Source organism: Treponema primitia (assembly GCF_046533075.1).
GTDB lineage: Bacteria > Spirochaetota > Spirochaetia > Treponematales > Breznakiellaceae > Termitinema > Termitinema primitia_B.
Window position 1 is genome coordinate 1 of record NZ_JAJQRB010000057.1, and the last position, 57,333, is coordinate 57,333.

Annotated in this window: 55 protein-coding genes and 1 pseudogene (1 of these 56 only partly in view); 35 read left to right on the forward strand and 21 right to left on the reverse strand. The window is 52.9% G+C overall.

Going from position 1 to position 57,333, the window contains the following annotated elements:
* From LQZ19_RS11670 to LQZ19_RS11680, 3 genes and pseudogenes are all read right to left on the reverse strand, one after another.
* A pseudogene (locus LQZ19_RS11670) lies at positions 1-297 on the reverse strand (flagellar biosynthesis protein FlgN); the annotation flags it as partial.
* A gap of 10 nt (positions 298-307) precedes the next feature.
* Positions 308-754, reverse strand: a complete 447-nt coding sequence (fliS, locus tag LQZ19_RS11675) for a flagellar export chaperone FliS (RefSeq protein ID WP_411047842.1) — start codon at positions 752-754, stop codon at positions 308-310.
* A gap of 83 nt (positions 755-837) precedes the next feature.
* Positions 838-1,530, reverse strand: a complete 693-nt coding sequence (locus tag LQZ19_RS11680) for a DUF554 domain-containing protein (RefSeq protein WP_411047843.1) — start codon at positions 1,528-1,530, stop codon at positions 838-840.
* Between the two features lie 46 nt (positions 1,531-1,576).
* On the opposite strand from LQZ19_RS11680, the gene LQZ19_RS11685 reads away from it, so the two are divergent.
* Both LQZ19_RS11685 and LQZ19_RS11690 read left to right on the forward strand, forming a co-directional pair.
* The gene (locus tag LQZ19_RS11685) at positions 1,577-2,449 is read left to right on the forward strand and encodes a hypothetical protein (protein ID WP_411047844.1); all 873 of its coding nucleotides are present in this window, start codon (positions 1,577-1,579) and stop codon (positions 2,447-2,449) included.
* Positions 2,450-2,471: 22 nt separating this feature from the next.
* Positions 2,472-3,536 (forward strand): leucine-rich repeat domain-containing protein, encoded by a 1,065-nt coding sequence (locus tag LQZ19_RS11690; RefSeq protein ID WP_411047845.1) that lies wholly within the window; start codon positions 2,472-2,474, stop codon positions 3,534-3,536.
* On the opposite strand, the gene LQZ19_RS11695 is transcribed toward LQZ19_RS11690, so the two are convergent.
* Positions 3,463-4,254, reverse strand: a complete 792-nt coding sequence (locus LQZ19_RS11695) for an RluA family pseudouridine synthase (protein WP_411047846.1) — start codon at positions 4,252-4,254, stop codon at positions 3,463-3,465. The two genes, LQZ19_RS11690 and LQZ19_RS11695, sit on opposite strands and share 74 nt — an antisense overlap.
* A 1-nt stretch (position 4,255) precedes the next feature.
* Positions 4,256-5,401 (reverse strand): glycoside hydrolase family 3 N-terminal domain-containing protein, encoded by a 1,146-nt coding sequence (locus tag LQZ19_RS11700; protein WP_411047847.1) that lies wholly within the window; start codon positions 5,399-5,401, stop codon positions 4,256-4,258.
* Positions 5,402-5,471: 70 nt separating this feature from the next.
* Here LQZ19_RS11700 and LQZ19_RS11705 point away from each other — a divergent pair, with 70 nt between their 5' ends.
* Together LQZ19_RS11705 and amrB are read left to right on the forward strand one after the other, a co-directional pair.
* Positions 5,472-6,899 (forward strand): NFACT RNA binding domain-containing protein, encoded by a 1,428-nt coding sequence (locus tag LQZ19_RS11705; RefSeq protein ID WP_411047848.1) that lies wholly within the window; start codon positions 5,472-5,474, stop codon positions 6,897-6,899.
* Positions 6,900-6,947: 48 nt separating this feature from the next.
* Positions 6,948-7,787 (forward strand): AmmeMemoRadiSam system protein B, encoded by an 840-nt coding sequence (gene amrB / locus LQZ19_RS11710; protein ID WP_411047849.1) that lies wholly within the window; start codon positions 6,948-6,950, stop codon positions 7,785-7,787.
* Between the two features lie 3 nt (positions 7,788-7,790).
* On the opposite strand, the gene LQZ19_RS11715 is transcribed toward amrB, so the two are convergent.
* From LQZ19_RS11715 to LQZ19_RS11750, 8 genes are all read right to left on the reverse strand, one after another.
* A complete protein-coding gene (locus LQZ19_RS11715; RefSeq protein WP_411047850.1) occupies positions 7,791-8,543 on the reverse strand; it encodes an SDR family NAD(P)-dependent oxidoreductase in 753 nt (250 codons plus the stop codon).
* A 9-nt stretch (positions 8,544-8,552) separates the two neighbouring features.
* Positions 8,553-9,434, reverse strand: a complete 882-nt coding sequence (garR, locus tag LQZ19_RS11720) for a 2-hydroxy-3-oxopropionate reductase (RefSeq protein WP_411047851.1) — start codon at positions 9,432-9,434, stop codon at positions 8,553-8,555.
* Between the two features lie 13 nt (positions 9,435-9,447).
* Positions 9,448-10,383 carry a transketolase family protein gene (locus tag LQZ19_RS11725; protein ID WP_411047852.1) on the reverse strand — a complete coding sequence of 312 codons (936 nt, stop codon included), beginning with the start codon at positions 10,381-10,383 and terminating at the stop codon, positions 9,448-9,450.
* 2 nt (positions 10,384-10,385) lie between these two features.
* Entirely contained in the window at positions 10,386-11,222 is an 837-nt protein-coding gene (locus LQZ19_RS11730; RefSeq protein ID WP_411047853.1) for a transketolase, read from the reverse strand.
* Between the two features lie 45 nt (positions 11,223-11,267).
* Positions 11,268-12,299, reverse strand: coding sequence for a zinc-dependent alcohol dehydrogenase (locus LQZ19_RS11735; RefSeq protein ID WP_411047854.1), 1,032 nt, complete (start codon positions 12,297-12,299; stop codon positions 11,268-11,270).
* A gap of 11 nt (positions 12,300-12,310) precedes the next feature.
* Positions 12,311-13,594, reverse strand: a complete 1,284-nt coding sequence (locus LQZ19_RS11740; RefSeq protein ID WP_411047855.1) for a TRAP transporter large permease — start codon at positions 13,592-13,594, stop codon at positions 12,311-12,313.
* A gap of 12 nt (positions 13,595-13,606) precedes the next feature.
* Entirely contained in the window at positions 13,607-14,107 is a 501-nt protein-coding gene (locus tag LQZ19_RS11745; protein ID WP_411047856.1) for a TRAP transporter small permease, read from the reverse strand.
* A gap of 85 nt (positions 14,108-14,192) precedes the next feature.
* Positions 14,193-15,302, reverse strand: a complete 1,110-nt coding sequence (locus tag LQZ19_RS11750) for a TRAP transporter substrate-binding protein (RefSeq protein WP_411047857.1) — start codon at positions 15,300-15,302, stop codon at positions 14,193-14,195.
* A gap of 194 nt (positions 15,303-15,496) precedes the next feature.
* Here LQZ19_RS11750 and LQZ19_RS11755 point away from each other — a divergent pair, with 194 nt between their 5' ends.
* The 7 genes from LQZ19_RS11755 (at position 15,497) to LQZ19_RS11785 (ending at position 21,207) form a co-directional block, all read left to right on the forward strand.
* Complete coding sequence (locus tag LQZ19_RS11755) at positions 15,497-16,228, forward strand: FadR/GntR family transcriptional regulator (RefSeq protein WP_411047858.1); 732 nt, start codon at positions 15,497-15,499, stop codon at positions 16,226-16,228.
* Between the two features lie 201 nt (positions 16,229-16,429).
* The gene (locus tag LQZ19_RS11760) at positions 16,430-17,254 is read left to right on the forward strand and encodes an alpha/beta fold hydrolase (protein WP_411047859.1); all 825 of its coding nucleotides are present in this window, start codon (positions 16,430-16,432) and stop codon (positions 17,252-17,254) included.
* Positions 17,255-17,256: 2 nt separating this feature from the next.
* Positions 17,257-18,039, forward strand: coding sequence for a 2-keto-4-pentenoate hydratase (locus tag LQZ19_RS11765; RefSeq protein WP_411047860.1), 783 nt, complete (start codon positions 17,257-17,259; stop codon positions 18,037-18,039).
* A gap of 16 nt (positions 18,040-18,055) precedes the next feature.
* Positions 18,056-18,925 carry an acetaldehyde dehydrogenase (acetylating) gene (locus LQZ19_RS11770; RefSeq protein WP_411047861.1) on the forward strand — a complete coding sequence of 290 codons (870 nt, stop codon included), beginning with the start codon at positions 18,056-18,058 and terminating at the stop codon, positions 18,923-18,925.
* A 1-nt stretch (position 18,926) separates the two neighbouring features.
* Positions 18,927-19,949 (forward strand): 4-hydroxy-2-oxovalerate aldolase, encoded by a 1,023-nt coding sequence (gene dmpG, locus LQZ19_RS11775; protein WP_411047862.1) that lies wholly within the window; start codon positions 18,927-18,929, stop codon positions 19,947-19,949.
* 18 nt (positions 19,950-19,967) lie between these two features.
* Positions 19,968-20,264 carry a 2Fe-2S iron-sulfur cluster-binding protein gene (locus tag LQZ19_RS11780; protein ID WP_411047863.1) on the forward strand — a complete coding sequence of 99 codons (297 nt, stop codon included), beginning with the start codon at positions 19,968-19,970 and terminating at the stop codon, positions 20,262-20,264.
* Between the two features lie 16 nt (positions 20,265-20,280).
* Positions 20,281-21,207: a catechol 2,3-dioxygenase gene (locus tag LQZ19_RS11785; RefSeq protein WP_411047864.1), complete on the forward strand. Its 927-nt coding sequence runs from the start codon at positions 20,281-20,283 to the stop codon at positions 21,205-21,207.
* Between the two features lie 70 nt (positions 21,208-21,277).
* Here LQZ19_RS11785 and LQZ19_RS11790 read toward each other — a convergent pair whose 3' ends face one another.
* The gene (locus tag LQZ19_RS11790; protein ID WP_411047865.1) at positions 21,278-22,636 is read right to left on the reverse strand and encodes a hexokinase family protein; all 1,359 of its coding nucleotides are present in this window, start codon (positions 22,634-22,636) and stop codon (positions 21,278-21,280) included.
* A 36-nt stretch (positions 22,637-22,672) separates the two neighbouring features.
* Positions 22,673-23,506 carry an MBL fold metallo-hydrolase gene (locus LQZ19_RS11795; protein ID WP_411047866.1) on the reverse strand — a complete coding sequence of 278 codons (834 nt, stop codon included), beginning with the start codon at positions 23,504-23,506 and terminating at the stop codon, positions 22,673-22,675.
* Positions 23,507-23,909: 403 nt separating this feature from the next.
* On the opposite strand from LQZ19_RS11795, the gene LQZ19_RS11800 reads away from it, so the two are divergent.
* From LQZ19_RS11800 to LQZ19_RS11820, 5 genes are all read left to right on the forward strand, one after another.
* Positions 23,910-24,998, forward strand: a complete 1,089-nt coding sequence (locus LQZ19_RS11800) for a sugar ABC transporter substrate-binding protein (RefSeq protein ID WP_411047867.1) — start codon at positions 23,910-23,912, stop codon at positions 24,996-24,998.
* A 209-nt stretch (positions 24,999-25,207) separates the two neighbouring features.
* The gene (locus tag LQZ19_RS11805) at positions 25,208-26,086 is read left to right on the forward strand and encodes an ABC transporter permease (protein ID WP_411047868.1); all 879 of its coding nucleotides are present in this window, start codon (positions 25,208-25,210) and stop codon (positions 26,084-26,086) included.
* Positions 26,083-27,627 (forward strand): sugar ABC transporter ATP-binding protein, encoded by a 1,545-nt coding sequence (locus tag LQZ19_RS11810; protein ID WP_411047869.1) that lies wholly within the window; start codon positions 26,083-26,085, stop codon positions 27,625-27,627. Before LQZ19_RS11805 ends, LQZ19_RS11810 begins: the two co-directional genes overlap by 4 nt.
* Before the next feature lie 16 nt (positions 27,628-27,643).
* Positions 27,644-28,636 (forward strand): ABC transporter permease, encoded by a 993-nt coding sequence (locus LQZ19_RS11815; RefSeq protein WP_411047870.1) that lies wholly within the window; start codon positions 27,644-27,646, stop codon positions 28,634-28,636.
* Entirely contained in the window at positions 28,633-29,025 is a 393-nt protein-coding gene (locus LQZ19_RS11820) for a VOC family protein (protein WP_411047871.1), read from the forward strand. The genes LQZ19_RS11815 and LQZ19_RS11820 overlap by 4 nt, the downstream gene beginning before the upstream one ends.
* A gap of 20 nt (positions 29,026-29,045) precedes the next feature.
* Here the strand turns inward: LQZ19_RS11820 and LQZ19_RS11825 are convergent, their stop codons facing one another.
* Positions 29,046-30,815: an NAD+ synthase gene (locus LQZ19_RS11825; protein ID WP_411047872.1), complete on the reverse strand. Its 1,770-nt coding sequence runs from the start codon at positions 30,813-30,815 to the stop codon at positions 29,046-29,048.
* Positions 30,816-31,045: 230 nt separating this feature from the next.
* Between LQZ19_RS11825 and LQZ19_RS11830 the strand changes: the two genes are divergently transcribed.
* A complete protein-coding gene (locus tag LQZ19_RS11830) occupies positions 31,046-31,636 on the forward strand; it encodes a HigA family addiction module antitoxin (protein ID WP_411047873.1) in 591 nt (196 codons plus the stop codon).
* Between the two features lie 257 nt (positions 31,637-31,893).
* Here the strand turns inward: LQZ19_RS11830 and LQZ19_RS11835 are convergent, their stop codons facing one another.
* Entirely contained in the window at positions 31,894-32,709 is an 816-nt protein-coding gene (locus tag LQZ19_RS11835) for a YesL family protein (RefSeq protein ID WP_411047874.1), read from the reverse strand.
* Between the two features lie 111 nt (positions 32,710-32,820).
* Here LQZ19_RS11835 and LQZ19_RS11840 point away from each other — a divergent pair, with 111 nt between their 5' ends.
* Positions 32,821-34,257: a GGDEF domain-containing protein gene (locus LQZ19_RS11840; protein ID WP_411047875.1), complete on the forward strand. Its 1,437-nt coding sequence runs from the start codon at positions 32,821-32,823 to the stop codon at positions 34,255-34,257.
* A gap of 5 nt (positions 34,258-34,262) precedes the next feature.
* Entirely contained in the window at positions 34,263-36,017 is a 1,755-nt protein-coding gene (locus LQZ19_RS11845; RefSeq protein WP_411047876.1) for an AMP-dependent synthetase/ligase, read from the forward strand.
* A gap of 80 nt (positions 36,018-36,097) precedes the next feature.
* Here the strand turns inward: LQZ19_RS11845 and LQZ19_RS11850 are convergent, their stop codons facing one another.
* Positions 36,098-37,003: an RpnC/YadD family protein gene (locus LQZ19_RS11850; protein ID WP_411047877.1), complete on the reverse strand. Its 906-nt coding sequence runs from the start codon at positions 37,001-37,003 to the stop codon at positions 36,098-36,100.
* Between the two features lie 269 nt (positions 37,004-37,272).
* Between LQZ19_RS11850 and LQZ19_RS11855 the strand changes: the two genes are divergently transcribed.
* Positions 37,273-38,172: an alpha-hydroxy acid oxidase gene (locus tag LQZ19_RS11855; protein WP_411047878.1), complete on the forward strand. Its 900-nt coding sequence runs from the start codon at positions 37,273-37,275 to the stop codon at positions 38,170-38,172.
* Between the two features lie 134 nt (positions 38,173-38,306).
* On the opposite strand, the gene LQZ19_RS11860 is transcribed toward LQZ19_RS11855, so the two are convergent.
* The gene (locus tag LQZ19_RS11860; RefSeq protein WP_411047879.1) at positions 38,307-38,507 is read right to left on the reverse strand and encodes a hypothetical protein; all 201 of its coding nucleotides are present in this window, start codon (positions 38,505-38,507) and stop codon (positions 38,307-38,309) included.
* Positions 38,508-38,568: 61 nt separating this feature from the next.
* On the opposite strand from LQZ19_RS11860, the gene aspS reads away from it, so the two are divergent.
* From aspS to LQZ19_RS11890, 6 genes are all read left to right on the forward strand, one after another.
* Positions 38,569-40,413 carry an aspartate--tRNA ligase gene (aspS, locus tag LQZ19_RS11865; RefSeq protein WP_411047962.1) on the forward strand — a complete coding sequence of 615 codons (1,845 nt, stop codon included), beginning with the start codon at positions 38,569-38,571 and terminating at the stop codon, positions 40,411-40,413.
* Between the two features lie 8 nt (positions 40,414-40,421).
* Positions 40,422-40,967: a chromate transporter gene (locus tag LQZ19_RS11870; RefSeq protein WP_411047880.1), complete on the forward strand. Its 546-nt coding sequence runs from the start codon at positions 40,422-40,424 to the stop codon at positions 40,965-40,967.
* Positions 40,964-41,515: a chromate transporter gene (locus tag LQZ19_RS11875; RefSeq protein ID WP_411047881.1), complete on the forward strand. Its 552-nt coding sequence runs from the start codon at positions 40,964-40,966 to the stop codon at positions 41,513-41,515. The genes LQZ19_RS11870 and LQZ19_RS11875 overlap by 4 nt, the downstream gene beginning before the upstream one ends.
* A 30-nt stretch (positions 41,516-41,545) precedes the next feature.
* A complete protein-coding gene (gene floA, locus LQZ19_RS11880) occupies positions 41,546-42,532 on the forward strand; it encodes a flotillin-like protein FloA (protein WP_411047882.1) in 987 nt (328 codons plus the stop codon).
* Positions 42,533-42,535: 3 nt separating this feature from the next.
* Positions 42,536-43,231 (forward strand): hypothetical protein, encoded by a 696-nt coding sequence (locus tag LQZ19_RS11885; protein WP_411047883.1) that lies wholly within the window; start codon positions 42,536-42,538, stop codon positions 43,229-43,231.
* A gap of 82 nt (positions 43,232-43,313) precedes the next feature.
* On the forward strand, positions 43,314-43,670 hold the full coding sequence (locus LQZ19_RS11890; RefSeq protein ID WP_411047884.1) for a hypothetical protein: 357 nt from the start codon (positions 43,314-43,316) through the stop codon (positions 43,668-43,670).
* 220 nt (positions 43,671-43,890) lie between these two features.
* Here the strand turns inward: LQZ19_RS11890 and LQZ19_RS11895 are convergent, their stop codons facing one another.
* The gene (locus tag LQZ19_RS11895; protein ID WP_411047885.1) at positions 43,891-46,125 is read right to left on the reverse strand and encodes a leucine-rich repeat domain-containing protein; all 2,235 of its coding nucleotides are present in this window, start codon (positions 46,123-46,125) and stop codon (positions 43,891-43,893) included.
* A 147-nt stretch (positions 46,126-46,272) separates the two neighbouring features.
* Between LQZ19_RS11895 and arfB the strand changes: the two genes are divergently transcribed.
* Both arfB and aroF read left to right on the forward strand, forming a co-directional pair.
* A complete protein-coding gene (arfB, locus tag LQZ19_RS11900; protein WP_411047886.1) occupies positions 46,273-46,689 on the forward strand; it encodes an alternative ribosome rescue aminoacyl-tRNA hydrolase ArfB in 417 nt (138 codons plus the stop codon).
* 68 nt (positions 46,690-46,757) lie between these two features.
* Positions 46,758-48,701 (forward strand): 3-deoxy-7-phosphoheptulonate synthase, encoded by a 1,944-nt coding sequence (aroF, locus tag LQZ19_RS11905; RefSeq protein ID WP_411047887.1) that lies wholly within the window; start codon positions 46,758-46,760, stop codon positions 48,699-48,701.
* Position 48,702: 1 nt separating this feature from the next.
* Here the strand turns inward: aroF and LQZ19_RS11910 are convergent, their stop codons facing one another.
* On the reverse strand, positions 48,703-49,305 hold the full coding sequence (locus LQZ19_RS11910) for a Uma2 family endonuclease (protein ID WP_411047888.1): 603 nt from the start codon (positions 49,303-49,305) through the stop codon (positions 48,703-48,705).
* Between the two features lie 158 nt (positions 49,306-49,463).
* Between LQZ19_RS11910 and ilvN the strand changes: the two genes are divergently transcribed.
* From ilvN to ilvB, 7 genes are all read left to right on the forward strand, one after another.
* Entirely contained in the window at positions 49,464-49,994 is a 531-nt protein-coding gene (gene ilvN, locus LQZ19_RS11915) for an acetolactate synthase small subunit (protein WP_010257980.1), read from the forward strand.
* A 118-nt stretch (positions 49,995-50,112) separates the two neighbouring features.
* Positions 50,113-51,114, forward strand: coding sequence for a ketol-acid reductoisomerase (ilvC, locus tag LQZ19_RS11920; RefSeq protein ID WP_411047963.1), 1,002 nt, complete (start codon positions 50,113-50,115; stop codon positions 51,112-51,114).
* 10 nt (positions 51,115-51,124) lie between these two features.
* Entirely contained in the window at positions 51,125-52,702 is a 1,578-nt protein-coding gene (locus tag LQZ19_RS11925; RefSeq protein WP_411047889.1) for a 2-isopropylmalate synthase, read from the forward strand.
* A 13-nt stretch (positions 52,703-52,715) separates the two neighbouring features.
* On the forward strand, positions 52,716-53,855 hold the full coding sequence (gene leuB, locus LQZ19_RS11930) for a 3-isopropylmalate dehydrogenase (RefSeq protein ID WP_411047890.1): 1,140 nt from the start codon (positions 52,716-52,718) through the stop codon (positions 53,853-53,855).
* 10 nt (positions 53,856-53,865) lie between these two features.
* A complete protein-coding gene (locus LQZ19_RS11935; protein WP_411047891.1) occupies positions 53,866-55,407 on the forward strand; it encodes a right-handed parallel beta-helix repeat-containing protein in 1,542 nt (513 codons plus the stop codon).
* 10 nt (positions 55,408-55,417) lie between these two features.
* Positions 55,418-57,073 (forward strand): dihydroxy-acid dehydratase, encoded by a 1,656-nt coding sequence (ilvD, locus tag LQZ19_RS11940; RefSeq protein ID WP_411047892.1) that lies wholly within the window; start codon positions 55,418-55,420, stop codon positions 57,071-57,073.
* A 10-nt stretch (positions 57,074-57,083) separates the two neighbouring features.
* Positions 57,084-57,333 carry the 5' end (the start) of a biosynthetic-type acetolactate synthase large subunit gene (ilvB, locus tag LQZ19_RS11945; protein WP_411047893.1) on the forward strand. The gene runs 1,535 nt beyond the window's last position, so only the first 250 of its 1,785 coding nucleotides appear in the window; it begins with the start codon at positions 57,084-57,086; its stop codon lies beyond the right edge, outside the window.

Here is a 57,333-nt window from a genome sequence, read left to right on the forward strand (position 1 = left end):
GGAGACTTCGGTGTCTCCCTCCGCGGGGAGCCCCGGCTGGGCTGTAACGGCGCGGTACATATCTTCCAGGGGGTTTATGACCTTCTGTATATTGAAAATGTCGCTTACGATGTGTTCTTCCAGTTCTACATGGGAAAGGAGCGCTTCGGTATCGCCTTTTTCGATGACATCCTGCTGTTTGTCCAGGACATTGAGGTATTCCTGAAAGCGATCCCGCTGAGCCCGGAGCATTTCCCGGAAGCGTTTAAGGATCGCGACCCGCCGGCTGATTTCTTCTGTAGATAAAACCTCGGCCATGGGGGGCGCCTTAGCCGGTGATATTGAGACCCATGGCGGGATGACCCATCCCTTCCATGGAATTTTTGGTGATAATTTCGCTCCAGGCGCTCCGGAGATCGTTCAGCATATTACGGACCGAGGAGATACGCTGGGGGTCCTGGTTGATATTGGCCGCCAGGAGTTCCTGGTTAAACCAGGTATAAAGGGAAAAAAGGTTCTTGGCGATGTCCCCACCCAGCTCGAAATCCAAAGAAGCCATCAGTTCGGTGACAATTTCCTGGGTTTTCAGGATGGATTTGCTGATTTGTTCAATTCTGTCGGGGCTCTTCTTCCCCGAGGCGTTCCGTTCCAGCAGGTCCAGACCATGATCCAGCTGTTTTACCGCTTCATTGTAAAGCATGATGATAAGCTGTCCCTGGCTCGCGGTCTTGATGCGGGTCTCTGTGTAGGCGAATATTTGATTCGATTTTGCCAAAATGGTCCCCTCTATCTAACTTGGATTCGGGTGTTAAATCCGTTTCCGGGTATTCCTTTTTTATCGGATTATTTTAAGTAATACTAAGGTTTTTTTAAAATTATTTCCAGACCAAAATACACCCAGGGGATAAAAATTGCCGGAATTAGGTTGGCTACCCTGATTTCCTTAACCCCGAGAAAATTGAAGCCAATGGCCGCCACCAGGAGGTTTCCCACGGCGGACATTTCCCGGATAATGTCGGGACTCAGGAAATCCTTGACCGCCATGGATGCCAGGGCTATCCCCGCCTGGTAGACCAGCACCGGAATAGCGGAAAAAACCACCCCTATGCCCATGGATGCACCGAAAACCAGGGAAATTGAACCGTCCAGTATAGACTTGGCAAAGAGGGTTTCGTGGTTGCCCTGGAGGCCGCTCTGCATGGAACCCACGATAGCCATGGAACCGGTACAGAAAAGGATGCTGGCGGTAACAAACCCCTTGGAAAAGGTACCCCCGCGCATATTCAGTTTCCGTTCTGTCCAGTCCCCGAAGCGGTTCATCAGCCTGTCGATATTGATAAACTCCCCGATAACAGCCCCGATTACCATGCTCATGATCAAAAGGAGGACCCGCTGGTTATCCATGGCGCCCCGGATCCCCACATACATAACAGAAAGACCGATGGCCTTTTTGATAATCTCCTCAAACCGCTCCGGAATACCCCGGATAAGAAAGCACCCGGCCAGGGCGCATACCACAACTGTTACCGCATTAACCACCGGTCCTAGCATAAACCCCTCTCGAAACAATAATGATTTCCGTGTAGTATATTCCGATATGAAGGAACCGTCCACCGCCGCATCGATGCTGAAAATTTTGATGAGTCCGATCCTGCGGGGGCCGGGTATAAAATGTATCCGGTCGATTTTTTTGAATTTTTTCTTTCTCCAGTATAAGGCCGTCCTTTTCCCGGGGCGCATCCCCGTTACTTCGGTGGACCATCCCCTGGACGAAAGGATCCCCTTTACCCCCCGGTGGGTCAATATTTACCTGGACTTTGTCGCCTTCTGGATACGTATCCTGGGTTTTCTTCTAAAACACTACGGCCGCCGCGCCCTTAATCCGGTAAAGGATTTTCTTAATTCCATGAACCGGCTCTACCAATTCTCCGCAGAGGTCTATTCAAAAAACATGTCCACCACCCGCCGGCCCTATTATATAGCCCGCCCCCGGTTTTTCCTGATCCACCTTACGGATCCCCACCTTATGTGCATCCCCAGCCTCCACGTGATGGTGATGATCCTGAGCTATACCCGTTTCCGGGAAATCCTCCGTTCCTTTGGTGATGAGGAAGCCCTGGCCGGCCGTATTGACGAGATAAATTCCGGGGCCGCCCTGATCACCGAGGCCATCCTCTATGTGAAGCAGCACAGCGTAAACTGTGTAGCCGCCGCTATGTACGCCATGAGCCGCTTCGATCCCGCTATGTTCCCGCCGGAGGAAGCGGAGATATTTGTTTCCCGGCTTTTTACGCCGCTTGCAACGAAGTTGCCCGGATTAGCCCCTGAGGATGGGGTGATCATCAGGGACCATATCATCACCCTGTACCGCCGTTTCATGGCCGACAGCCGCGATTCCGGGGAACCCTGGGAGGCGCCCCTGATCCGGTTTCTGGAAAAAAACGCTTGCCGGACAGACAAAAAAGCATAATGCTTAGATTAAGGAAGTGAACATGCGCCGAATAGCATTGGTTTGTCTTTTTTCCCTGGTTTGTTTCTTCGTTACGGCTCAAAATTTGGATGAATTTGAGTATGATTTTGAGCTGTACGATGACCAGGCGGAGCCTGAAACAGAAGGTATTGAAGAAAAACGCCAGGTACCCTCCGGTGGGAATTCCGGAGATTTTGGTTTTGTTATTTATGAGGATAGGGTAACTATTACCGCTTATTCCGGAGAGCTTACGGAAATTATCATCCCCGCTGAGATCCAGGGGATGCCGGTTACTGCCATCGGATACAGGGCCTTCGCCGGAAGCGAAATAACGGAGCTGACCCTTCCCGATGGACTCAGTTACATCGGCAGCGGCGCATTTTATGGCAACCGGCTTACCCGCCTGCTTATTCCCGACAGTGTTACTGATATTGGCACAGAAGCCTTTGCGAATAACCAACTGACGGAGCTAACCCTTGGTAAGGGTATTTCCATCCTCAGGGATTCTGTCTTTGAAAATAACCGGCTAAGCAGCGTGGAAATTCCTCAGGGGCTTGTAAAAATAGGGAGCAGGGCCTTTGCGGGCAATGAGCTTATGGACGTATGTATCCCCCCGGGGGTTACGGAAATCAACAGCTGGGCCTTTGCCGGCAACCAGCTTATGGGCGTAGAAATTCCCGGCAGCGTTACGGCGATTTTGTATAAGGCCTTTGAAAACAACCGGCTCGGCTGGGTAATCCTCGGCGAAGGGCTTGCCGTCATCAGGGATTCCGCCTTTGCCAATAACTACCTCGGCGGTGTACTAATTCCCGACAGCGTTACGGTTATTGGAGATCACGCCTTTGAAAACAACTGGATCACCAATGTGATTTTTGGTAACAGTATAGATGAAATCGGCAGCCTGGCCTTTGCGGGTAACCGGCTCCTGAGCGTGATTATTCCCGACAGTATTAATACCCTTGGGGATGATGTTTTTGGGGATACACCCCTGAGATACGCCTACAACGGAATGGTTATGAACAGTCAGATGGCGCTTGAGGCGGAACTGGGGAAACGGCCCTTGGTGGGGAAGTTTCTGGGGCCATAATAGCGGCTTCAAAGTCCTCCCAGAGCCGGTCCCGCAGGGGCGGGGTTGCGGTAACCTCGATAAACTCATCGGGAAGCTTGGCGGAAGAGCCCGGCGCGGGGAAACGCAGGGATCGTGCGTGGAGCCGTATCCCCCCGGCCTTTTCGCTGCGCTTGGAGCCGTACTTGAGATCCCCCTTGATATGGAGACCCAGTGCGGCCAGTTGAGCCCGGATCTGGTGGTGGCGGCCGGTGACCAGTTCTATTTCCATAAAAAGATAATTGGTTCCCTTCCCGATAACCCGGTACCGCAGTATGGCCTGTTTTCTTGGAGAACCCCGTTGCGATCCCTCGGGCGCTTTTTCGGCAAAGGCGGTGCTTTTGTTTTGGCGCGGATCCATCTCAAGCCAGTGGACCAGTTCCCCGGCCGGCGCCAGGGTCAGGCTTGGGGGCGGCATCTCCACAATGGCCCAGTAGTATTTCTGTACCCTGTCGGCGGAGAAGGCGGCGTTGAGAAAAGACAGGGCCTTAGGGGTACGGGCGAAGAGGGCGCAGCCTGAGACCGGCACATCAAGCCGCTGTACCGCAGTAAAGGCGCCGCCGAATTGTTTTGCCAGTTCCCGCGGCAGGTCGGCCATTCCCTTAGCGGCGCCTTCAGCAGCTTCTCCGGGCAGTTTGTTTATCACCATACACTGATCGCTTGTGTAGATAATTCTGTTTTCGTCTATTTTGTTGTTCATATCACTCCATAAGTCCGTAACGGATCTTTTCATATATAATGCGGGCTGCCGCTTCCTCAAGCCGTTTCCGCGTAAGCCGGCCATCCCCCAGGGCGCGCAGGATGGTCCGGTGGACCCGTCCCAGGTTCCGCGGCCAGGTCATCACCATATCTACCCCGGCGTTCAGAGCTTCGATTACCGCCTCCTCTTCCCGCAGGCCGGCGGCGCTTATGGCCCCCATGGAAAAGTCATCCCCCAGGACTATGCCTTGAAAACCCAGGTTTCCCCGGAGCCACACCGATACTACCGCCCTGGAGCGGCTGGCGTTTACCCCGGCGTCCCAGGCGTCTACCAGCACATGGGAAACCATGATCCCCGCGGGGAGCTTCTTTGCAATAAGCCCTGTAAAGGGCAGGACCATCTTGTCCAGGGCTTCCCGGTCGTCCCTAAGCATCGAGGCGGCCCGGTGGGGGTCGGCGCCGGAATTGCCGGGGAAGTGTTTTACCACGCAGGCTACGGCAGCGGAGGACATGCCCCGAACAAAGGCTCCGGCGGCATCTTCCACAAAGGCGGCGTCCGGCCCATAGGACCGGTTTTCCAGGAAGGTCTCGTTTTCGCTGTTGAGGATCTCCGCCACCGGGGCGAGGTTTAAGTTGATTCCCAGGGAGCGGATCTCCCTTCCGGATCGGGCGGCGGCGTCCTCAATGGCCTTAAGCGCGGCCTCTCTTCCGTTTTTCTGCGCCATATCCCAATAGGAAAGGGGCGGGGGAAGCCGTTCCACCCCGGCGCCGAAACGGTGGACTATACCGCCTTCATGATCCACCGCCATAAAGGGTGGTATCCCGGATACCGCCGCCAGGTCCGAAACGGTTTTAAGAAATCCCGGAATGCGCTCCTTCTCCATATTGAGGTTCATCCTGAAAAGCATGACCCCCCCGGGAGAAATATCCCGAAGCAGGGATCTCATGGCCTCCCCCAGGGTTCCGTTTCCATCAAGTCCCGTAAGCAGAACCTGGCCCGCCAAAATACGGTCATCCATGGCCGCCGCAATTCGCCCGGCCCGTACACGGAGCGGGTCCGCACCCTTCGGGAGGGCCTCCTCGGCAGTGCATAGGGGGGCAAGGTTGATCAACAGGAAGAAAACCATGGGGTACAACAGGGAGCGCATAGGGGTACTATAACGGGATTCGGGAATTTTTCCTATGGCGTATTTTACCCCTGGGACGTATAGTTACCCCATGTCTTTGAATTGGAAAGAAATCAACCTAATCCTCGCCGAACTGGATCTGGGGGGGTACCAGATCCAGAAGGCGGTGCAGAGTACCTATGATGTCTTAAGCCTGCAGCTTTACGGAAAGGGGAGGGCCAAGAATATCCTCATCGCCCTTAGCCCCGGGGCCTGTCGTATCCACGAAACCTTCCGGGGTACCCCGAAAAGCGATAGGCCCCTGCGGTTTGCGGAATTTCTCAAATCCCGGATTGTGAACGGTTGGATTGAGGAGGCGGAACAACTGGGAGATAACCGTATTGTCCGGCTTCTCATAAGGCAGGGGAAGAACTATTTCCGGCTCTATGCCCGGCTCTGGTCCAATGCCGCCAATGTGGTGGTCACCGATGAGGACGGGTTGATACTGGACGCCATGCGGCGGCTCCCCAAGCGGGGGGAAGTTACCGGCGGACACTATGCGCCGGAGGCTGAAACACCCGGCGGAAAGCCCGGGCGGGAACATGTGGTTCGGGAATACGAAATCCGGGAATTTGAGCCCGGCGCTTCGTTTAACGAAAGGATAGACGCTTTTTATGCTGAACACGGGGGCGCCTTGTCCCTGGAAGCGCTGCGGGAACAGGCCCGGCGGAACTTTGAGGGGCGTATGGGCAGGCTTAAGGCTTCCCTGGAACATCTTAGGGAGAAGGCGGGGGATTTTGGGGCGGCGGACAGGCTGAAAGAGTACGGGGATATCATTATGGCGAACCTGGGCGCCATTAAGGCCGGGGACTCCTGGCTGGAGGCAGATAATTTCTATACCGGGGAAAAGATACGGATCAAGCTGGAGCCGCGCAAAGGTCCCGCCGCCCAGGGGGAGCTCTACTACGAACAGTACCGTAAGGCGAAAAACGGCCTTGCGGATGTACAGGAAGAGATTGCTGCGGGAGAAAAGGAACTTAAGACCCTGGAGGAGACCCTGGACAGGCTGCTGGAAGAGACAAATCCCCTGGCGCTGCACCGGCTGCTCAAGAATCGGGGGGAGAAAGCTCCCGCTAAGGCGGACAGTAAACGTCCGGGGCTTTCCTTCCGGCGCAAGGACTGGCTTATCATCGTAGGCAGGGATGCTTCGGAGAATGATGAGCTCCTTCGAAGGCACGTTAAGGGGAACGATCTCTGGCTCCATGCCCGGGATTATCCCGGTTCCTATGTGTTTATAAAACAACGGTCCGGGAAGACGGTCCCCTTAGATATACTTCTGGACGCGGGGAACCTTGCCATTTTTTATTCCAAGGGCCGTAACAACGGCGAGGGGGATCTTTTTTATACGCCGGTAAAATTTCTCAGGCGGGCAAAAAACGGGCCCAAGGGACTGGTGATACCAACCCAGGAAAAAAATCTCCATGTGAAGGTGGAAGAGTTTCGTTTGAAAGAACTGGAACAATGCCGAATAGAAAAATAATGCAGCCTTTCACTTGCAGATCAAGGGCGAGAGTCCTAGAATTACTATATGGGAGCTCTAACCGCATTCCATAAAGTTAAAGGCCGTTCTCCGGTGGTATCGGGATTATTTTATCCCGATGATAGGGTGGAGATGGGGGCCCGAATCGGCGCCCTTGGGTTGAAATACGGCGTTGGGGGCAGGGCTTCGGCAATTATTGCTCCCCACGGGGCCTGGGATTTTTCCGGGTCCGTTGCGGCAACCGCGTTTGCCGCTGCCGCCGGCAGAGCCAATGAAGTATCCCGGGTAGTTATCCTGGGAAATGTCTATCACCGGGTGGAGCCGGGGATCTTTTTTTCGGATTCCCATTATTTTGACACCCCCCTTGGGAGGTTGCCGGTGGATTTGGAGCTCTCCGAGTCCTTGGCATCCTGCAGTACCCTTTTTGAAGTCAACGATATTCCTCATTTGCAGGAAATCGCGGTGGAGGTTCTGCTCCCGCTGACGCAGTTTTGTTTTCCCCGCGCGGCAATTGTTCCTATCCTTATGGGAGGCGCCCAGCCCTGGCTGATATCGGCCCTGGCCCGGGCGTTGCGGATAATTCTGGAACCCCTTATGGCCAGCACCCTTTTGGTGATTTCCGCCAATGTTTCCATACATGATGATGAGAAGACAGCCCGTTTAGGCGCCGAAACTTGTATTCAATTACTGGAAGAAAACAGGATAGGTGATTTTATTTCCGGAATATATGATGGCCGGATAAGTTCCTGCGGAGCCTCCCTGATAGCATCCCTCTTAGAAAGCGGCCTAGTGGCCGACAAACCGGCGCATTTAGTGACAGGTCCCCTCTTAAGTGCCCGGGGAGAACGGGGGGACACCACCTACTACGCCGGTATTGCCTTTGAATGATTGTTAGTCCGCCGTAGTTCCCCCATCCACCGGGAAGGCCACGCCGTTGATAAACGCCGCCTCGTTGGAAGCGAGGAAGAGCGCTGCATTGGCTACGTCTGCAGCGGTAGCGAGCCGGCCCAGGGGAACCTCCCCAAACCGTTCCGCTTTACGGTCCGGGTTTTTGAGGAGCTCCTGCACCAGCGGGGTATCCACCGTGCTGGGATGGATGGAGTTACAGCGTATGTTGTCCTTGGCGTAGCGCACCGCGATAGTCTTGGTGAGCAGCGTTACTGCGCCCTTGGTTACCGTGTAGGCTTCGGTGGTGTACCGGTGCCCGATAAGCCCGCATACGGATGACATATTGATGATAGAGCCGCCCCCGGTTTTACGAAATACGGGAATAAAATGTTTGGTTCCCAGGAACGGGCCCTTCACATTCACCGCAAGCATCTTGTCGAGATTTTCCACCGCCATGGTTTCCACCGTTTCCCGAATATTGATCCCCGCGTTGTTCACCAGGATATCGAGCCTCCCGGCGATCCTCTGCACCTCCGCAGAGGCGGCGATCCAGCTCTGTTCGCTGGCGACATCCAGGGTGATGAAGTGGGCCTTGCCCCCCTTGCCGTTTATTTCGGCCACCGACTTGGCCCCCACATCGGCTTGCAAATCGGTGATAAACACCTCCGCTCCCTCTTCGGCGAAGCGGCAGGCAATGGCAAAACCCAAACCCTGGGCAGCGCCGGTGATGAGGGCAACCTTATTCTGTAAACGCATAGTTATCCCCTATTTTCTCACTTCAATTTTTGCCATTTGTTCATAGTACCGCATTATTGCACTGTGATCACTGGCCGCATGACCATCGTTCTTGAGGAACTGGAGGGTCTCCATAACCCCTGCGGTAAGGGGAATCGGCACATTCAGGTTGTGGGCCGTATCCAGTGCGTTCTGCAGATCCTTGATATGCAGTTCAATGCGGAAACCGGGCTTGAAGTTACCATCGAGAATCATGGGAATCTTGGCGTTCATAACCGTGGAACCCGCAAGCCCGCCTTTTATCGCCTCAAAAACCTTTTGGGGATCAACACCGGCCTTGGTGGAGAGCACGAAAGCTTCGGATACCGCCGCGATGTTGAGGGCGACAATAATCTGATTCGCCAGCTTGGTAACATTACCGCTGCCTATATCTCCGGTCAGGGTAACCGAGGAGCCTAATTTATCGAGGATGGGTTTTGCCTTGTCAAAGGACGCCTGGTCACCCCCCACCATGATCGCCAGGGTGCCGTCAATCGCCTTGGGTTCGCCGCCTGATACCGGGGCGTCCAGAAAGGGAATGCCCTTGGCTTTAAGTGCGGCCCCCACTTCCTGGGATGCAGCGGGGGCGATGGAACTCATGTCCACCACCAGGGCGCCGCTTTTTATTCCCTCAAGAACCCCGTCTTTCCCGAGGATAGCTTCTTTTACATGGGGTGAATTGGGAAGCATGGTTATGACAATATCACTTTTGGAGGCCACATCCTTGTTTGATGTCCCCCCCTCGGCGCCCAGGCTTACCAGGTCGTCAAATTTTGCAAACTTATCAAATACCACCAGTTTATAATTCGCCTTGATCAGGTTCTTCGCCATGGGCCGTCCCATAATTCCCAGTCCGATAAATCCAATAGTCATATTTTCCTCCGTATTATTTATTTAATGCTTTTTTTACCGCATTGTATATATGATTTGTTGAAATTTCGTATTTTTCCAACAATTCCTCGTATCCGTGGGCGGATGTGCCGAATTCATCATTTATACCCACCTGCTCAAAGGGAAGGTTTACTTCTCCAATGATGAGGGACGCAATGCTTGCCCCCAGACCGCCGATTTTTACCGCCTCTTCGGCGGTGACGATAGCTTTTTTACCGGCGGTGTATTTCAACACTTCTTCTTTAAGCAGCGGTTTCAGGGAGCTCACATTTACTACCTGAACGCCGATCCCGTCCTTTTTAAGCAGCTCCGCAGCTTCTGCAGATTTTGACACCATGACGCCGGTAGCAAAGATAACCACATCCTTTCCTTCGGTAATAGGGTTTATTTTACCTAGTTGGAATTCCCCCTCAGGAGAAGTGTAGACCGGAAGATCGTTCCGGTTGATCCTGATGTACGCCGGCCCTTTATAGGAGGCCAGGAACTTCATCATCTTTTTTACTTCCACCGCATCACAGGGGTTAAGGACTATCATGTGGGGCAGGGTTTTGATGATATTTCCATCTTCTATGGACTGGTGGGTTTTTCCGTCCCCGAAATCGGAAAGGCCGCAGCTCGATCCGCAGATCCGTACATTTGCATTGGGAATGGCGATGGAGCAGCGGATCTGATCATAGGCCCGCCCGGCGGCAAAGACCGCAAAAGTGCTGTAAAAGGGGATTTTACCGGTTAGGGCAAGTCCTGCAGAGGTTGAAGCCATATTTTGCTCCGCAATTCCCATTTCAAAGTACCGGTCAGGAAAGGTTTCTTTAAAAAGACAGGACATGGTTGATTTTCCAAGATCCGCTTCCAATGCCACGATGTCCGAATTCTGTTTGCCCAATTCTACCAGGGCGTCGCCATAGGCTTTTCTTAGACTTTGTTTTTCCATAATTATAATCCTGCCTTTACTGCGTCCAGTTCTTTGAGCGCCTGTTTGTAGGTTTCTTCCGTGAACGTTCCATTATGATACGCAGGGTTTCCCTCGGCAAAAGAAAAGCCCTTGCCTTTAATGGTTTCCAGGATGATTACCGAAGGTTTCCCCTTTACGGTTTCGGCTTTTTCCACGGCCTCCAGAATTTTTTCAACATCATGTCCGTTGGTCTTAATAACATTCCAGCCGAAGTCGCTCCATTTTTTATCAAGCTCGGGAATATTGAATATATCCTTGGTGGGGCCCGTGGCCTGGACTTGGTTATAGTCAATAAAGGCAGTCAGGTTATCAACCTTGAAGTTTGCCGCCGCCATGGACGCTTCCCAGAGTTGGCCCTCGGATTGTTCCCCGTCACCCATAATGGTGTATACCCGGGCAGGACTCTTATTGAGCCGTAATGCCAGGGCAATTCCCAGGGAGATGGACAAGCCCTGACCCAGGGAGCCGGTTACAGCCTCAAGACCGGGAATTGACAGGTCCGGATGGCCCTGGAGCAATCCTCCCAGGGTCTTTACCCGTTTCAGCTCTTCCCGTGGGAAACAATGGGCTTCGCAGAGCGCAGCGTATTGAATAAGCGCCGCATGGCCCTTGGAAAGCACCAGCCGATCCCGGTTTGGATCCTTCAGGCGTTGGGCGCTGAAATTCATCTTGTGAAAATACAACACCGACATTGTTTCTGCCAGGGAACTTGAACCGCCAAGATGACCTGCATTGCCCACACCAATCATTTCAACCAAATCATAGCGCAGCTGAACGGCTATTCTTTGGAGCTCTTTTTTTTGTTCCGGTTTTAGCATAAAAACTCCTTAATCTTTATTTTATTTTTTCAAAAAATTTGATCACTAGCTTTCCAGGAAGACCTTAATCATTTTACCATCCCTGTTGTTTTCCAGGTCCTTGAAGGCCTGCACACCCTCATCCAGACTGTAGGTGTTGGTCATCAGGGCGTTGATGTTTATAGATTTTTTTTCAAGTAGTTTAAGACTATCGATAAAGCCTTCAAAATCGTAAACATAATTGCCCTTAATAGTTAATTCGGTGGTAACAATCTGCTGCATATTAACTTCCACGATTTTCTGGGCGTTGCCTACCCAGACCACAGTCCCGCCTATCTTCAGACATGCGAGGGAATTTGCCGCTGTCGGAGCTATGCCGACCGCCTCAAATGCGTAATCACAAAGCTTGCCGCCGGTAATTTCTTTTACATGATCAAGAAAATCCCCTTCCCTGGCGTTTATGGTAAATTCCGCGCCCAGTTTTTTAGCGATATCCAGGCGGAAGGCGGAGGCATCGGAGACTATCAGGTTCTTTGCGCCCCGCAGCTTAAGCAGGGCTATGATAAGTAAGCCTATGGTTCCTGCCCCTACCACCATACAGTATTTTGCTTTGTTGATATCTTCCTGGGAAATCTTGTGTACCGACCGGTAAGCTACCGCCAAAGGTTCTGTCATGGAGGCTTCGTTAAAGGAAAGGGTTTCGGCAAAGGGCAGGAGGTATTTTTCCTCCTGGGCGATGTACTCGGTCATACTGCCGTTTACATCCATTACCCCCATGCAGATTCCCTCGGGACACACGTTGACCATTCCGGCTTTACAGTATTCGCAAACCCCGCAGAAGGGTTTGGGGAATATCACCACGGACTGGCCTTTTTTGTATTTACCGTTCGCCGGAGTTTCTTCTATAACGCCGGATACCTCGTGGCCCATAATCATGGGCGGTATCCGCCGCCCGGTTTTGCCCATGTAGCCTTCAAAATCGGAACCGCAGATACCGTTTGCCCGTACCTTTATGAGATACTCTCCGGCTTTTGGTTCAGGCTTGGGAATATCCCGCATTTCCATGGCTTTATCGCCAATGTAGTATAGTGCTTTCATCTATAATCTCCTTATTGTACATATCCTAATGCGCGGGGTATAAAAAGAACCAATTCCGGAATATAGGTCAGGAGCAGCAGCGCCGCTATTTCTGCAAGAATAAAGGGCAATACGGCTTTTGAGATCTTCTCAAGGCTCAGCCCTGCTATAGGCGCCGCTGCGAAAAGACATACCCCAACAGGCGGAGTGCTCAACCCTATGTTCAGGTTTACCAGCATGACCAGGGCGAAGTGGATGGGATGTATTCCAAGCTGCAATGCGATGGGTACCAGAATAGGCGCCAGAAGTATAACGCTTGCGCCGGTTTCCATGATCATCCCCATAAAAATGAGAAGCACATTTACCAGGAGCAGGAAGGTATATTTATTGTGGGTTATTGATAATATGATCCGGGCCATATGTGAAGGAACCCGTTCAAGGGCCATAAACTGCCCGAACAGGGCGGCTGTGGAAATAATGAGCAGGATAACCGAACCGGAGATGGCCGCCTTCAGGAAGCTTTCAAGAACATCCTTAAAGGTAAGGGTACGAAGTATAAATAACCCCGCTACCATGGCGTAAAAGCAGGCAATCGCCGCGGCTTCTGTGGGGGTGAAACGCCCTGAAAAAATGCCCCCCACCAATACTACAGGGCACAGTAACGCTACCAGCGATTTTCTTATGGTAGTTGCTACTTGTTTAAAGGTCATGTTTTCTGTTCTGCGCGGGTGTTTGTATTTGATTGCATAATAAAGACTTAAAACCATTAGTGAGAGGGCAATGGCAATTCCGGGAATAAATCCGGCGGCGAAGAGGGCCCCCACGGAGGTTCCGGTGGCCATACTGTATATAACCATGACCACGCTTGGGGGGATGATCGGCCCGATAACCGATGATGCCACGGTTACTGCGGTGGCATATTCGGCGGTGTACCCCTCTTTTTTCATTGCCGGGATCAGTACCGAACCAATGGCGGCGGTATCCGCGACCCCGGAACCGGTAATCCCTGCGAAAAACACACTGACAACGATATTAACCTGGGCCAGAGCCCCGGGAATCTTTCCTACCAGGATCTTTGAAAAATCAATGAGAGCATCGGTTATTTTTGCGCGGTTCATCAGTTCCCCCGCCAAAATAAAGAAATAAATAGCCAGGAGTACAAAGTTATCGCACCCTGCGTATAATTTCTGTCCAATCATATCAAGCGGCATTTTTCCGAAAAAGAAAAAATAATACAACGCCGACGAACCTAAAACAAAGGCAATCGGAACACCTATCAGCATTGTTAAGACAAAAACAAGAGCTATAAAACCCATACTATTTCCCCTTTATGATCCGATTAAGACTGAATTAATGTCCTTGGATTTGAATATTTTTACAAATCCGGCGAGAAGATGAAACAAAATCATAATCATACCCAGAGGCAGGGTAAATTTTATATACATCATTGATACGGGAACAATATCTCCCTTCATTACCCGGGCCGCCAGGGCGGCGGAAAAACTGTAATAGGTAAAGATAACCATGGTGGTCATAACCACCAGGTATGCGATGACGACGCAGACCTTTCCTATGGCCAGGGGCAATGCCTGGACCAGCATATTTATGCCCACATGCAGTTTTTGTTTCAGGGCAACGCTTGCGCCGATAAAGGTCATGCCCACCATACACCATCTGGACAATTCTTCGTACATGGCGAATCTGAAATTAATCATACGAAATATAACCCCGAAAAAAACCAGCAGGAATACGATTGCAAGAATTACCGTAGCAAGAACCAAGCCGATTTTTTCCAGGACATTACTTATACCGTCAAGTACTTTTTCCATGTCAACCTCTTTTATGAAGGGCTTTAAAAACAGGTGTTTTTAAAGCCCCTGTCGATTTTACAAGCGGAATTAACCACAAAAAGCATTAATACCCGAAATGTTTTTCCGCATCGGATACCGCGGTGAGGAATTTATCCACCACAGCATCGCCAACTTCGCCCCGCAGCCAGTCATAGGTGGGTGCGGCGGCTTTCTGGAACTGATCCAGCTCAGCTGCGGTGGGTACATAAACTTCCATGGAGCTGGAAATTGAGGCAAAATCAAGTACCCGGGAGGCAAGGTCTTCCGAAGCCCGGTCCGCCTGTACGCCATGGTATACCGCAATCCGGATAATATGCTGATATTCCGCCGGAAGGCTGTCGAACCATTTGGTGTTGGCCATTACAAAATTTTCACTCCACACATGGCCGTCCAGGGTGATGTATTTCTGGACTTCGTACCATTTATTGGCGGCGATATTCCACACCGGGTTTTCCTGACCGTCCACAACGCCGGTCTGGCAGGCGGTATAAACTTCGCCGGAAGCGAGGGGGGTTGCTTGGGCGCCCATGGCCTCTACCATCTTTACATAAATAGGGGACTGCATAACCCGGAATTTCAGACCCGCCATATCCGCCGGGGAATGAATGGGCCGTTTGTTGTTGGTAAAGTGCCGCATCCCATTATTTCCCACCCCAAGGATGTAGAGTCCGGTCTTTTTGGCAAAATCGGCGCTCATATCCTTCCAGAACGGGCTCTGATCAAAGATATAGGAGGCAATTTCGTCGGACTTGAACACGTAGGGCAGGAAAAATACCTGCAATTCCGGATATAGGGCTGCGGCAGTACCGGTGGTGACCACCATTTCGATACTCCCGGTGACGGTCATTTCCATAGTGGCCTTGGTATCCCCCAGTTGGTTATTAGGGAACAATTCTACCGCAATTTTACCATTGGAGTTGGATTCTACAATACTTTTGAAAACCAATCCGAAGGCGTGTTCCGGAAGGGGGGCCTTAACTACATCCGGCCAGGTTCCCGCGTCAAGATATGCAACCCTGATGGTATAATCAGGCTTTACCGTTCTGGCTACCTCACGGGTTGTAACCTGGGGTTGCTGGGATGAACTGGCGCTTTGGGATGAACCTTTGCCGGAGCAGGCTAATAATAGCGCCACGACAAAGACCGATAAAAGAACGGGAACGATTTTTTTCATAATCTCCTCCTCAAATTTGGTTAGTCATATTGAAAAACATGACTAATATAAACCTAATTTTCATCTTCTGATCAAAATTTGTATGATATGTTATTATCACATGACTATTATTAGTTGTCAACTTTTTTTTGCTTTTCATAGACAAATTTGAAAATTTATATAAGATTAATGAAAGTTATATTTATAGGACAAATATGCACACTATTGAAAAGCTAAAAACCGAATCACTTCGAACCCAGGTATATGCCAAGCTCAAGGAACAGCTTTTACGGGGAGTTTGGAAGGAGGGGGAAAAGCTCCCCGCAGAACATGCCCTTGGTACCCTGTTCGGGGTAAGCCGGGTAACCATCCGGGCAGCCCTGCAGCAGCTGGAAATTCTGGGGCTGGTGGAAACAAAACAGGGTGGAGGGACCTTTGTAAAAAAATTTTCCGCCATAGAGACCGTCGATTCCCGGCATCCCCTGATACAGATCCAAAAAAATCAGGATCTCATCAGCGTTATGGAATACCGGAAGATCATCGAAAAGGGTACAATAGGCCTGGCTCAGGAAAAAATCAGCCCCGAGGACATCACTTTTCTGGAAGAAACCTATACTACTATGAAAAACCCCCGTAATGAAGAAGAATATATTGAGGCGGATTTAGCTTTTCACTACCGGCTTGCCCAGATAACCAGAAATTCACTCATTATCAAAGTACACGAGTTAATCAACGTGATACTCTCCACGGCAATGATCGACATTGTTCATATGGTGGGGAAAAGCATCGGTCCTGCCTGGCACCGGAAAATAATTGATGCCCTGAAAAAAGGCGACAAAGCGGTAAGCGAAGCCCTGATGGAAGCACACATTGAAGAAAATATTACGGCAATAGGAAAAAAAGAAAATCCCGAAGATAACCCGGAGGCTCATTCCCTGCTTCCCTAAGAGCATAATCCTCTTTTTATGAGTCCCATAGGATACGGGGGGAAAAGTTATAATCGAATACATGATTATTTTACTAATAATTACCATATTTTAGTATTTTTATCATGTATTCTTTCTTGACAAATCACCAAAGTGCGTACAGAATTATATTTTCCCCAAAAAGGAAAGTGAGATTAAAAAATTCAAAAGGAGTAATGTACCATGGCTGAGCAAAGACCTGAAATAGCGAATAGTATCCAAACCGGTTCGTTCAAAACCAATTACCACGATCTGGGCAAGGGTTTTCCGGTAACCCTGCTCCACGGTTCCGGTCCGGGGGTAACCGCCTGGGCAAACTGGAATAAGATATTCCCCCTCATTAAGGATGATTTCCGCATTATCGCCCCGGATATGTCCGGTTTCGGTTTTACCGAACGGGTTGCCGGCAGGGTGGAGACCATGAACGGCTGGGTCGAGCAGACCATTGATTTGCTGGATGCCCTCAAAATCGAAAAAACCAACCTGGTAGGGAATTCCTTCGGCGGCGCCCTGGCCCTGTCCCTGGCGATAAAACATCCCCAGCGGGTAAACAAACTGGTTCTCATGGGCACCATGGGGGTCAGCTTCCCCATCACCTACGGACTGGACCAGGTCTGGGGTTATGAACCTTCTATAGAACATATGGAGGAATTGCTGGAAATCTTCACCTATGACCACAGTTTTGCCACCAAGGATCTTGTTAAGAGCCGGTATGAATCCAGTATCCAGCCCGGTTTCCAGGAGAGTTTCCACGCCCTGTTCCCCGAGCCCCGGCAGAAGGGGGTGGAGGCCATGGCGGGTAATGAGAATTTTATCCGGAACATCCCCCACGAGACCCTCATCGTTCACGGCCGGGAAGACCGGGTAATCCCCCTGGATAACTCCTATAAGCTGCTCAAGCTTATCGACAAGGCCCAGCTCCATGTATTCGGTCACTGCGGTCACTGGACCCAGATTGAACATACCCAGGAATTCGCGGACCTAATCCGCAGTTTCTTTAAGAGGTAGTCATGGACGCCGCGAAGATCAAGGCCTACGCCGACAAGCTTTACCAGGCTGAACGGAACCGTAAGGCTATTGCTCCCTTAACCGGGCAGGATAGCAGTCTTACTGTTGACGATGCCTATCAGATTCAATTGGAAAATGTAAAGGCCGTCCTTTCCCTGGGGCATGTTATTTCCGGAAAGAAGATAGGCCTTACCTCTCCGGGCATCCAGAAGCAGATGGGGGTTGATGAACCCGACTACGGACATCTCTACGCCGCCATGGACTGCAAGGATGGTAAGGTAAACACCGCAGCCCTGCTCCAGCCGAAGATTGAGGGGGAGATAGCCTTTATCCTGAAAGCGGATCTTGCCGGCGGCAAAGTTACCCGGGAGGATGTGATCAAGGCCACGGATTATGTGGTTGCCTCCTTTGAGATCGTGGACAGCCGTATCGCCGACTGGAAAATAAAGCTTCCCGACACCATTGCTGACAATGCCTCTTCGGGGCGCTACGTTCTTGGGGCCAACAAGGTCCGTCTCGGTGATGTGGATCTTACCAAGGTAACCATGAAGCTCTATAAGAATCAGGGCGAGTTGGTTGGTGAGGGTACCGGCGCGGCGGTCCTGGGTGATCCCTGTATTTCCGTGGCTTGGCTTGCAAACCGGCTTTGGACCTACGGCGTAACTCTTAAAGCCGGTGAGGTGATCCTCTCCGGCGCCTTCTCCGCGGCGCCCCTGGCGACCAAGGGCGATAGTTTCAGAGCGGAATTTTCCACCCTGGGGACGGTCGAAGCGCAGTTTGTATAAATGAGAGGTGTTGGAAATGGAAAAAATAAAAGTGGGAATCATTGGGCCGGGCAACATCGGCAGTGATTTGATGTATAAGGTTATGAAGAGCAAGCATCTCCAGATGTACATGATGACCGGTATCGTGGAATCCGAGGGTATCAAGCGGGCCGCAGCTCTTGGGTTTAAGACATCCATTAAAGGTGTGGACGCCGTGGCGGAGGACCCGGAGATCAAATTTGTTTTCGACGCCACCAGCGCCAAGGCCCATATCCACAATTCCGCTATCCTCAAGGCTGCCGGGAAGATCTCCATCGACATGACCCCCGCGGCGGTGGGTCCCTACGTGGTGCCCTGCGTAAACCTGGACAAGCTCACCGAGGAGGTGGACTTTAACATGGTTACCTGCGGAGGCCAGGCCACGGTGCCCATCGCCTTCGCTATTAACCGTGCGGCGGATGCGGAGTACGTGGAGATCGTCTCCTGTATTTCTTCCAAGAGCGCCGGTCCCGGGACCCGGGCGAACATCGACGAATTTACCGAGACCACCTCCAAGGCCCTTCGCGTGGTTGGCGGAGCGGATCGCAGTAAAGCTATCATCGTACTGAACCCCGCGGACCCGCCTCTGATGATGACCAACACGGTCTATGCCCTGGTGAAGAACCCGGATGCGAAAAAAATTACCGAGTCGGTGAACGATATTATCCGGGAAGTGCAGAGTTATGTCCCCGGGTATCGTCTGCGGCTGCCTCCGGTGATCGACGGCAATAAGGTGACGGTGATAGTGGAGGTTGAGGGGGCGGGGGATTTCCTTCCCGCATATTCCGGGAACCTGGATATCATCAACCAGGCCGCAGTGGCCGTTGCGGAAAAGCTGGCAGTAAAATTGCTGGGGGGGAAGGCATAGCATGGGCGCTGATAAAATAAACACTAATAAGATTAATATAGTTGATACCACCCTGCGGGACGGCAGCCATGCGGTAAGCCATTCTTTTACCGTGGAACAAGCAGTGGCCATAGCGGGGGGGCTGGATAAGGCCGGAATCGATATTATTGAGATTAGCCATGGCGACGGCATTACCGGTTCGTCGATAAACTACGGGTTTTCCAAGGTGGATGAGCTGGAGCTGATCGAGGCCGCAGGAAAGGTGATAAAAAACGCCAAGTTGGCGGTACTGCTCCTGCCGGGGATAGGTACTATCGAGGACCTGAAAAAAGCCCGGGAACGGGGGGCCAACGCGGTACGGGTAGCAACCCATGTAACCGAGGCGGATATCGCCGTCCAGCATATTGCCTGGGCAAAACAGGCGGGGATGTTCGCCGTGGGCTTCCTCATGATGACCCACATGGCGTCCCCTGAAAAAATCGTGGAGCAGGCGAAGTTCTTTGCCGACGCCGGCGCCGATTATATCAATCTGGCGGATTCTTCAGGCGCCATGGTTCCCGACGATGTCCGCGCCAGGGTTAGTGCGCTCAAGGCGGCAATTAATGTTCCTGTGGGGTTCCATTCCCATAATAACCTGTCCCTGGCGGTTGCCAATTCTTTGGCGGCGGTAGAGGAGGGCGCCCTCTACATCGATGTTACCTGCCGGGGTCTGGGAGCCGGGGCCGGGAATACCCAGGGTGAGGTTTTCTGTGCGGTATTGGAACGGCTGGGTTATAATACGGGGGTAAAAAGTTTTGACCTCATGGACCTTGCGGAGGATGTGGTTGAGCCCCTGATGTTGCGTCCCCAGGTGGTTCGTACCGATTCCCTCATGCTGGGCTATGCGGGGGTCTATTCCAGTTTCCTCCTCCATACCCGGCGTGCCGCGGAAAAATTCGGTATACCTCCCCGGGATATCCTGGTGGAGCTCGGCAAGCGCCGCATGGTGGGCGGCCAGGAAGACATGATCGTGGATGTGGCTTACCAATTATCGCAGAAAAAGTAGTCGGTAACGGAACTTCGTATGGGAAAAACGTGGCAGGTCAGCGTACCGGAAACAGGGAAGAGTTTTTCCTGCAGGGAGGACGAATCGGTTTTTGCCGCCATGATCCGCGCCCGTACCGGCCCGGTGAGTTGTGGCTGCGCCGGCGGGGGATGCGGCGCCTGCCGTGTGCGGATAAGCTCCGGGGAATGGATTGCGTTTAAGACCATGAGCGCCGCCCATGTTTCGGAGGATGATAAAAAAGAGGGAATAGTTCTTTTGTGTTGTGTTCAACCCCGCAGTGATCTTACGGTCCGGCGGGTGGAAACAAATATCTAACGCATGGAGGTTTGATATGGGATTTACTGCTACATTGCGTCCCGGACTTATTCAGCTGCGGGTGCTGGATTTGGACAAGACCCTGGATTGCTACAAGAACATCGTCGGATTGGACGAAGTCGGCCGGACCAGCGATGGCCGGGTATTGCTGAAGTGCTATGATGAATTTGATCACCACAGCGTGGTACTCCGTAAGGCGTCGGAAGCGGGGCTTGATTATGTGGCCTTTAAGGTTGCCGATGCCAAGACCCTGGAGGACATCAAAGCAAAGACCGAAAAATTCGGTTACAAGGTAACGGAACTCAAGGCAAATGATGAACAACCCGGTTTTGGTAAACGCTACGCCTTTACCATCTGTACCGGCCATCAGCTGCAGATTTACAGCGATGTGGAACTGGCCAAGAAGTTCCCGCCGATCAAGAATCCCGACATCTGGCACGAACAGCCCCGGGGTATGCGGGCTACAAGGTTGGATCACTTCCTCCTCTACGGACCCGGCATCGACGAGGCGGAACGGTTCATGAAAGAAGTCTTTGATATGTACGTTCCCGAAGTGTGTAACACCCCCGACGGGAAACGGCTCGCCGCCTGGATCACCGGTTCAAACAAGGCCCACGATCTGGCCTTTGTGGAATATCCAAAACCCGGCAAGATGCACCACTTCGCATTCTTCCTGGAGACCTGGCAGGACGTACTCAACGCCGCCGACCTGATTGCCATCAACCATCTGAAGCTGGACATCGGGCCCACACGGCACGCCATTACCCGTGGTACCACCATCTACTTCTGGGAACCATCGGGCAATCGTATTGAGACCTATTGCGGCGGCTATACCGCCTATCCGGATAACCCCCAGCGGGTATGGGACGCCGACCAACTTGGCCGCGGCCTCTTCTACTTCTCCGGGGAAATGATCCCCAGCTTCCTGGAAGTGGTTACCTGATCTCGTAGTTTAAGTAATGAAGAACCCCGCCCGGAGCTGTAGTAATACTGCTTAGGCGGGGTTTTTAGTTTTACTCCGTTAGGGCCGCCACGCCGGCGCCGAAGAGGCTGGCCTGTTCCACCGGGGATATCACGTAGGTCCGGGGTTTGCCGGCATTCAGCATGGTATGCAGGTAGGATTCCAGGGCTTCCCGCATACCCTTGTAGCGCACGTAGGTGGTTCCCTCCACGGCTATTCGTACCGGAGCGAGGGGATCGTAGCCGGCATCCATCCTTTCCATTGTGGCGGCAAGCACCCCTGCGGAAAGGAGGGCGGCCCGCTCGGTTATTATGGAGCTCAGGTAGACAAAGGAGCTCAGGGCGTCCCGTTCATCCTTGCCGAAGAGCTGCCCCACCGGACCCTCCAAGGTTAGGGGGGCCCGCAAAAAAGAATTCAGGTCCATGGTTTGCAGGGTAGGCCAGGCAAGGAATTCGCCGGACTTTTTAAATTTCAAAACACCATCCTTAATGGCCTGTTTGAGAATATGAAAACTGAGGGGCCCCAGATAGGCGCCGGCGGAGGCTTTTTCCTGCAGATAGGTACCGGGGTTTTTTGTGGTGGCATCGTATTCTTTGTCCAGGTATCCCAGGTAGCGGGGGGCGAAGGCGCCTGTCTCGCAAACCACAAGCTGGGGGGAGGATTCGGAATGGAAACCGATCTTTGGGATGCTCGTTTCCGGGTAGGCGGTATTAAATCCGGTTCCCAGAATAAAGCCGATCACCGGGCCGCCCTCTATGCCGTACGTATCCACCCCGTCTCCTTTGCCAAGATCCGGAGGAATCTCCCCCATGCCGCAGAGCAGGGTAGCCACAGTATCATTGAGGAGCACGATCTTTTCCGGGGCTTTTAGTTTCTTCCTTGCCAACGCATCCCGAAGCCCCTGGCCTATGGACTTGCCAATTACCTCCGGGGCCTCCACTTCCTTGCTGAAGGCCATGAGTATCCCGTCCGCCTCCTTGGTTATCTCCATGGGGTAGGAAAAACAAAACCCGATACCCCGGATATCACCGCCCTCCGTAAGAAGGGGTTCGGTGACATCGGCGATTGCGTCGAAAAACTGTTCCGCACTTAGGCGGCCCTTAGTACCGGGCATGGGGACCTTTCGAGTTCCCTCCGCCAGGGCCTTACCTTCTTCGTTAAACCGTATACGGGCTGCCCTAAGGTTTGTTCCCCCGGCGTCCAGGGCGATCACGGTTCTTCCCGCAGGTATCCGGTTTCCGGGGTTGATATAGGTGGGAATCATGGGAAGGCTGGAACTCTGGCCCCGCAGGCCCCGTTCAATATCTAAACGGATATCCCGAACCAATTGGACGGGATCAACAGTATCATAATGGAACCCGTGGTAACGGGCAAAATCGGCTAATTCTTCAGGATTAAAAGCTGAACCCATACAAAGTACCTCCATTTTAATTATGCCCAGGAAAACCTATCTTCGCAAGGTTCTTCGGATTTTTTTTAGCGCCAGTTCCATACCGTCGTAGGCCGGTCCCATAACCGTTTCTTCCAGCTTGTGTATTTCCCGATAGCGCCGACAGTAATCCTCAATTTCCCGGTGGGAATGGCTGTGGCAGATATGGGTAAGGTACACCCTTGGCGCCCGAATTTCCGCTCCCGCATTCAGTGCCTGCTCAAAACTGAAATGAGTTTCGTGGATTCGTTCCCGCAGCCCGTCAATGATAAGAAGCGCCGCGCCCCGTATCAGATCCAGGGATTCCTGGGGGATGGCGCTGGTATCAGTCAGGTACACCGCAAATGGACCTTTGTCCCCGTTTTCCTGTATCATCCAGCCCAGGATGTCCAGCGCTCCATGCTTAACCGGTATGGGGGTCAGGATAAGGCTGCCGATTTGCACAGGCTTTTCCACAGGGTTTAGGCTGATACGGGGTTTCCCGCCTCCCCGTTGGGTGGTTTTAAAGACATAGCTGAACCGTTCCTCAATTTCCGCCATGGTGTTGGCGTTCCCATAGATGGGTATTTTTTGTTCATAGCTTAAGGACCGGACATCGTCCAGTCCGTGGAGATGATCCGCATGGGCATGGGTCAGAAACACCGCATCCAGGGCGCTGATCCCCGCCCTCAGCGCCTGGAGCCGGAATTCCGGCCCCGTGTCGATGATCACCTTCTCGCCCTTGTCCCCCTGGATGAACAGGGAAGCCCGCATACGGTTGTCCCGGGGATCAGGGGAACAGCAAACCGGGCATGAGCAGCCGATTACGGGTATGCCGTGGGAGGTACCGGAACCAAGGACGGTAAGTTTCATACAACCCTCCGGGTTGTTTGCCGATGGGAATGGATTTAGGCGTCTCCATACGGAGATGCGGCGTCACGGGCTCAGTATGGAGCAAACTACGGAGAGTTGCCAGCCGGTACCCTATCAGATACATATAAAAAATGATAATAAATTTCATAAAATTATACTGCATAAAATTAATTATGAAAATAATTGACAGTTAATATGATCAGGTGATAAACTGAATAAAAAGTGATTTTGGGACTAAATTATGCCTTCTGTTGGTATTCTGAGTGCAATCCTGTTTTACAATACTATTGAGGTACTCTCTAAAGAGCGGTTCTGATGGTATATTTGATGTGCAAATCTGTCCCGAATGATTTTCAGGTCAGTATATAACAGCCGTGTGGGCTTTAAACGCAAAGGAAGGAATATGAAGGGAAGAAAGGCATTGTGTATGATGGCGCTGGCATTGGCATTCCTCATGACGGGAACCTTAGCTAACGCAAAAGGAAAAAGCGATTCGTCCGATGAGAAGGTGTACATTGGCTTCAGCATGGTTTCGATGGAAAACGAGGCATGGGCTACCATGGCCGCTGGGGCCAAGGCTTTTGTTGCCAGTCTGCCTGCGGGATCAGCAGAACTGGTAATCATGACCGGCAGGGAGGCGCCGGTTCAATGGGACAATATCCAAAATTTTGTTGCCAAATATGGTTCAAACGGGATACTGTGGGTTGACCCGATTACTATCGGTATTACCCCGAATATTGCGGCACTCTGTGAGCAGGAAGGTGTTTATTATGTTAACCTGTTCAACAAGGAAGCAAGCATAGTCCCCACGGATTATTCTAAATGGGTGGTATTTATGACCCAGGACGACGAAGCAAACGGATACCTGGCTGCGAAAACACTCTTTGATTCCATAGCTGGAAAGGGTAATGTGCTGGAGTTGTACGGGGTTCAGGGTAATGACGCTTCCTTTAAACGGAACCTGGGGCTGAAAAGGGCCTTAAGTGAATATCCGAATATTACGTTGCTGGATACCCAGATTGGCGATTTTTCAGGCCCTGCGGCGCAGACGGTTACGGAAAACTGGCTTACCAAGTATCAGGCGGCAGGCACGACCATTGACGCCATATTCTCCGCCGGCGATACGATGGCCCTCGGCGCTATTGAAGCGTTAAAGCAGAAGGGACTTGCGGGAAAGGTTAAGGTATGCGGTATTGATGGTATTTCTGCTGCTCTTGATGCGGTAAAAGAGGGCACCCTGGTTAGTACCGTTTATTATGATGGGTATCTTACCGGCGGCTATGGCGTATCCTATGCCTATGCGGCAAAGACCGGCAGGATAGATCCTAAAGCCATGGATCAGAAACGGCGCATGTTTTATACCAAAACCATTCTGGTAACCAAGGATAATGTGGATAGCATAATAACAAACTACATTAAAAGTGTACCGAAATATGATTATACTAACCTGGATGCTGCTGTAGACAGTATAATAACTAATCCGAAACTTTAGTAACAGATTAGTAAAGAATCCTGCGGAGGGCAGTATTGCCCTCCGCATTCGATAAAAGGCAGGATGCGATGCAGAATACGGCAGTACACGCGGATGGACGTAATACCGTAGCGGTACAGTTTGTACAGAAGATAAAAAATGATGCAAGAAGGGCCGTTGTTCGCAAATTCGCGCCCGTCATAGTACTTGTTGTAATGACTGTGTTTTCAATGATATTTGTACAAGGCTTTATGACATGGGATAATCTTTTAAATCTGATGTTTCAAATGTCTTTGCCTCTCATATTAGCAACGGGTCTTACCTTTGTATTGCTGATTGGCGGAATCGATTTATCCCTGGAAGGGGTCATGGGATTCTCCGGCGCAGTATTTGTACTTATGGTCCCGAATTCACTGAACGGTAACAGTTTTGGGATTTTTTCTATAATAATCATCCTCCTGTTTGGAATTTTTGTGGGCTTTATCAATGGGCTTATCCATGTAAAACTGCATATCCCCTCATTTATGGTTACGTTTGCCATTGGCGTAATTGTACGCGGATTCGGTATCCTGAGCTATAATTCAATACCCCCCAGCATCAGAAGTGAAGGGATCATTGCTTTTTCCAGAGGGTCCATATTGGGCATCCCCAATATTACGGTTGTTGCTTTTGCGGTCTTTTTTATTGGATGCATTATTTTGAATTATACTGCCTTCGGGCGGGCGGTATATGCAATTGGGGATAACGAAGTCAGTGCCCGTACTGCGGGAATCAAAATCGAGCGGGTCAAAATCATGATATTCATGCTCTGCTCCGCCATGGTCAGTGTTGCGGGTATTATGGGGGCCGTTCGGCTGAAGCTTGGTCTTGTGGGCATTGGTGATAATATGTTGTTCCCGACCATAGCGGCGGTAACCGTTGGCGGGATAACTCCGGGAATCGGCGGTATGCTCCAAACCCTTGTTGGCGTACTGATCTATACTGAATTGATTAATTACCTGACCCTTATGGGGGTTGATGCTTCTTACAAACAGGCCATACAGGGTATCATCATTTTGATAGCCGTTGCGCTTTCCGCTACCCGAAACCGGAGAGTAATAGTTAAATGAACACGAACATAGATGATCCTATTCTGTTTAAGATGCGTGGTATAGGCAAGACCTATGGATCAACAGACGTCCTTGAAAACATAGATATGGATATTTATCGGGGAGAAGTAATCGGCCTGATTGGGGAGAACGGCGCAGGGAAATCCACCCTCCTTAAAATTATTGCAGGGGTTGAACAGGCTTCAACCGGTACAATAGAAATGAATGGATCGCCCTATGGTGCGAAAAATGTTCTTGATGCCAACCGGCAAGGGGTCGGCATGGTGTTTCAGGAACAATCTCTCATTCTGAACCTGACGGTGGCGCAGAATATTTATCTTGGCAGGGAAAAACCCTACTCCATGGGAAAGCTAATCAATTGGGGAAAAATGAACGCCGATGCAAGGGCAGTTCTGGCTCGTATCGGTATTGATAAACACATACAACCCAATAAAAAGGTGTATGATCTGAATTTTGTTTCCCGGCAGATGGTGGAAATAGCAAAAGTAGTGGATATTATAATACTTTCAAGCGAGGCGGGGGCGCTTCTTTTGCTGGATGAACCAACCACGGTACTTTCCGCCGATGAAATCGAAGTGCTTTTCAAAGAGATACGTCATATCACAGAAAAAGGTGTATCGGTTATTTTTGTGTCCCATCGTCTGGATGAAATATTGGAAATATCCGACCGCATCTATATATTTAAGGACGGTAAAAAAGTCGGATCGGTGAATACCAAAGATGCGGATACCGACATGCTTTACGAACGAATGGTAGGCCGGGTTACTTCAGGTACCTATTATCTTATCAACGAGCAGACCGTTCCTTCGGATGAGATTGTCCTGTCGGTCAAGGATCTGGGCAAATTTGGTTATTTTAAGGATGTTACGTTTGATCTTAAAAAGGGTGAAGTGCTTGGTCTTTGCGGTGTTGAAGGTTCCGGCAAGGAAGAGCTCTGTGCTGTATTGTGCGGCGATGAGCCTTACACGGCGGGTACCATAGCGGTAAAGGGAAAAAAAATAAAATCGTTGAAATCCCCCGCTGCGGCCCTCAGGAAAAGCATCCTTTCTATTCCACGGGATCGCCGCATGGAAGGAATACTTGGCATGATGCCGATAAGTGACAATATCATTATTTCAAGCTTTTCAAAAATAGCAACCCATGGTGTTTTTTCGGGGAAAAGGGTCAGCAGGATCGCCTCGTACTGGGTGGATAAGATGGGGGTAAAATGCCGGGGAATAACGGAAAGAATTGACCGCCTGTCCGGTGGAAACGCCCAGAAGGTAGTTTTCTCGCGGGTCATCGGCAGTGGTAGTGAGGTGCTGATCCTCAATCACCCAACTCGGGGTGTTGATATTGGTGCGAAGGAAGATCTTTATAAAGCGGTCCGGGAGATAACAAAAGAGGGAAAATCGGTCATTCTTCTGGGCGATACTCTGGATGAATGTATTGGCCTTTCAAGCAGGATCTTTGTTATGAAAGACGGGATTATGCAAAAAGAATTTCCAGCTTCTGCTGAGGCAAAGCCGGATCAGGTTGATATTGTAAAATACATGATGTAAGAAGGGCGGGAAAAACATGAACACACCGATAAGTGTTTTTATAAAAGAAAATAAATATGCCAATGCGGCGTCGAAAATTTTCGCAAAATATTCTGTTGTGCTTGGTATGCTGGTAATCGTGCTGGTATTTAGCCTTTATAGCGAAAATTTTATGACCGTCCGGAATCTAATCAATATTCTTTCTTCGGCTACGCCGATATTTTTTATGGCAATGGGGCTCTTTTTTGTTATCCTGACTGGCAGCATAGATCTTTCAACCGGTTCGATATGTACGTGTACCTGCGTTTTTGTCGGTCTCTATATCGGCCAAATGGGAAATGCCGTATTTTTTGCGGTCATTTTGATTGGCATTTTGGCCGGCCTGTTGAATGGGGTCCTGGTTTCTTCGCTTAAAATGCCGTCCTTTATCGTTACCCTCTGTACCACAAGTATTTGGAAGTGCGCCGCCCTGATACTTTCCGGCGGCAGCAGCCGAAGTATTCCCCTTGAATTTTGGCCAATTTTCAACTGGTCACGAATTAATTGGTTCATATTTCCGCTCCCCTATGTATTTGCTCTGGCGGTCTGGGTTATTTTTATTTTTATTGAACGCTTTACCAGTATGGGCAAGAGCATTTACGCGGTCGGGGTGAATGTCGGCGCCGCGCGTATGGCAGGGATACAGATAGGCAAAGCCCAGATTACCGCCTATCTGCTTTCAGGTGTGGGCAGCGCTATTTCGGGCGCTTTTTACGCTCTGCGCCTGCGTGCAAGCGCTCCAACCGTAGGAGATAGCCTGACCTTGATAGCTATTGCGGTTATTGTGTTGAGCGGCTCCTCTCTTGCGGGAGGCAAAGGGACCGTGGCAAATGTTCTTCCAAGCGTCATAACGGTGGTCATTCTCCAATCCACGCTCAAAGTCATCGGGTTAGATGCGTATTGGCAGGACATAGTCTTTGGGATAGTTCTGATCGCCGCTATTTACATCAATTCGGATCGTTCCGCATTAAAGGATATGATTATAAAATGAAAGTATTAGCAATAGACCATGTTACTATCAATTGTAAAGATCCTGAGCGGACTTTTCGTTTTTACGAAGAAGTTCTTGGGCTTCCAAAGAACGGGACGCCCATAGACATGGGGGATCACGAACTTTTCTATTATAGTTTGCCCCATTCAAGGCTGGAGATAATACGGTACAAAACGGATCAGCCGGTGTTGGATACGGTTAAGACCAGTTTGGGTATCTGGAGACACCTGGCGCTTGAGGTTGATGATATAGACGCGGTTTATAAGGCGGGACAGCAATTTGGCGCCAAAATTACCGTTTTACCGTCCTATGTTGAAAAGCTCGGAAAAAAAACCATGCTGATTATAGATCCGAACGGCGTAGAAATTGAAATAACACAATCCAGGTGATGGACCCTTAGTTCCTTTCCCTATATTTCATATATGACCCGCGCTATGGGCATTCTGCGGCCCATCCCAAAGGCCCGGGGGCTTACCTTGAGTACCGGCGGCGCCTGGCGGCGTTTGAACTCCGACCGGGCCACGGTACGGATAATGCGGCCCACCAGCTCCGCTTCCCAACCCCGCTTGACGATTTCGTCCTTGGATAGGTTATCGAAAAGGTAGAGTTTGAGTATCCCGTCTAATACTTCGTATGGGGGGAGGCTGTCCTGGTCTTTTTGGTCGGGCCGCAGTTCCGCTGAGGGGGGTTTAGTGATGATCGCTTCGGGGATGATCGCCTTGGCGCCGGCTGCGATGGACCGCTCGTTGATCCGCTTGCAGAGGGCGAAGACTTCGGTTTTGAAGAGGTCGCCGATGACCGCCAGGGCGCCGTTCATGTCGCCGTAGAGGGTACAGTAACCCATGGCGAGTTCGCTCTTGTTTCCCGTGGTGAGGAGCATGGAGTCAAACTTATTGGAATAGGCCATAAGCAGGGAACCCCGTATACGGGCCTGGAGATTTTCTTCGGCAATGTCGAAAGGACGGTTTTCAAAGACCCCCTCCAGGGTGGAAAGGAAACCGGTGAATACCGGCTCTATGGGAAGTACCTCGTAGCGGCAGCCCAGGTTTTCCGCTAAGTCCCGGGCGTCATCCTTGGAGCCCTGGGAGGAAAAACGGGAGGGCATACTGAAACAGACAATGTTGTCCCGGCCTATGGCCTTGAAAGCCAGGTAGGCTACCAGGGCGGAATCGATGCCCCCGGACAGACCCAGGTGGGCCCGCTTAAAGCCGCACTTGGCCATATAATCCCGTATCCCCATCACCAAACCTTCTTCCAGCATATCCAGTTCATACCGGGTAAGTCCCACGTTAAAGGGGCCTTCCGTGTCGTTCTGGGTTGATAGTTGGACAGGAGAATGCGAAGCATTCTCCAAGGGATTCTGGGGCCTCCTTACGGAGGTCCCAGAATCCCAGGTCACTAAATCTTCCGCAAAGGCTTTTGCGTTGAGCTGTACGGGGTAGTTTTTAACCGAGGCGGATTTGGCGGCCTCCACAGTGGGAGCTACCACGAAGGAACGGCCGTCGAAGAGGATAGAATCGTTAGCTCCTACAGCATTGATGTAGATCAGAGGGATATTACCCCGGATTGCGATACGCTCCGCCAGATCCCGGCGCACCTTGAGCTTGCCCACTATGTAGGGGGATGCGGAGGGTACGCAGAGTAGACTGATCCCCCGATCCAGGAGTTCACGCACGGGGTCACGGATATAGTTAGTACCGGGGATAGCCGTTTCCCGCCACACATCTTCGCAGATAGCAAAACCTATACGCTCACCCTTGTACTCAAAGGCGGACCATTCCCGGCTGGGTTCAAAGTTTCGGGCTTCATCAAATACATCATAGGTGGGGAGCAGTGTTTTTAGCTGTTTAAAGGCCAGCTTCCCCTCAAACAGGATGCCGTATTCGTTGACCAGAGACTTGCCCCGGGAATAGGGGTTCCGGTTCACAAAACCAAGGCCCACCGCAATGTCCGGGGGTAGTTCCCGCTGGAGCATGTGCATGGTGCGGATGTTCATCTCCACAAAGCTATCTTGATCCAGCAGGTCCATGGGGGGATACCCGCAAACCGCCAGTTCCGGAAACAGGACCAGATCGGCGTGCTCCTCTTCCCGGGCTTTTTTGGTAAAGGCCACTATCTTTTCCCGGTTGCCGAAAAAATCGCCGATGGTTGAATTAATCTGGGCTATCGAAATACGCATTTGAGGATTTTATCATTTTTGTACAGAAGGGTGAAGTGGTCTTTGAAGAACTTTGAATTCCTAAGAATATTTACCGCGCCTATATGGCGAAAAACCGTTTCAGCATTACTAAATGATAGAAAGACTCTCTAATCGCTTCTTTTTTTACAATTAGAAAGTATAAATACTTGACTAAATAATTTTACTCCGATATAATATATACTAACAAACAATTTTTAAGGAGTATCCAAATGGCAAAAGCCGTCCAAACACCAGGGGAAGTAGTAAAGACCCTGGCCGCCGCGTACAATCTTTCTATTACCCAGTTAGCAGAAGGAATCAAGATTAGCCCTTCCGCCGCCCGTTTGTTAATCAACAACAAGCTGCGGATCAGCGTCCCCTTCGCACAGCGTCTTTCCAAGTTTTTCGGGAAAACCCCCGAATATTGGATTGATTTACAGACCGCCTACGAGCTGAAGGAATTAGCCGCAGACAAGAAGAACGCTGCCGTTCTTAAGTCTGTTTCCAAAGCCGTAAAGGTAGCCCCGAAAGCTCCGGCTAAGAAAGCCGCTGCGAAGAAAGCCCCGGCTAAAAAGGCCGCGAAAAAGGCTGTTGCCAAGAAAGCTCCGGCTAAAAAGGCCGTGAAGAAGGTTGCTGCCAAGAAAGCCCCGGCCAAAAAGGCTGCGGTAAAGAAGGTTGCTGCGAAGAAAGCCCCGGCCAAAAAGCCTGCGGTGAAGAAAGTTGCTGCCAAGAAAGCTGCGCCGAAACCCGCTGCCAAGCCGGCAGCCCCGGCTCCGGCCCCGGTAGTATCCTGGACCCCATCGTCGGACAATAATAAGTAAAAGTTGTTCATCTAACGCCGCTTTATGCGGCGTTTTTTTTTGGCTTATAGTATTATATAAGTCTTGCGTAACACCGGCCCCCTATGGACCCCCCTAAGCGGCTCGGGAACGCACTGTCAAAAAAGTTATAGGGGGTGACAGTGGGGAAAATATCGGGGGGACCCTTTGGGGGGTCCTGATATTTTCCCCAGCTGGCAGGACCCCATACTTCGTTTTAGTGCGTTCCCGGTAACCATACCAGGGGTCCATAGGGGGTCCTAATCCTTCCAGGGAAATATCAAGCTCTTCAGGGTTCGGTTCCCGGTTTTTTCACGTTCGTCCACGAGCAGAACATCCCAGGGAATTTTCCGACGGTCCGCACCGGGATTGGCTTCAAGCCAGTCGTATTTGAGGAGCCGGATCCGTAGCGCTTCATCGAGAAAGAGGAGGATCCCCCCCGGACCCGGGAGGAGCAGGAATAGGGGCAGGGATAGCGCCAGGATCACCAGGGAGATGATACCGGACATGATGCAGAAAAAAGAATTATCAAAGAGGATGAGGAAACATTTTTTGATAATTTTGGCGAATTTGGTATCCAGCCGGGAACGGATGGGGAAGTAGAATTGCAGCGCCAGGATTCCTATCAGCAGGGTCCAGAAGAGGAAGCTGCCCAGAAGCAGCCCCGTAAAGGAACCCAGATTGAAATAAAAGGGGATACCCAAGGTTACTAAATGAAATCCCAGGAAGAAAATGATGCCTAATAGGAGACCTGCGGGCCAGGCAGCCTTTAGGCTTTTGAAGAAGTCGGCGAGTCCAAAGGATCTATAATCCGATACAGCTTTGAGGGTTAAGGCCGCAGCGGCAAGATAGACAAAACACCAAAGCATGGAGAGTCCCAGGAATACTAGTGCGAGCAATGGAACGGATTCAAGCAGGGGGAGAATAAGGATCAGCGCAGTTAAAAAGGCAAGAAATACCAGATTTACAAGGACTACCTTGAAGATATTATCCCATAGATCATAGAAGGATTTTTTTATGAGGAACCCGAACATGGGGTTACTATAGGCCGGAATGTTTTTCGTGTCCACCGTCACCCGTTATTCCGAAGGCTTTTGAAAAAAAACCCTAAGGAAAGGAATAAAATGTTTAGTTTTTTTCTTTAAAATGTGGTACAATGTTCTATAATTGGCACTAAATTTTGTAATATGGAGAAGTCGGTGGAGTTTGATTTACAGGTTGGCAAACAGGAACAGGCGCAGGAACAAGAAAAGGATCTGTTTGTTCGTATATTCAGACAATTAAGCGCTTACAAGGATCCCTATCAGTCTATATCGGGAATTTTAAAGGATACCTGCGATTTTTTCGGTTTTTTCAGCGCATTTGTCTATGAGGTGGATCCCTCCAAGGTGTTTCATCTCTATGAGCACTACCGCGCTCCCGAGGCGGGGTTGCCGGAAACCATGGTCCTCTCGGAACATTTAAGTGAACACGATATAGGGGAATTGACCCGGAAGCTCGGGGAAATTGTCTATCTACGATCCAAAAAAACCAAACTTGGAGCAAAATTTCTTGAGCTGTTTTCCGCTAAGTCTCTGGTTATGATTCCCGTTATCATTGAACAGAATGAACTTACCGCTCTTATCGGTCTGCTGGATAGGCGGCATCCTGTACGGCTGACCAAACGGGGAATCGTTGATGCCGACGCAGTACTTTCGGTGCTTGCGGGGCATATCAAGATGCGGGTCTACCAGAAACGGCTGGAATACGCCTATTCGTCCCTGCGGAACATGATTGATAAGGCCGGGGTTGATATGTATGTCAACGATTTCTATACCCACGAACTCCTCTTTATCAACGAATCCCTGGCCGCTCCCCGGGGCGGGGTGGAAAAGCTGCTGGGGACGCCTTGCTGGGAGGTTCTCTACCCCACAAAAAAGGGTGAATGCGATTTTTGTCCCAAGAATAAGTTAGTAGATGATATGGGGAACCCTACCCAGGCCTATACCTGGGACTTGCAGCGCCCTTCCGACGGTTCATGGTTCAGGATGGTGAACGCTGCCATCAAATGGGTGGACGGCAGGCTTGCCCATGTGGTGAGTAGTATCAATATTACGGAGAATAAGTATAACGAGATGCTGGTACGCCGTTTGGCGGAATGTGATGCCCTGACTTCCCTGCCGAACCGGGGAAAGCTGGTGGAGGATTTGAACAAGTGCCTGGCTAATCCGGACAACGAGGCGGAACGGGGTTATTTGATATTCATCGATCTGGATGATTTCAAAAAGGCAAACGATTCCTTCGGTCATCTGGTGGGGGATGCCCTGCTGCGGCAAATAGGTCATTTCCTGCTGGATAAAAGTACAATCCTGGGAATAATTCCCTACCGTTATGGCGGGGATGAATTTGTTATTGTGGCTGCGAATAAGTCGGCGGAGGATCTTGATCGTATCCGGGAGTTGTTGTTGAAGCGTTTTGCCAGGGAATGGCGGATCGATGGCAATTCGGTTTATTGCGGGATCAGTGCAGGAGCGGTTCCTCTGGGGGACAAAACGGCGGACGAGATTATTCACGCTGCGGACATGGCCATGTACGAAGTTAAAAAGAGCGGGAAACACGGGTTCCGCCTGGGTTCCCTGGATTAAATAAGATGCTTAAACCTGAAGACTATATCGCTGATTGGCCGGACATGCCCTATCCCAACTTTTCTGCGTGGCTTGAGGATCTGTCCGCGCGCTGGGATAGTAAGACCGCTATTTTTTACCGCTCCGGCAAGCAGAGGGAATTTACCAAATGGTCCTTTGCCCGGCTGGCTGCGGAAAGCCGACGTATAGGCCGGGGACTCCTGACTGCGGGGCTGGTCAAGGGTGACCGGGTTGCACTCTGGTCGGAAAACCGGCCCGAGTGGATCGCCGTCTGGCTTGGCGCAGCGGTGGCGGGGCTGGTTATCGTGCCCATAGACTTTCTCCTCTCCGAAGCGGAGTGTTCCAATATCCTGAAAATTACCAATGCGAGGGCCTTTTTTTATTCCGGCCATAAGCGGGACTATGCAACGGAGCTCCTTGCCCGGGGCGGGGATCAAGGATTCTCCATCAAGGCTGCTGTGTGTATCAGCCAGGAGGGGGAAAATTTTTTCGAAGCCTTTGGCGCCGAGGCCGGTGATCAGATGCTCCCGAAGGCGGAGGCTATTGCCGGAAACGATCCGGTGTCCATCGTCTTTACCTCCGGCACTACCGGATTTGCCAAGGGGGTTACCCTGAGCCATAGGGGGATTATCGCCAATTCAAGCGCCGCAATCCGTTCTCTGCGGGCCTATCCCTCGGATGTTTTCGTCAATGTACTCCCCCTGCACCATACCTATCCTACCACCTGTTCTTTTATTTCCCCCCTTTCCGTAGGGGCCGCCACCATTATTGTGGACAAGCTGGTGGGGAAGGTGGTCATCGACGATATCCGCGAAGCCGGGGGAACCTTCCTCATCGCGGTGCCCCTGCTCTACGACAAGGTGAAGGCGGGGATACAGCAGGGCTACCAGGCTTTGCCGTCTATTTTGCGGGCAATCCTGGAACCCCTGCGGAAGCTGGCCCTGGCGGAAGCGAATAAGGGTAACTATCAATTTGGCCAGCGGGTCTTTAAATTTATCCGCAAAAAGACGGGGCTTGCATCCATCCGGATAATGGTTGCCGGCGGCGGCCCACTGAACCCTAAAACGGCGGACTTTTTCGACTCCTTCGGCTTTAACATGGTTCACGGTTACGGTATGAGCGAGAACAGCCCCCTGATCAGTGTGAACACCCCCTGGCATAAGAATAATGTTTCTGTGGGTCTGCCGGTAATGCATACGGAAGTGAAGATCATCAATAAAAACGAAGAGGGTATCGGGGAGATTGCGGTAAAATCCCCCTCCCTCATGCTTGGCTACTACGATAACCCCGAAGCCACTGCGGAGACCTTTACCCAGGATGGGTACCTTAAAACCGGGGACCTGGGCTTCATCGACGAGCGGGGTTTTATTTACATCAACGGCAGGAAGAAGAACCTCATTGTCAGCTCCGGCGGCAAGAATATCTACCCCGAGGAAGTTGAAGCCCACTTCGACGGTTCCCGGGTTGTCGCCGAGATCCTGGTGCTGGGCCGGAGAGAACCGGACTATGGGGGGGAGGAGATTTTCGCCGTGGTGGTTCCCAACCTGGAAGCCCTGGGGCAGGACTATCCGGATAAGGCACTGGACGACAGCTTTATTCACGGTTTGGTGAAGGCCGAAATAGGCGATGTGAACCGCAGCCTGCCGGGATACAAAAAGATAAGTAATTTTACCCTTCGCCGGGAGCCCTTTGAAAAAAACGCCCAGCAGAAGATACGCCGCTTCCTGTACAAAAGCTACGAAGAAGGCCCGGCTAAATAGGAATAACTACGGACCTCACGGGCAAAGAAGAGGCTGCAAGGTGACCGTCACCACGAGCCTCCTTGAATTCAGGTGTTTTTCTAACCCTTCCGGGAAAGTTGTTCTTCCAACTCCCGAATTCTACGGGCCATCTCCTGCTTTTCCTGCTCCGCCCGGCGTAGGGCTTCCTGCTTTTCCTCCCTGGCGGTTTTCAGTTCATCATACAGGGCGTCTATTTTTTCGAGCCGGGTTAAATCCAATACCATATGGGCCTCCTTGAATTCAGTATATCCCAAGTATAAATGATCGTACAACTGTTCGGTCATATCAAACAATTTCTGGCGATCCGCGTCGGTGATGCTTCCCTCGGCCTCGCTGCGTTTGAACGCTGCGGCCAGTTCTTTGTTGATGGCCGTTAGTTCTTCCGCCAGTTGCTGCCGCTTGGCAGGGTTTTTTGTCTGGTGCAGGCGCTTGCGGATCTTGAGGACGTAGAAGGGGAGCAGCAAGCCCAGGTTCCGGTCCATCAGTTCCGGAATGCTGTGGTCCAGGACTTTGATGGTCTTTACCGGGTAATCCCAGTGGCCGTCGGGAAACTCCAGGCGCAGAGTTTGTACGTCCGGGGTATGGGGGGTGGGTTCCAGGTAAATTACCCGGACCTGGGGGAAACGGAGGGTGATGATGCCGTCCTGTTTTTGCAGGTCCTGTTTGCCGTAGGCGAAGGCGTATTCAAAGACCCGGAAGGCCATGGTGTCGTCATCGTCTATCTGACATTCGATGAGATAGGTCCCGGTGTCCTGGCTGCCGGGGCTGACAATGGTGATTACCATGTCGGTGAACAATTTACCCCCGCCCCGTTTGGGAAACTCGGTGTTCCGCCGGATTACTTGGCTGTCCGGGGGGTGGGTGGTGTCGAACAGGGCATTGATGAAGCTTATAACCGCAAGGTCCGAAAGCTGCATCAGGGCCTTGAAGACCTCGTCAAAGATTTTGTTTTTGGCTTTTGCCATTGGGCGCCTCCTCCCGTGTTAGGGGGCGAAGGGGGTAATTTGCTTGAGTCCGGAAGAAAAAAAATGAGGGAATGAGGAATTTAACCACGGACCACACGGACGCAGAGGGAAGAGCAGACAGGCGGTTTGGCAAAAACGGGCGGAGGGATGGGCATCCCCGGTCGAGCACGCAAGTAGAATTCACTTAGTTACAAACCTGGTATATAATAGAGCCGGTTCTAAAATCTGATATTTTGAAACCATTCAAAACGACGCTTAAGGAGGAGATTATGGGAGAGACCATAAACGCCGGGGATTCCACCAGGATTACCCGGGACTATCTGGATTCCCTTTTGGTTGAAATGCGGCATATCGACGCCGTGGAGCCTTCTACCAAACTGGAATTGTACGGGGAAACCTTTGAAACCCCTATAATGTTTGCCGCCCTTTCTCATCTGGACCAGGTAATGCCCAAGGGGATGGCGGAATCTGCCCGGGGAATGAAGGCCGCAGGGGCCCTCATGTGGGCGGGAATTGGGGAATATACGGAACTGGAGGAAATAACTGCCACCGGCGCCAGAACCGTCAAGATCATCAAGCCCCTGGAGGACAACAGGGAAATTTTCAAAAAAATTGAACATGCGGAAAAATGCGGCTGTATCGCGGTAGGAATGGATATAGACCACCAGTTCGGGGGCAAAGACGAATGGTATACTGCGGGGGGCAAACCCATGAAGCCCAAAACCCTGGAGGAGATCCGGAGTTTTGTTAAGGCCACTAAACTGCCCTTTATCATCAAGGGGGTATTAAGCGAACAGGATGCCTACAAGTGCCTGGACGCAGGGGTGGGGGGCATCGTGGTTTCCCATCACCACGGCATGGTGGACTATGCCCTGCCGCCCCTGCGCATCCTGCCGCGTATAGCCAGGATCATCCGGGGGCAAATTCCGATTTTTGTGGATTGCAGCATAGACCGGGGTATGGACGCCTTTAAAGCCCTGGCCCTGGGCGCCAGCGCCGTTTCCATAGGCCGGATTATCATGGGTCCCCTCAAAAAAGAAGGGGCCCAGGGGGTCCGCAAACTGGTCGAAGAAATAACCCACGAACTCAAATGGGCCATGGCGGTAACCAGTTCCCCGGACATCAGGCACATCGATCCCGCCCTCATCTGGGACAGGAACCGGGAATAATGCGGTAAGGGGGCGCGGCCAAGAAACTGGAAACCGGTGACAGTCACCTTTTTTGGGCCAAGCAGGATGGGGAGAATAGCCCCCGCGCCCCCACTTAGTTAGGCGCCCCTGGTTCCATGGCACTGCGCCGAAACTTAGTTAAACCCAACCACAGTCCAATCGCACAGGCGCCGGTGGGGTGGGGAAGCCACAGTGCGGGATATTTGGAATTCCCTGCTGTAGTAGACCCGCGCAGCGGGGCTGCGGAAGCAGACTCCACAAGCATCCCGCGCTGTGGCTTCCCCACCCCACCGGCGTTTTTCCGATATGCCCGGCTCCCGTGCTTGCCTTCCCATAAGAGATATCCCCGCCCTTGTCACGCCCCCTCCCCCTAGCTATAGTCATTCTATGGAAATAATGAAGCGTACAACAACCTGCGGCGCCCTCCGGAAAGCCGACACAGGAAAAACGGTAGTCTTAAACGGCTGGGTACACCGGAAACGGGATCATGGAGGTATTTCTTTCATCAACCTCCGGGACCGGTACGGCATAAGCCAGGTGGTGGTCGATTCGGACGCCCCCGCGGAATTAAGCGCCCTGACCGCGGAGCTGCGGAACGAGTTCTGCATTGCCGTGGAGGGTACCGTCCGTTCCCGGCCCGATACGATGATAAACCCCGACATGCCCACCGGCGAGATCGAAGTGGTTGCCAAGAAGCTGCTCATCCTGAACCGGTCCGAGGTGCTCCCCTTCCAGGTTGACGAGGAATCGGAAGCCAAGGAGGAACTGCGCCTGAGTTACCGCTACCTGGATCTCCGGTCCGCGGGGATGCAGCGGCGGATAAAGCTGCGAAACGATGCGGCCTTTGCGGTACGGGAATGGATGATCGGCCAGGGCTTCTACGAGATCGAGACCCCCACCTTCATCAAATCAACCCCCGAGGGGGCACGGGATTACCTGGTTCCTTCCCGTTTATACCCGGGCAAATTCTACGCCCTGCCCCAGTCGCCCCAGCTCTACAAGCAGATACTCATGGTTGGGGGCTTCGACAAGTACTTCCAGATTGCCCGGTGCTACCGTGACGAGGACGCCCGGGGGGATCGCCAGCCCGAATTTACCCAGATTGATATCGAAATGTCCTTCGTAGGCCGGGATGACATCCTCGCCATGACCGAAGGGCTCATGGGCCATGTATTTAAAAAAACCCTGGACAGGGAACTTCCCCCCCAATTCACGCGTCTCAGCTATGAGGATGCCCTGGAACGCTACGGGTCCGACAAGCCCGACCTCCGCTTTGCTATGACGATGCAGGACTTCGGCCCCTATGTTGCCGATGGCGGTTTCCAGGCCTTTAAGGATGCCCTGGCCGCCGGCGAGACTGATAAGGCCGCCGCAGCCGCCAAGGGGGTAAGCCTCGCAGGCGGCGGAGTGAAGGTGCTGGTCGTTCCCGGCAAGGCCGATTACTCACGAAAACAGATCGAAGAGCTGGAAGCCCAGGCGAAGATCTACAAGGCTAAGGGATTGGCCTGGATGAAGGTTACCGGAACGGAGGCCGCTGCTACCCTGGAGGGCGGGGTAGCAAAGTTTTTTGGGGAGAGCGCGCAGAAGATCTGCGCCGGCCTTGGGGCGAAACCCGGGGACCTCCTGCTCCTGGTTGCCGATTCCCAGCGGAAGGTTGCCAATATCGCCCTGGGGGCGGTTCGTTCCAAACTTGGCCGGGATTTAGGGCTTACCGGTCCCGGGCCTGACGGGAAACCGCGTTTTGAATTTGCCTGGATAGTGGATTTCCCCCTCTTTGAATTCAACGAGGAGGAAAACCGGTGGGAGGCCGCCCACCACATGTTTTCCTGGCCACAGGATCGGTACCATGCTACCCTGGAACAGGACCCCGGTTCGGTTAAGGGGGACCTCTACGATCTGGTCCTTAACGGTTATGAACTTGCTTCAGGCTCCATCCGTATCCACGATCCGGAATTGCAAAAGCGGATCTTCAGCATTGTTGGCTTTGATCCCGCCGAGGCGGAACAGAAATTCGGTTTTCTTACCCAGGCTTTCAAGTACGGCGCTCCGCCCCACGGCGGTATAGCCCCCGGGCTGGACCGGCTGGTGATGCTCATGGCCGGGGAGACCTCCATCAAGGAGGTTATCGCCTTTCCGAAAAATTCCTTTGCGGTAAGCCCCATGGATAACTGCCCCAGCGAGGTTGATCAGAAACAGCTTGATGAACTGCACCTCTCGGTGGTACAGCCGAAGAAAGACTAATATATATCATGAAAGAGTATTTTGATCTGTTCTTAATCTTTCTCAAGCTTGGGGTGCTCACCTTCGGCGGGGGATATGCCATGATCCCCGTGGTGGAACGGGAGCTTATAAAAAAGAAAGGCTGGACCACCATAGACGAGGTGATGGATTATTACACCATCGCCCAGGTGACCCCCGGCATCATCGCGGTGAATCTTTCTACCTTCATCGGGTATAAGCGAAAGGGTCCACTGGGGGGCGCCCTTGCCACCATTGGTTTTGTGCTACCCGGCGTTGTCTTTATCAGTATTATTGCTATCTGCCTGAGCAGCTTCGCGGATCTTCCCGCGGTGCAGCACGCCTTTACGGGTATACGGGTTGCGGTTGGGGCGCTGATCCTGGACACGGTGATCAAGATGGTGAAGGGGGTATTCAAAAACTGGAAGTCCCTGGTGATATATATCATCGCCTTTGCCCTTTCCTTTGTTTGGAGCGTCTCCCCGGTGCTGCTGGTTATTGCCGCCGGGCTGCTGGGATTGTTGGTGTTCCGGCCAAAAACGGGGGAAGGCAAGTGAAATTACTTTTCCTCTTTGTGCAGTTTTTCAAGATAGGCCTTTTTTCGATTGGCGGGGGATACGCAACCCTGCCCTTCCTCTACGAAATGGCGGACAAGTATGATTGGCTTAGTGCGGAAAAGATTGGGGATATGCTGGCGGTGGCCCAGTCCCTGCCGGGGGCTATCGGGGTAAGCCTTTCGGCCTATACGGGGTTTCAGTACGCCGGCATACCCGGGGGCCTGATTTCGGCGCTTGGGCTCATAAGCCCTTCTATCATCATTATCATCATCGTTGCCCGGATCCTCAATGCTTTTAAGGAAAACAAAGTTGTGGACTCCCTGTTTTCCGGCTTTCGTCCCGCCGGAGCGGGGCTTCTTTCCGCCGCCGCATTGGGGGCTCTTGCAATCTCCCTGTATAACCCTACCGCCGAAGCCTGGACCGCAATGTTCCGTTGGCGGGAATGTATTCTTTTTGCGGTGATATTCCTGCTTATTAAGCTTTTGAAGAAGCATCCCATCGTTTATATCGCCGCTGCCGGTGTTATTGGTATAGTCCTGGGGCTCTAAATGTAGTATTATTGAATAAAGGAGTTAGCCATGCCCTATCTTATTCTTCTGATTATCGTCGGTTTATTCGCCCTTGGGTTCCTGTTTCTGTTTTTCCGCTTCTTCGGGCTGTGGTTCCGGTCCCTCCTTTCCGGAGCCTATGTTGGGCTGGGGAAGCTCATCGGTATGTGGCTGCGGCACGTAAACGCCGGGATTATCGTGGATTCCCGTATCATGCTTACCAAGGCGGGGATAGAGGTGGATTCTGATATGCTGGAAACCCACTTCCTTGCCCGTGGGGATGTTATTAAAGTTAGCCGCGCCCTGGTGGCGGCCAATAAAGCCAATATACCCCTGCCTTTCCAGCGGGCGGCTGCCATCGATCTGGCGGGCCGGGATGTGCTGGAAGCGGTACGGACCAGCGTTAACCCCAAGGTGATCGACTGTCCCGATACAAGCAAGGGGAAGCATACCATTGATGCGGTGGCCAAGGACGGCATACAGCTCCAGGTCAAAGCCCGGGTAACGGTACGGGCTAACCTTGAACGTCTGGTCGGCGGCGCCACCGAGGAAACTATTATCGCCCGGGTAGGTGAGGGTATTGTTACCACCATCGGTTCTTCCGAATCCTACAAGACGGTGCTGGAAAACCCCGACACTATTTCTAAGCGGGTTCTGGACAAGGGGCTTGATGCGGGCACCGCCTTCGAGATCCTCTCCATTGATATTGCGGATATCGACGTGGGTGAAAACGTGGGGGCCAAGCTCCAGGCTGACCAGGCGGAAGCGGACAAGCGCCGTTTCCAGGCGGAGGCGGAAAAGCGCCGCGCCGCAGCCCAGGCCCGGGAGCAGGAAATGATAGCCCTGGTCCAGGAAAACCGCGCCAAGGTAGTCCTTGCGGAAGCGGAGATCCCCCTGGCCATTGCCGAAGCCTTTAAACAGGGCCATCTGGGCATCATGGACTATTACCGGCTCAAGAATGTCCAGGCCGATACGGATATGCGATCCTCCATAGGCTCCGCTTCCAGCGAGAAGTAGTGCGTGGAAAACTTTGGATCATTCCTACCCATCCTTATTCTTATCGTTGTTGGTGGGGCCCGGATACTAGCGACGGTTCGGCGCAAAGCCCGTAACCGTGACCAAACCCGGAAACCGGAGGAGGCCTCGCAGCCGTTCCGGACCGCTTCCCCGCAAAAAACCGACCGTGGTTTTCATCCCTGGGAAGATGAATACCGGGACCCCTCCAGTTCCGTTACCGTAGAAGGGGCGGAACAAAAAGTCCGGCAAGCGCCGCAAGCGGATAACGACGATGAGGAGGAGTTTTCCGCCTGGAGCTTATCGGTAGACGAGGAGACCCCAAAACCAGCCCCGGCTGCAACGCCTAAGCCCGGGGAACTTTCAGCGAAGCTTTCTGCGGTGCTTTCAACGAAGGTTCCTGCGGACACAAATCCTGCTTCGGTATTCACAGCCCTTTCGGTAACTTCCGCCGTATCGGTATCCGGGGAGATCCCGGCATGGCTTCAGTCTCCATCCCAGCCGGAGGCCCGGCAGGCGGAAGTACCGGCGTCTGACGTTACTGCCCCGAAACCCAGCGCTCCCGAAGCCGCTGCCGCTGATAGCGGTACTTCCGGCGGTGTTCCCCGAAAAAGCGGTGCGTTAAGCCGCATCCGTTCCCTGCCGCCTTTGCAGCAGGGAATTGTTTGGGCGGAAATCCTGGGCGCCCCCAAGGGATTGTAAACACTACAGCAGATCCCATCAATATATATTGTACTTTACACCGGCCTTGTTTTGGAGTATTTTTAATGGAGAAGGTTTAGGTATGAGTGCTTTTGATAAAAGATTCGCTTATTTAGCCGGTGTTCTGGAAGATGATCAGGATAAAGAGTTGTTTGAGGTAACGAAAAATGTCCTTTCGGAAGTCTTTGAACATCTGAAATTTGATAAGACCCCGGACATCGGTGTTGATGATTCAGGGCGGGCCATTGCGGAATGGCATAATTACGATGATTACACCGTCATTTCAATTATTCCCTTTTCAGCGGATAAAATCCTGTTTGAGGGCCTCAAGAAAAACGCTACTATCTTTACTATTTCAACGACACTGCAAAATTTAAAAAAAAACAACAACAACGAATTACTTTTGGAGTTGACCCACAACCATGCGCTTAGCGCCTAATGACCATTTTGTGCGATGAGGTCTATTTTGAGCGTGATGCGGCTGGTTCCCATACCGGCCTGTTCGGGCTTTATGGCGCCCATACAGCGGTTACAGAATTGTTGCGGAGATGCATTATAGAACAGGCTTCTGTTTCTGATTTTATATAGAACAGGCCCGGAAAATACGGTCCGGCAAAGCTCCGGGCAGGGTGATAGTCACCGTCTTCTGCCCGCTGCCCCTACTGCTGTCTGCGCCATCTGCCTTTGCCGTTAGTGTCCACGTAGGTTCCGGCGGCCTTTCTCCCACCGCCGTTATAGTAGACGACAAATCTGTCCCAAGCCTTTTGCCACTTCCACCGCCGTTCTCGTCGTGGTGCTCTTTCCAAAGTGACATTTTGGGGTATGGTAACGCTGGTTAATTGATTGGAGTAAAATGCATACTGGCCAATAGAAGTAACGCTATTGGGTATGGTAATGCTGGTTAATTGATTGGAGTAAAATGCCTCCTTCCCAATAGAAGTAACGCTATTGGGTATGGTAACGCTGGTTAATTGATTGTCGGAAAATGCACGCTCGCCAATAGAAGTAACGCTATTGGGTATGGTAACGCTGGTTAATTGATTGTCGGAAAATGCAGACTGGCCAATAGAAGTAACGCTATTGGGTATGGTAACGCTGGTTAATTTATTACTCACAAATGCCCCCATCTCAATAGAAGTAACGCTATTGGGTATGGTAACGCTGGTTAATTTATTACTCACAAATGCCCTCTTCCCAATAGCAGTAACACTATTGGGTATGGTAACGCTGGTTAATTGATTGCCGGAAAATGCCGCACCCTCGATAGATGTAACACTATTGGGTATGGTAACGCTGGTTAATTGATTGGAGTAAAATGCAGACTGGCCAATAGAAGTAACGCTATTGGGTATGGTAACGCCGGTTAATCCCTTCTCACTAAATGCCTTTTCTCCGATACTGGTAACCGGGCGCCCATTGATAGCCGCCGGTATGGCAATAGTCGTCAGCGCCCCGGTGTAACCGGTAATGGTCAGCCCGGTATTGTTGTTTTCCGTGGTGGAGGACGCAATAAACCGCTGCTCCTCCGCCCTTAGCCGCGCCTGTTCCGCATCGTAGCGCCGCCGCTCCGCCAACTGGGAGGCTATCCTGACATACCCGTTTTCCCCGGCGGTTTCGGCAGCGATGTTGTTCACGCTTACGATACGCACGGTCATCACAGAAGTCAGGTCATTGGCATTGACGTTTCTGAAGGGGAAGGTATACGTGGCAATAGCCGGAACCGGGACGCTGCGGCCCCCGGCGCTAAAGGCGATGGCGCCGCTGGTCAGGACGGCGCTGGTGTCGGCAATGGTCTTGCCCTTGTCGTTTACCAGGGCGGCCCGCACCGTAAAGGCCGGGGCCCGGTTGCCGCTGAATACCAGGGTAGCGGGGTCCTGGGGCTGGACATCGAAAAAGGGCCAGCCGTTGAAGCCCCAGGCGGAACGCTTGCCCGTTTTGTCCAGACCGGCAAGGATCTCGTTCAGGGCCTTAAATCCCGCTTCCACCGGGTACAGGGCCGCCTCAAAAGAAAAATTGGCGGTCTCCCTGGTGTAATCCACCTGGCCTACCTGGGTAATCCTGGGATCGTAGAGTATCTCGTAAGGCCGGTGGGTATTGTAAAAGCCGGCGCATTCCTTGAGGACCGCAAGCCAGGCCCGGCGGTTTTCTATGTCGTTCTGGATATTCTGTCCCATATTACCGCTGTTCACCCGGGCGGAAAGGATGTTGAGCCGCCCCGCCGCCTCCGACAGGCCGGGGTTAAAGGCCGCAGCTTCGTGGTAGTAGGTCAACGCCTCCGCCACGGCGCCGCTCTGCTGGGCGGCTATGCCCCGGGCCAGGGCTTCCTCGGCCTGGGCGGAAGGGCTGTCCCCGCCGCTCAGGGCCTGCCTGCCCGCGGCGCTCAGGCGTACCCCCACCTGGGTCAGCAGGTCCGCCGAAGCCTCGTGGATAAGACTTGCCTGGCGCAGTAACACCGCCGGGGCGGTCTTACGGAAACTGGCGCGGCGCTCCCCGGTTTCCGCATGGGTTATAGCCAATTGCAGATCAAACTGGTTGCCGGGCATCTTTAATATGGTCCCCGCCAAAATATAAGCGGCGTTGGTCAGGTTCCCGATCTTGATATAGTCCTGGTCGGAAAAATTTCCCCCGGCGGACAGATTCTGCTCGTTCAAAACCCTGTCCATGTTCTGACGGTCAATGATAGTCATGGCGGAGCACTTGTTAAAGTCGTCGTTCAGCACCCCCTGAACAAAGATGGGCAGCCAGGCGTCCTCTGCGGCAAAATTCCGGCCATCCGGGGCCAACACCGCCAGCCGTACCCCCCGGCCGCCGTCGCCGGTAAAGTTTTCCTCCGCCCCCAGGGAGGCTATCAGTATAAGGAATATCGGGAGGCTTAGGGACAAGGTCTTTTTCATGGGTCTCATCATCGGCTCCTTAAAAAACAGCGGCAAATTCCAAATTAGTATACGACCGCTATGGGGTTTAATCAATTATTAAAACGATGCCCGGCTGTCGGCTAACGATCCGGTGACTGTCACCCCGGTTTATGGTATCCTTAAACCATGGACCAATTTCTCCTCCGCCAGTCTATACGCCTCGCTTCCCGGCCCAGCTTTTCCCGTTCCGGCGGTCCCGGCGGGCAGAATGTCAATAAGGTGAACACCAAAGTAACCCTGCATCTGCGGCTGGGGGATCTGGCGGGGCTGAATGAGGCGGAGCTGTCCAGGGTCCGGCTTATCCTGGCATCACGGATCACCGGGGATGACGAAATAGTTATCCTGTCCAGCGAGGAGCGGTCCCAGCGGACCAACCTGGAGCGGGGCCTTGCCCGGTTGGAAGCCCTGGTTTGCGCTGCGGCCCGGCTCCCCAAACACCGGCGGCCCACCAAGCCTACCCGGGCCAGCCGGGAACAGCGGCTTCAGACCAAGCATCTCCGCGGGCAGAAAAAGCAGGACCGCCGACAGCCGGGACCGGAATAGTCTCTTGTAAATTTAAGCGGTTTTTTATATCATGCTTTGTACTAAAATCTTCACGTTTGAGGTTTCCCATGATCGTTGTTCTATCCAAAGGCATCTCCACCCACGATAAAGAAATGGTTCGCATCTATCTGAAGGATAGGGGTTTTGCCATACGGGATCAGCTTCTCGGGGAGGATGAGGTTATCGGCGCCACCGGCAAAGGGGTGGTGGATCTTCGGGAACTGGGGATTCTGCCCGGGGTAGAGCGGGTGGCGGCTACTTCTAAGCCCTACGAGCTGGCTTCCCGGGAGTCCAAAAGTGAAGATACCATCGTTACGGTTGGTCCAGTCAAAATTGGCGGATCACGGATTACGGTGATTGCCGGGCCCTGCGCGGTGGAAAGCAGGGAGCAGATCCTGGAAACGGCGCTCCGGGTTCGGGAGTCCGGGGCGGTAATGCTCCGGGGCGGAGCCTATAAACCCCGGTCCAGCCCCTACGCTTTTCAGGGCTTGGGGATGCAGGGGCTGGAATTTATGAAGGCCGCCGGGGAAGCAACGGGTATGCCTATTGTTACCGAGGTGGTATCCCCGGAATTCGCCGCCCAGATGAACGATCTTACGGATATGTTCCAGATTGGCGCCCGGAATATGCAGAACTTTGAGTTACTAAAAAAGGTCGGCGCCCTGGGGAAGCCGGTACTGCTTAAGCGGGGACCCTCGGCGACCATTGAGGAGTGGCTCCTTTCGGCGGAGTATCTCCTGGCGGCGGGGACCCGGGATGTGGTGCTCTGCGAGCGGGGGATACGTACCTTTGAAACCTATACCCGGAATACCCTGGATATTTCCGCCATCCCGGTGGTAAAGGGTCTTTCCCACCTGCCGGTGCTGGTGGACCCCAGCCATGCGGTGGGTATCCGCGCCAAGGTGAGTTCCGCAGCTCTTGCGGCGGTGGCAGCCGGAGCGGACGGGCTTACGGTGGAGGTCCATCCCCACCCGGACGAGGCCCTTTCCGATGGCCCCCAGTCTTTGTTCCCCGAACAGTTTGAGCGGCTCATGCGGGATATCGAAGCCCTGGCCCCGGTGGTGGGGAAGGAACTGCTCCGTACCCCGAAACCTTCTCAAGAGTTATCAACAAAAAGCGTGGATCTTTCTTCGGGAACTCCGAAACCGGTAAGTCCCAAGGATTTACCCGTCGCCTTCTCCGGTGAAAGCGGCGCCTACGCCGAACAAGCCCTGATGCGTGCCTTTGGTGAAGAGGCGCCTCGTCTGGGGGCCGCGTCTTTCCGGGCGGTTTTCGATGCGGTCCTTGACGGTTCCGCCGGGTTCGGGGTGGCGCCGGTGGAGAACAGCCTTGCAGGATCGGTCCACGAAAACTACGACCTGTTCCTCCGCTACCCTGATATCGCCATAGTAGGGGAACTGAAGCTCCGTATCGTCCACTGTCTTATCGGGGAGGAGAATGCGCAGATCGAAAACATCAGTATAGTCCGCAGCCATCCCCAGGGTTTTGCCCAGTGCCGGGATTTTTTGGACAAGTACCCCCACTGGCAGCTTGAAGCCTGCAACGATACTGCCACTGCGGTAGCCTCCATAGCCCGGGAGGGGGCGACGAAGGTAGCCGCTATCGCCGGGGAAGCGGCAGCCAAAGCCCACGGTCTTAAGGTCCTCAAAGCCGGTATTGAGACAAATCCCTTAAACTATACCCGGTTTGTAATTATTGCCCGGCGGAACGGCAGCGATAAGGCCCCGGTCCCACCAAGCCTGGGTTCAGAGCCGGCGAACAAAGCCAGCCTGGTGTTTTCGGTTTCCGATGAGCCCGGGAGTCTCTTTGCCTGCCTTAAGATCATGAGCGAGCGGGGCATCAACCTTTCCAAGCTGGAATCCCGGCCCATCCAGGGAAAGCCCTGGGAGTATCAGTTTTATGTGGATGTTACCCTGCCCCCTACGGAGGAGACCTTCGATGCGGTGGTGCAGGAGCTAAAGGCTAAAACCGAGGACTTTCATTTCCTGGGGAGCTACAGGGCGTCGCTGTAGCTTATGCGGCAAAAATCGTCTTAAAATCTATAACAAGACCCGGCAGCACCGAAACCGGTATAGACTCCTGCGCGTATTGGCGGTCTGCTTCGTCCATGGTTTCGGGGTCAAAGCCCCTGTAGGTCTGGGTGGTATACCGGTCATGATCCAGCAGATTGACCTGGACCGTTTCTGTGTTCGGATCGACCACCCAATATTCCCGGACTCCCGCCCTAAGATATTTGTAGAATTTATAAAGTACATCCTTCCGGGCGGTGGAGGGAGAAAGGATTTCGATAACCATATCCGGCGCCCCGTTACAGCCCCGTTCGTCCAGTTTGGACGTATCGCATATCACCACAAGATCGGGTTCCAGCACTGTTTTATCGCTATGGTCATTTTGGGGAAAAAGCCGGACCCCAAAGGGCGCGGCGTAGACCTTACCGGCTTTATCGGCCAAAAAGTTTCCAATTTTTAACAATAAGTTTCTGGAAATATCTTGATGATACGTGGCCGGAGGGTCCGAGACGTAGAGCGCCCCATCAATAATCTCCGCCCGGAAATCTTCGTCCCATCCCAAATAGTCAGCGTAGGTATATAGTTCCTTTTCTTGTGTAAGGGTCATAACCAGCCTCCTTGTAGGAGCATATCATACCTTATACTATTTGGCAAGAGCAGCCCCACGCTTGTTTAGTATATTTTGCCCTTGGCTTTCCCTTCGGCCTACTTGCAAAGTTCCTTTCTTTTTTGTTAAACTATGGCTACTTTGTATAGGAGGTGGTCATGAAGCAGCATGTGGTGTCAGCTCTGGTGGAAAACCGGGCAGGGACCCTGAGCCGGGTTTCCGGCCTCTTCAGCCGCCGGGGTTTTAATATCGACAGCCTGACCGTCGGGGAGACCGAGGACGCCTCAATTTCCCGGATGACCATTGCGGTAAGCGGAGATGATGCGGTGCTTGAACAGATCATTAAACAGCTCAGCAAACTGGTAGATGTGATTGCGGTCCGGGAACTGGATGGTACTTCCTGTCTGCGCCGGGAAATCATGCTGGTCAAGATCAGCGTGGACGAAAAGACCCGTCCTGCGGTTATCGAGATCACCGGGATATTCCGGTCCCGGGTGGTCGATGTTTCCCCCACTACTATTACCGTTGAGGCAACGGGCGATGCGAAAAAGCTCGACGGCCTCCTTCTCCTTTTACGTCCCTACGGCGTTCTTGAACTTGCCCGTACCGGTCTTGTAGCCCTGGAGCGGGGCCCTTCGATACTTTCGGTATCTTCGCTATCCGTACCCGTACTAAGCATTAGTAACTAACCGGCAATTGCGCGGTCCTTCCTTTTAAGGAAATCGACCGTAGGATAATTACCGGATTCTCAAAGCCCTTAAGAGAGGTTAAACCTCTTTTAGGGTAAAAACTACAATGGAGGAAATGATGGCTATCATGTTTTATGAAAAGGATTGCGACCTGGGGGCGCTAAAGGGAAAAACTATCGCGGTGATCGGCTACGGTTCCCAGGGTCATGCCCACGCACTAAACGCCAAAGAATCGGGGATGAAGGTTGTCGTGGGGCTTTACGAGGGATCCAAGTCCTGGAAGAAGGCCGAGGAAGCGGGCTTTGAAGTTAAGCCTGCCAAGGATGCCGCCGCTGCTGCGGATTTCATCATGATCCTTATCAACGATGAAAAGCAAGCCAAGCTCTACCAGGAATCCATCAAGCCGGTGCTGAAACCCGGGAAGACCCTGGCCTTTGCCCACGGCTTCAATATCCACTTTGGGCAGATTACACCCCCTGCGGATATCAATGTGGTGATGATTGCCCCCAAGGGCCCGGGCCACACCGTTCGTGAGCAGTACCAGGCCGGCGCCGGGGTGCCCTGTCTTATTGCGGTACACCAGGATGCTACCGGGGATGCCAAGCGTTTGGGGCTGGCCTATGCGGCGGCTATCGGCGGCGCCAGGGCCGGAGTTTTGGAGACCACCTTTAAAGAAGAAACCGAGACCGACCTATTCGGTGAACAGGCGGTGCTCTGCGGCGGTGTTTCCGCCCTGATGAAGACCGGCTTCGAAGTGCTTCTCGAAGCGGGCTACCAGCCGGAAAGCGCCTACTTCGAGGTGATGCACGAGATGAAGCTCATCATCGATCTGGTGAACCGCGGTGGGCTGTCTTTTATGCGTTATTCCATTTCGGATACCGCAGAGTACGGGGATTATATCACCGGGCCGAAGATCATCACCGAGGATACCAAGAATGCTATGCGGAATGTATTAAAGGATATCCAGAACGGTAAATTTGCACGGGAGTGGATCCTGGAAAACCAGGTGAACCGTCCCAACTTTAACCGGATGCGGGCTCTTGAAGCGGCGCATCCTATCGAGAAGGTAGGTAAGGAACTGCGCTCCATGATGAGCTGGCTCAAACCTGCGAAATATTGAGGAGTTTTATATGAGTAACAACACTAAACGGGTAGTAAAAATATTTGATACTACCCTTCGTGACGGGGAACAGTCTCCGGGCTGTAGTATGAATATTCAGGAGAAGTTGGAGGTCGCACGGCGGCTGGAAAAGCTTGGGGTGGATATCATGGAGGCGGGGTTTCCCGCTTCCAGTCCCGGGGATCTGGAATCGGTAAAGACCATCGCGGGGATCATAAGGGATTGTACCGTGGCAGGTCTGTGCCGCAGCTTGGAGAAGGATATTGACGCCGCACGGGAAGCCCTGGCCGGCGCGGCGGATCCCCGGATACATATATTCCTGGCCACCTCTCCTATCCATATGGAATACAAGCTCAAGATGACGCCGGAGAAGGTGCTTGAGCAGGCGGTGGCTTCGGTTAAGTACGCAGGAAAGTTCTGCTCCAATGTGGAATTTTCCGCAGAGGACGCCTTCCGCAGCGATGCTGATTTTGTGTGCAAGGTCTTTGGCGCGGTTATCGCTGCCGGGGCTACCACGCTGAATTTCCCCGATACGGTGGGTTATGCCCTGCCCGATGAGTTTGGCGCCCGTATCCGTTATATCAAGGAACATACCCCGGGCATTGAAAAGGCGGTTCTTTCCGTACACTGCCACAACGATCTGGGCCTCGCGGTGGCGAACAGTCTTTCTGCGATTGAAAACGGTGCGGAACAGGCGGAGTGTACCATCAACGGTATCGGCGAGCGGGCGGGGAACGCTTCACTGGAGGAGATCGTCATGGGGCTGCGGGTCCGTAAGGACTATCTCAACGCCGACACCCGGATTGACGCTACGCAAATCTACGCCGCCAGCCGCCTGGTAACCCAGGTTACCGGGGTGAAGGTGCAGCCCAACAAAGCTATTGTGGGGGAGAACGCCTTTGCCCACGAAGCGGGGATACACCAGCACGGGGTAATGGCCAACCGGGAAACCTACGAGATCATGACCCCCGAATCCATCGGTATACCAAAGAACCGTATGGTTTTAGGGAAACACTCGGGCCGCCATGCCTTTGAAGACAGGCTGAACGACCTGGGCTATACGGTGAACGCAGAAACACTGGAATCGGTTTTTGCGGAATTCAAAATCCTGGCGGATAAAAAGAAGGTGGTCAGCGATAGGGATATTGAAGCCCTGGTGATGGGCGCTGCCGCTGCGGTTCCGGAAACTTACAAGCTTGACCATTGGGCGATAAACACCGGCTCTGCGCTGGGCGCCACGGCTATCATCAAGCTGCTCCATGCCGGCGGGGAAGCGCATAAACAGGTTGCGGTTGGCGACGGCCCGGTGGACGCGATCTTTACGGCCATCAACGAAATTGTCGGGAAAAGACCGGAGCTGGAGCTCTACGAAATAGGCGCCATCACCGGCGGGTCCACATCCCAGGGGGAGACCATGGTGAAGATTGCCTGGGAAGGCCGGCATTGGAACGGCCGCGGGGTTTCCACCGATGTGCTTGAATCTTCGATAAAGGCCTACCTTTCGGCGATTAACGCCATGGAGTGGGACCTTGCCGCCGGCGCTGTCAAAAGCCCCCTGCGGGAGCCCATGCAAGAAGGCGGGGTGTAAAAGGAGAACAAAGATGAGTAACTATTCGATAGCATTGGTACCCGGCGATGGGATAGGGCCGGAGGTGATTTCCCTGGCCGTAGATGTTCTGGATGCGGTGGGGGATGCGTATGGCCATGTGTTTAACTATGTTGAACTCATTGCGGGCGGTAAGGCTATTGACGCTACCGGCGAACCACTGCCGGCGGAAACCCTGGAAGCTGCCAAACAGTGCGACGCCCTGCTCCTGGGGGCGGTGGGGGGACCCAAGTGGGATACCCTGCCGGGACATCTGCGTCCGGAGCGCGCCCTCCTGGGGCTGCGTTCAGGCCTGGGGGTCTACGCTAATCTCAGGCCCGCGGCGCTCCTTCCCCAGCTTAGGCTTGCCTGCCCCCTCAAGGACGAGGTTCTTATCGCCGGTAATAGTGAGGGCAAACCGGATTTCGATCTTCTTATCGTCCGGGAACTGACCGGGGGTCTCTACTTTGGCGAACGGGGCCGGAGCGCCGACGGTAACTCCGCCTTTGATACCGAAACATACTCCAAAGCCGAAATTGAACGGGTTCTTCGCGTAGGCTATTCCGCAGCAAAACTGCGCCGGAAGAAGCTCTGCGTAGTAGACAAGGCCAATGTCCTGGAAACCTCCCGGCTGTGGCGGGAACTTAGCACGGAAATTGCCAAGGAATACCCTGATATCGAAACCAGCTACCTCTATGTGGATAACTGCGCCATGCAGTTGATCCGCGCCCCCGGCCAGTTTGACGTGATCGTTACCTCGAACCTCTTTGGGGACATACTCTCCGACGAAGCTTCGGTACTTACCGGCTCTATCGGTATGCTTGCATCGGCGAGCCTTGCCGGCGCCGGGGGTACGCCGGGCGGAGAGCCGGTGATGGGGATCTACGAGCCCATCCACGGGTCCGCCCCGGATATTGCCGGCAAGGATATCGCGAATCCCCTGGCAGCGATTCTTTCCGCAGCAATGCTGCTACGCTATTCTTTCGGCCTGGAAAAGGAGGCCGCTGCCGTGGAAGCTGCGGTCAGCGCCGTACTGGATTCCGGGCTGCGTACCAAAGATATTGCCGGCCGAAGCGGGACAGCGGATAAGGGAAAGATAGTTGGTACCCTGGAAATGGGGAAAGCGGTACTGAAGGCCCTGGAAGGAAAATTATGAGGAGAGAACCGTGAAAAAAATACTTGTCCTGGTTGCGCTCTGCTGTTTTTTTGCCGGTACCCTGGCCGCCGAACCAATGCGGGATCAGGATTACAATGGGGTTCCGCTTCCGGCACGGGTTGCGGCGGAGGATGCCGAAACGGACTCCTATTACGTATCGGCCCGGGGCAGCGATAGCCAGGATGGCTTGGGGGAAGGCCGGGCGTTCAAAACCCTGCGAAAAGCCGTAGATGCCGCCAAGAACAGTAATACTAAACGCATAACCGTTATCGGTATTCTGGACGACAAGAGCGAGGCCGCCGGAATCAAGGAAAGCGTTTTTGCCATCGGCGATTGCGGGCCGGATGAAATTCTTATTACCGGCGTTGGGGATGGCGAACGGGCAGCGGAACTACGGGGCGGCAATGGGAAAAGGGTTTTGGAAATACATGGCCCCGCAAAACTACGCCTTGAGTATATTACCGTTTCCGGGGGAAATACGGATTCTATGGGGGGCGGCATTTATTTTGAGAGCAACGCGGAGCTGACCCTGGGAACCGGTGTTGTGGTGCGGGACAATCATGCTTCCGAAGGCGGCGGCATCTACGGGATTGCTGCGAATCTGTACCTGTGCGGTAACGCGATGATCCGCAATAATGAGGTCAGTACCGATGAGGCCGGGGGGATTCTGTTACGTTTGAGCAAGCTCTTTATGGGGGATAACGCAGAGGTAAGCGGCAACACCGGCGGCGGGATCGTTGCTTGGGGAAGTTCTGTAACCATCGAGGGGGACGCCCGTATCAGCGATAATAGCTGCGAATATATAGCCGCCGGGATCTGTCTGTATATAAGTTCGGATGTCATCTTACGGGGAAATGCTGCGGTGACCGGAAATATGGCCGGCGAACACGGGGGCGGTATAGGCGGTATCCAGTCGGTATTCGTCATGCTTGAAAACTCCCGGATCAATAATAATTTTGCGGCTCAGGATGGCGGGGGATTATATTTTGTTGACTCGGAAATTGATATTTCCGGCAATGCGGAGATCACCGGGAACAGCGCGGGTAACGACGGCGGGGGAATCTACGCCTCCAAATCGGCCCTGGCGGTACGGGGCGCTTCGCGGATCGCAGAAAACAGCGCCGGTGACGACGGCGGCGGGATATATATTGCCGGCACGGATTTTATCCTGGGAGAAAGCGCTTCAATCGAAGATAATGCAGCGGCCTGCGGCGGCGGCGTGTGTTCCGAACTGGGCGCCTACAGTACCATGGAGGACAACTCGGTGGTGCAGGGTAATAGTTCTTCGGAGCAGGGCGGCGGCGGCCTGTGTGTGGGTATCAATGCGTTCATGATCATGAAGGGCGGCATTGTGCGGAACAACGAAGCCGTTTACGGCGGCGGCGTCTATATAGAAGGGGGCAGGTTCAAACATTCCGGGGGTATCATCTCCGATAATAATGCTGAATTCGGCGGCGGTGTATTCAAAAGAAGCGGCGTCTTTAACCGAACCAATGGAATACTTCAGGATAATGATCCGGATGATTTTCCGGAACCCTCCGAAGGGGTATAAGGATATTAATATGCGCAGTGATATTGTTAACAAGGGTGTGGCTAAGGCCCCCCACCGGTCTCTGTTTAAAGCCATGGGCTTTATAGACGAAGAATTTAACCGGCCCCTGATCGGCATTGCGGTGGCCAAGAGCGAAATTGTTCCGGGGCATATGCACCTGGATACCATAGCCAAGGCCGCTGCCGACGGGGTACGGGAAGCCGGCGGTGTTCCCGTACAGTTCCCGGTGATCGGTGTCTGCGACGGCATCGCCATGGGCCACGAGGGTATGCGTTATTCCCTGGTAACCCGGGAACTTATCGCCGACTCCATTGAATGTATGGTCATGGCCCATGGCTTTGACGCGGTCATTTACATTCCAAACTGCGACAAGATCGTTCCGGGTATGCTCATGGCCGCCGCCCGGATCAATCTACCCGGGGTCTTTGTTTCCGGCGGCCCCATGCTGGCGGGAAAGAAGGACGGCAAGACCCTTACCCTTACTACCATGTTTGAGGCGGTGGGCGCCGTAGGCGCGGGTAAGATGGACGAAGCGGAACTCTACGCCCTGGAAGAGGCGGCCTGTCCGGGCTGCGGTTCCTGTTCGGGGATGTTCACCGCCAATTCCATGAACTGTGTTACCGAAGCTCTGGGGATGGCTCTGCCCGGTAACGGCACTATCCCTGCGGTGATGGGCGAACGGCTCCGGCTTGCCAAGAGGACCGGCTTTCTGGTAATGGATGTATTGAAGAAGGATATCAGGCCGCAGGCTATCATGACCGAGCGGGCCTTCATGAACGCCCTTACCATGGACATGGCCCTGGGCTGTTCCACCAATACCGCCCTGCACCTTCCCGCCATAGCCCACGAAGCGGGGTTTAAGCTGGACCTGGATCTCCTCAACAAAGTGAGCGCCGTTACACCAAATCTTTGCAGACTTGCCCCCGCAGGTTCCGATGCCATGGAGGATCTTCAGGCAGCCGGTGGCATTCCGGCGGTGTTTAAGGAGCTTAGTAAAAAAAGCTTGGTGGATCTCAAGACCCCAACGGTTTACGGTATTCTGGAAGATGTGGTAAAAAATGCGGTTAACAGGGATACTAACATTATCCGGCCCCTGGAAAATCCCTATTCCGCCACCGGAGGCCTTGCGGCGCTCCGCGGAAACCTTGCCCCCGACGGATCGGTGGTAAAGCGCAGCGCCGTTGCCCCGTCGATGCTCAAACATTCAGGCCCCGCCAGGATCTTTAACGCCGAGGAAGAGGCCTTTGACGCCATCATGGGGGCAAAGATAAAACCCGGGGACGTGATCGTCATCCGGTATGAGGGGCCCCGGGGCGGTCCGGGGATGAAGGAGATGCTTGCCCCCACCGCAGCCTTGGCCGGTATGGGCTTGGACGACAAGGTGGCGCTCATCACCGACGGCCGTTTTTCCGGCGCTACCAAGGGCGCCGCCATAGGCCACATTTCACCGGAGGCCGCTGAGGGCGGAGTTATCGGCCTTTTGCAGGAGGGAGACATTATCGACATAGATATAGATGCCCGCAGTATTAGTGTGAAGCTCAGCGAAGGCGAACTTGCCAAGCGGCGGGAGGTATGGCAGCCCCTGCCCCCAAAGGTGCAAACCGGCTATCTGGCCCGCTACGCTAAACAGGTGAGTTCCGCCGCATCAGGAGCGGTGTTTAAGTAGGAGTTACAACGTGCAGTATACAGGAGCGAGGATCCTTATTGAGGCCCTGATTGAACAAGGTGTGGATACGGTATTTGGGTATCCCGGCGGATCGGTTCTATTTATCTACGATGAATTATACAAACAACGGGACCGGATACGGCATATCCTGGTAGGGCATGAACAACATGCCGCCCACGCGGCGGACGGATATGCCCGGTCCACCGGGAAGGTTGGGGTATGTATCGCCACCTCCGGCCCCGGCGCAACGAATCTGGTAA

Coding starts and splice junctions, on each gene's coding strand:
- LQZ19_RS11680 (WP_411047843.1), bottom strand. CDS start 1,530: ATGCTAGGACCGGTGGTTAATGCGGTAACAGTTGTGGTATGCGCCCTG.
- LQZ19_RS11685 (WP_411047844.1), top strand. CDS start 1,577: ATGAAGGAACCGTCCACCGCCGCATCGATGCTGAAAATTTTGATGAGT.
- LQZ19_RS11690 (WP_411047845.1), top strand. CDS start 2,472: ATGCGCCGAATAGCATTGGTTTGTCTTTTTTCCCTGGTTTGTTTCTTC.
- LQZ19_RS11695 (WP_411047846.1), bottom strand. CDS start 4,254: ATGAACAACAAAATAGACGAAAACAGAATTATCTACACAAGCGATCAG.
- LQZ19_RS11700 (WP_411047847.1), bottom strand. CDS start 5,401: ATGCGCTCCCTGTTGTACCCCATGGTTTTCTTCCTGTTGATCAACCTT.
- LQZ19_RS11705 (WP_411047848.1), top strand. CDS start 5,472: ATGTCTTTGAATTGGAAAGAAATCAACCTAATCCTCGCCGAACTGGAT.
- amrB (WP_411047849.1), top strand. CDS start 6,948: ATGGGAGCTCTAACCGCATTCCATAAAGTTAAAGGCCGTTCTCCGGTG.
- LQZ19_RS11715 (WP_411047850.1), bottom strand. CDS start 8,543: ATGCGTTTACAGAATAAGGTTGCCCTCATCACCGGCGCTGCCCAGGGT.
- garR (WP_411047851.1), bottom strand. CDS start 9,434: ATGACTATTGGATTTATCGGACTGGGAATTATGGGACGGCCCATGGCG.
- LQZ19_RS11725 (WP_411047852.1), bottom strand. CDS start 10,383: ATGGAAAAACAAAGTCTAAGAAAAGCCTATGGCGACGCCCTGGTAGAA.
- LQZ19_RS11730 (WP_411047853.1), bottom strand. CDS start 11,222: ATGCTAAAACCGGAACAAAAAAAAGAGCTCCAAAGAATAGCCGTTCAG.
- LQZ19_RS11735 (WP_411047854.1), bottom strand. CDS start 12,299: ATGAAAGCACTATACTACATTGGCGATAAAGCCATGGAAATGCGGGAT.
- LQZ19_RS11740 (WP_411047855.1), bottom strand. CDS start 13,594: ATGGGTTTTATAGCTCTTGTTTTTGTCTTAACAATGCTGATAGGTGTT.
- LQZ19_RS11745 (WP_411047856.1), bottom strand. CDS start 14,107: ATGGAAAAAGTACTTGACGGTATAAGTAATGTCCTGGAAAAAATCGGC.
- LQZ19_RS11750 (WP_411047857.1), bottom strand. CDS start 15,302: ATGAAAAAAATCGTTCCCGTTCTTTTATCGGTCTTTGTCGTGGCGCTA.
- LQZ19_RS11755 (WP_411047858.1), top strand. CDS start 15,497: ATGCACACTATTGAAAAGCTAAAAACCGAATCACTTCGAACCCAGGTA.
- LQZ19_RS11760 (WP_411047859.1), top strand. CDS start 16,430: ATGGCTGAGCAAAGACCTGAAATAGCGAATAGTATCCAAACCGGTTCG.
- LQZ19_RS11765 (WP_411047860.1), top strand. CDS start 17,257: ATGGACGCCGCGAAGATCAAGGCCTACGCCGACAAGCTTTACCAGGCT.
- LQZ19_RS11770 (WP_411047861.1), top strand. CDS start 18,056: ATGGAAAAAATAAAAGTGGGAATCATTGGGCCGGGCAACATCGGCAGT.
- dmpG (WP_411047862.1), top strand. CDS start 18,927: ATGGGCGCTGATAAAATAAACACTAATAAGATTAATATAGTTGATACC.
- LQZ19_RS11780 (WP_411047863.1), top strand. CDS start 19,968: ATGGGAAAAACGTGGCAGGTCAGCGTACCGGAAACAGGGAAGAGTTTT.
- LQZ19_RS11785 (WP_411047864.1), top strand. CDS start 20,281: ATGGGATTTACTGCTACATTGCGTCCCGGACTTATTCAGCTGCGGGTG.
- LQZ19_RS11790 (WP_411047865.1), bottom strand. CDS start 22,636: ATGGGTTCAGCTTTTAATCCTGAAGAATTAGCCGATTTTGCCCGTTAC.
- LQZ19_RS11795 (WP_411047866.1), bottom strand. CDS start 23,506: ATGAAACTTACCGTCCTTGGTTCCGGTACCTCCCACGGCATACCCGTA.
- LQZ19_RS11800 (WP_411047867.1), top strand. CDS start 23,910: ATGAAGGGAAGAAAGGCATTGTGTATGATGGCGCTGGCATTGGCATTC.
- LQZ19_RS11805 (WP_411047868.1), top strand. CDS start 25,208: ATGATATTTGTACAAGGCTTTATGACATGGGATAATCTTTTAAATCTG.
- LQZ19_RS11810 (WP_411047869.1), top strand. CDS start 26,083: ATGAACACGAACATAGATGATCCTATTCTGTTTAAGATGCGTGGTATA.
- LQZ19_RS11815 (WP_411047870.1), top strand. CDS start 27,644: ATGAACACACCGATAAGTGTTTTTATAAAAGAAAATAAATATGCCAAT.
- LQZ19_RS11820 (WP_411047871.1), top strand. CDS start 28,633: ATGAAAGTATTAGCAATAGACCATGTTACTATCAATTGTAAAGATCCT.
- LQZ19_RS11825 (WP_411047872.1), bottom strand. CDS start 30,815: ATGCGTATTTCGATAGCCCAGATTAATTCAACCATCGGCGATTTTTTC.
- LQZ19_RS11830 (WP_411047873.1), top strand. CDS start 31,046: ATGGCAAAAGCCGTCCAAACACCAGGGGAAGTAGTAAAGACCCTGGCC.
- LQZ19_RS11840 (WP_411047875.1), top strand. CDS start 32,821: ATGGAGAAGTCGGTGGAGTTTGATTTACAGGTTGGCAAACAGGAACAG.
- LQZ19_RS11845 (WP_411047876.1), top strand. CDS start 34,263: ATGCTTAAACCTGAAGACTATATCGCTGATTGGCCGGACATGCCCTAT.
- LQZ19_RS11850 (WP_411047877.1), bottom strand. CDS start 37,003: ATGGCAAAAGCCAAAAACAAAATCTTTGACGAGGTCTTCAAGGCCCTG.
- LQZ19_RS11855 (WP_411047878.1), top strand. CDS start 37,273: ATGGGAGAGACCATAAACGCCGGGGATTCCACCAGGATTACCCGGGAC.
- LQZ19_RS11860 (WP_411047879.1), bottom strand. CDS start 38,507: ATGGGAAGGCAAGCACGGGAGCCGGGCATATCGGAAAAACGCCGGTGG.
- aspS (WP_411047962.1), top strand. CDS start 38,569: ATGAAGCGTACAACAACCTGCGGCGCCCTCCGGAAAGCCGACACAGGA.
- LQZ19_RS11870 (WP_411047880.1), top strand. CDS start 40,422: ATGAAAGAGTATTTTGATCTGTTCTTAATCTTTCTCAAGCTTGGGGTG.
- floA (WP_411047882.1), top strand. CDS start 41,546: ATGCCCTATCTTATTCTTCTGATTATCGTCGGTTTATTCGCCCTTGGG.
- LQZ19_RS11890 (WP_411047884.1), top strand. CDS start 43,314: ATGAGTGCTTTTGATAAAAGATTCGCTTATTTAGCCGGTGTTCTGGAA.
- LQZ19_RS11895 (WP_411047885.1), bottom strand. CDS start 46,125: ATGAAAAAGACCTTGTCCCTAAGCCTCCCGATATTCCTTATACTGATA.
- arfB (WP_411047886.1), top strand. CDS start 46,273: ATGGACCAATTTCTCCTCCGCCAGTCTATACGCCTCGCTTCCCGGCCC.
- aroF (WP_411047887.1), top strand. CDS start 46,758: ATGATCGTTGTTCTATCCAAAGGCATCTCCACCCACGATAAAGAAATG.
- LQZ19_RS11910 (WP_411047888.1), bottom strand. CDS start 49,305: ATGACCCTTACACAAGAAAAGGAACTATATACCTACGCTGACTATTTG.
- ilvN (WP_010257980.1), top strand. CDS start 49,464: ATGAAGCAGCATGTGGTGTCAGCTCTGGTGGAAAACCGGGCAGGGACC.
- ilvC (WP_411047963.1), top strand. CDS start 50,113: ATGGCTATCATGTTTTATGAAAAGGATTGCGACCTGGGGGCGCTAAAG.
- LQZ19_RS11925 (WP_411047889.1), top strand. CDS start 51,125: ATGAGTAACAACACTAAACGGGTAGTAAAAATATTTGATACTACCCTT.
- leuB (WP_411047890.1), top strand. CDS start 52,716: ATGAGTAACTATTCGATAGCATTGGTACCCGGCGATGGGATAGGGCCG.
- ilvD (WP_411047892.1), top strand. CDS start 55,418: ATGCGCAGTGATATTGTTAACAAGGGTGTGGCTAAGGCCCCCCACCGG.